This is a genomic window from Rheinheimera riviphila, from assembly GCF_004005945.1.
Lineage (GTDB): Bacteria > Pseudomonadota > Gammaproteobacteria > Enterobacterales > Alteromonadaceae > Pararheinheimera > Pararheinheimera riviphila.
On record NZ_SACS01000003.1, the window covers coordinates 115,344 to 173,014 of the forward strand.

Below are 57,671 nucleotides of genomic sequence, written 5' to 3' on the forward strand. Positions count from 1 at the left end.
GTCAGACAAAATCAGAAAAAAACTCACTGCAATCGACGTTTTTACGTTCCGGAGCGTCTGTGGCACAGGTCCCTAGATATAAATAACCAACAATTTCATCGTCTTCACCTAAACCTAAAGTTTGTTTTACAAACTCATACTGGGTGTAAGCGCCGGTGCGCCAAATGCCACCAAAGCCAAGTGCAAAGGCCGCTTGTTGCATCGCCATTACCGCACAGGCGGCGGATTGCACTTGCTCTTGCACCGGCACTTTATGATGTTCAGTGCATTTGGCAATACAAGCAATCACCATCGGCGCGCGCAGCGGTAACTGGCGAGCCCGTTCCAGAATTTCGTTGGCGATAGATGGGTCATCTTCCACCGCCGCTTCCGCGAAAATATCACCCAGCTTAGACAGGGCAACCCGGCCACTAAACACCACAAAACGCCATGGTTTTAAACCGCCATGATCCGGTACCCGCAATGCGGCTTGTTTAATCAGAGTTAATGCTTCACCACTCGGTGCCGGCTCAATCAGTCGTGGCGAAGAATAACGGGTGGTTAATAAGGTGATCGCATCCATAAAAGCTGCCTTTGGGGGAAATTCTCTGTAAGGCTAGCAAATAAAGTCAAAGCACGACAATAGTTTTCATCAATGCCGACATCGTTTGCTGATCCGGTAAGCAATAGCCACCCCTTGTCTGCCGCCGCTTGGCAATAACGGCTGGCAAACACAACAAGCTGCTTGGTGGATCAATTGCTTAAAGCACGTTGATATAATTGCTGATACCACAACGCCGCTTGATCCCAGCCAAAGTATTGCTGCATCGCCCGCTGTTGCATCGTTTTGTATTTGCGCTGATCCGCATATAAGGTGACAGCTTGCTGCAAAGCAACCATCACATCATCCGCCGACGGATGTTCAAACGAAATACCGGTCGCGCCGCGTTTGCCAAGGCCGACCACGGTATCCTTCAGACCACCGGTGGCACGAACAATCGGCAAGGTGCCATAACGCAAACTATAAATCTGATTCAGACCACAGGGTTCAAATAAACTGGGCATCAGGAAAAAATCGCCGGCTGCTTCCAGTTGATGCGAAAAGTCGTCATCAAAACCTTCAATAAACCGAAACTTATCCGGATACTGCTGCTGCAGCTGTTTCAGTGGTCCAATAAACTGTTGTTCACCGGTGCCCATCATCACCACTTGTGCCTGTGCATCACCGAGCCACTGCGCCAGCGCCGGAATTAAGTAACTAAACCCCTTCTGGCCGGTCACCCGACTGACGGCTACAAAAAGCGGTGCTTTCGTTTCTGTCAGATTGACCTGTTTACGCAGCTGCGTTTTGCACAAGGCTTTACCTTGCAGGTCGTCTGCGTTGTAATGGGCGATTAACGAGTGATCGGTCGCAGGGTCCCAACGGCTGTAGTCACAGCCATTCAGAATGCCGCTAAAATCGGCTTGCCTCGCCTGATAAAGCTGACTTAAGCCATTAGCAGCGGGTTCAGATAACAACTCCTCCCGATAACCCTGGCTCACGGTATTCAGCTGACTGGCATTTTTCACGCCAATACTGAGCATCGACAGCTGCACCTGCACTGGCACTTCATCTGGACTCAGGCCAAGCACAGGTAAATCGTGCCAGCCAAGCCCTTGCTGGTATGCCGCATTGTGAATACTCAGTACAAAACGGCTCTTGAGCAGCTGACCTTGTTGCTGCAACTGTTTCAGATACACCGAACCCAATGCCGACTGCCAGTCATGACCATGAATAATGGCCGGGCTTTGTGACTCTGGCAGCGTCGCCAAATACGCCAATGCCGCTTTACAGAAAAACGCAAACCGTAACGCGTTGTCCGGATAAGCGTGCTCGCCATCGTCGTATGGCCGTGGCCGGTTAAAAAAGTCATGATGTTCAATCAGGGAGATATGGATGTCGTCATGTTGCAGGTGGCGAATGGCAGCACCGATGTGCTGACCGTTCAATTCAACATACACCGACTGCCACTGCTCCAGCAGCGGCAACGGGTACAAGGCGCCATAGCGCGGCAGCAGGATGGTCAGTTGATGCCCTTGCTGGCGCAGTGCTTGCGCCAAGCCACGGGTTGCATCAGCCAGGCCACCGGTTTTCAGCAAACCTTCGTATTCACTACATAAAAACACTATTTGCATGTCAAACCTTATTCAGCTGCAGCGCTGTTGGCCTGCCGATCAAAACCAATTTAGTTAAAACCAACTTAATCAAACCAACTTAATCAAACCCAATCAGGGCGCCTTTCGGGATCACCACCACACCATCCGGCGACACGTGGAACCGCTCTTTATCCAGCACCGGATCTTCGCCAATCACCGTACCAGGTGCAATCTTCACGTCTTTGTCGATAATAGCGCGACGAATACGGCAACCACGACCAATGTCGTTATTGCCCATCAACACGCTTTTTTCGATATACCCATGGCTATGCACGTGGACGTTGTAGCCCAAAATCGAATGATAAACGATAGAGCCACTGACAATACAGCCAGCTGCAACCATTGAACTAATCGCCTGACCGGTGCGGTTCGCTTCGTCATGCACAAATTTCGCTGGTGGCACTGGCGGCGTGTAACTACGTAGCGGCCAGTATTTGTTATATAAATCAATCGGCGGCACGACGGAGATCAAGTCCATATTGGCTTCATAATACGAATCGATGGTGCCAACATCACGCCAGTAACCCCAGGCTTCTTCTTTTTCACCACGAATAATATTGGTCGAAAAATCATAAACGTAGACATCACCTTGCGGGAATAACTTCGGAATAATGTTGTGACCGAAATCGTGTTTTGATTCCTCGACTTTGGCATCTTCTTCCAGCACATCCACCAGACACTTGGCTTCAAAAATATAATTGCCCATTGAAGCCAGTACAAAACCTGGTTTACCCGGAATGGTTTTCGGATTTGATTTTGGCTTTTCTTCAAACCCAATCATTTTGCCGTTGGCGTCCACTTCAATCACGCCAAATTCATGCGCCTGTGAAATCGGCACCGGAATGGCCGCAACTGTCAGTTTGGCATTGTGCTGACGGTGAAAGTCCAGCATCTGCCGCACGTCCATTTTGTAAATATGGTCACCACCAAACACACAAACATGTTCCGGATCAAGGCCATGGATCAAGTGCAAATTCTGATACACCGCATCGGCAGTGCCAAGATACCAGTGTTTACCGGTTTGCATTTGGGCTGGGATCGGGTCGATAAATCGGTTGGTTAAACCTGTCACCCGCCAGGAACGGCTTAAATGCTTCATTAATGAATGCGACTTAAACTGGGTGATGACAAAAATCTGCAATAAATCTGAATTGACGAAATTGTTCAGCACAAAGTCGATAATCCGGTAGTTGCCGCCAAATGGCACTGCGGGTTTGGCGCGGATCCCGGTTAACGGAGCCAGTCTGGTGCCTTCACCCCCGGCCAAAATCATTGTTAATACACCTGACATCTGAGACTCCCTGTTACTGATCACTGTGACGGGTCAAGATTTGCGATGTTGACCCACCAGCATTACCCTCTCCGATGTTCAAACTGATGCCTGAACGGCGAAGAGTAAATAGGTACTACCAACAAGGTATAGCAAAGCTAATACCATGATTGTCATAACACCGATAAATCCTTGGATAGGCGGAAATAACTGCGCGGTGTGCAGCTTAATGTATGTCCCGGGTATGGCATCTGTATGACAATCTGCGCCAAACTGGTGCAGATTGAGATTTCTGCACCAGCGCGGCACAACATCAAACTGTGATGATTGTAATACCGCCATCGATGCACAAATGGCAAGCAAAATCAGCGTTTTTTAGCAAAAACTGTAGAAAAACGGGCGCTCAGAGCGTTGAGCGCCGCGATGAAATATTACCGCTTAAAGATCAAATGCGCGCGGCCAGTTCAGCCCCCTGCCGAATGGCGCGTTTGGCGTCGAGTTCGGCGGCTACATCGGCACCGCCAATCAAATGCACACTGCAACCGCGGTCGATTAAACCTTGTTGCAAAGCACGTTGTGGCTCTTGCCCGGCGCAAATCACCACGTTATCGACGTCCAGACAACGTTGTTGTCCTTGCAAATCGACCCACAAACCTTCGTCATCAATCCGCAGATATTGGGCGCCAGACAACATATCGACGCCTTTTTTCTTCAGCGCAGCGCGGTGGATCCAGCCGGTGGTTTTACCAAGACCAGCCCCCACTTTGGTGTTTTTACGTTGTAACAGGAATACTTTACGTGGTGGCACTTCCGGCGTTTGATCCGCCAATAAGGCGCCACGGCTTTGATAGTCTTTATCAATGCCCCAGTCCTTTAACCAGGCATCCGGCTGTAGCGTCAGCGAATGTGGCTCGGTCAGATATTCCGCCACATCAAAGCCAATACCACCAGCACCGATAATCGCTACTTTGTCACCGACCGCTTTATGGTCACGCAGCACATCGAGGTAACTCAGCACTTTCGGGTGATGAAAACCGGTTAAATCCAAATCTCGTGGCACAATGCCGGTTGCCAACACAATTTCATCAAACCCAGCACTGGCCAGACTTTCCACACTTTGCAGTTGGCCTAACTCGCGTTTCACTGCATGCAGGGTCAACATCCGATCAAAATAGCGGATGGTTTGATGAAATTCTTCTTTGCCCGGAATTTGTTTGGCGTAATTAAACTGGCCGCCGATTTGGGTGTCTTTATCAAATAAGGTGACCTGATGGCCACGCTGCGCGGCGTACACACTAAACGCCATCCCCGCCGGGCCCGCGCCAACCACCGCAATTTTCTTCGGTTTGCTGGCAGCGTCAAAATTCAGTTCAGTTTCGTAACAAGCGCGCGGATTGACCAGGCAACTGGCGCGTTTGTTTTGAAACACATGATCCAGGCAAGCCTGATTACAGGCAATACAGGTATTTATTTCATCTGCTTTACCAGCGGCTGCTTTATTCACAAACTCCGCATCGGCCAAAAATGGCCGCGCCATACAGACTAAATCGGCTTCACCCCGCGCCAGAATATCTTCGGCCACTTGCGGGTCATTGATGCGGTTGGTGGCAACCACCGGAATGTTCACTTGCTGTTTGATGCGACCGGTGATCCAGCTAAAAGCGGCTCGCGGTACCATGGTGCCAATGGTTGGCACCCGGGCTTCATGCCAGCCAATGCCGGTGTTGATCAGGGTAGCGCCGGCGTCCGCAACCATTTTGGCTAACGCCACCACTTCATCGTAACTGTTACCATCTTCCACCAAATCGAGCATCGATAAGCGATAAATGATGATGAAATTTTTGCCGCAGACTTCACGCACCGCGCGAATGGTTTCCAGTGCAAAGCGGCAACGATTGTCAAAACTACCACCCCACTCATCGGTACGTTGATTAGTGCGCTGACAAATAAACTGGTTAATCAGGTAACCTTCCGAGCCCATGATCTCTACGCCATCGTAACCGGCTTTTTGTGCCAATCTGGCAGAGCTGGCAAAATCTTTGATGGTGCTGCGCACTGTCCGGGCTGACATTTCAGCCGGCTTAAAGGGGGTAATGGGCGATTGAATTTTGCTTGGAGCGACGCTAAACGGATGATAACCATAACGGCCAGCATGCAGCAGTTGCATACAAATCAAAGCGTTATGCTTATGAACCGCTGCTGTGATTTGCTTGTGTTTGGCCCCTTGCCAAAACCAACTCAGCTGACTGCCAAAAGGCACCAGATTACCGCGGAAATTTGGGCTGATACCACCGGTGATAATCAAACCGACACCACCTTTGGCGCGTTCTTCATAAAAGGCCGCCAGTTTGGCGAACCCTTGTTTTTCTTCTTCGAGTCCGGTGTGCATCGAGCCCATCAGCACCCGGTTTTTCAGCTGGGTGAACCCCAAATCCAATGGTTGTAATAAATGTGGATAAGACACTTCGGCCTCTCTGGTCATACCTGTTTAATGGCAAGACTTTAGCCGCTTTTAACTGCACTGACAAGGAATATACATTTACTTACAAATTCCGTTTAAGTTCATTCAGCATTTTCGGTATCTTAAGCGATTAATGAAGTTGTTTTATAAGGTGAATACGTATGTCAGCAGAAAGGCCTGGTCTGTTCCGTCGGTTATTTGGTGCCATTTGGGGCGGATTTAAAGTGATCCGGAATCTGGTGCTCAACCTGATTTTCCTGGTGTTTTTTATTGGTTTGATCAGCGTGATGTTCTCTGGCGAAGATAAAGTTCAGGTTCCGCAAACAGCTGCATTGGTGTTAGAACTTAATGGCGATTTAGTTGAAGAACAAAGTTGGGTTGACCCGGTTGAAGCCATCATTAATGAAAGTGCCGGCGGCAGCGAAGAAACCCCGGAAATTCTGGTGCGCGATTTAGTTAAAGTGATCCAAAACGCCACCAAAGATGACAAAGTGAAGGTTATCGTACTGGCGCTGGCCGATTTACGCTCAGGCTCACTGGATAAACTGCAAGCCGTTGGTGTGGAACTGGAGAAATTCAAAGCCGCGGGTAAAAAGGTCTATGCAACTGGCAGTTTTTACTCACAAAACCAATATTTCCTGGCAAGTTTTGCCGATTCCATCAACCTGCAGCCTGGTGGCACCATTATTTTAGAAGGTTATGGTAGCTACCCGATGTACTACCGTAGTGCGCTGGAAAAACTGAAAGTCACCACCCATGTGTTTAAAGTGGGTACCTACAAATCTGCAGTCGAACCTTTCCTGCGTGACGATATGTCGCCTGAAGCCAAAGAAGCCAATAGTCTGTGGTTGAATGAACTGTGGAGCACCTACAAAACTCAGGTCGCGGCACGCCGTGGTTTTGAAGTGACTAATTTTGATGAAACCTTTGCCAGCCTGACCGAAAAACTGACCGCAGTTGATGGCGACATTACCCAGTACGCCTTAAACGCCAAATTGGTGGATACGCTGAAAACCCGTGAAGGTTTCCAGCAAGACATGATCGCGCTGGTCGGTGCTGACGAAAAAGAGCACACGTTTAACCAGGTTCACTACGAAGACTATCGCAAGCTGGTCATTCCGCCGGTGAACGTGGTCAACCCACTGACCGATAAAGTGGCGCTGGTTATTGCACGTGGCAACATCGTTGATGGATCTGCTAAAGCTGGCACTATCGGCGGCGACAGTACGGCCCGCTTATTACGCCAGGCCCGTCACGATGAAAAAGTCAAAGCCGTGGTGCTGCGCATCGACAGCGGCGGCGGCAGCAAATTTGCTTCAGAAATTATTGCTGAAGAAATCAAACTACTGAAAGAAGCTGGCAAACCGGTGATCGCCTCCATGGGTGCAGTCGCTGCTTCCGGCGGTTATTGGATTGCCGCATCAGCCAACGAAATCTGGGCTGCCCCCACCACCATCACGGGTTCTATTGGTATTTTCGCGATGTTCCCTACTGCCGAAAAAGCGTTCAGTGCGCTGGGCGTCAATGTTGATGGCGTCGGTACCACAGAAATGGCAGGCTTTAACTCAGGTCTACCATTTTTCCGCGGCCTGACACCGGACGCCGAAAAACTGATGCAGTTAACGGTTGAACGTGGTTACGACGATTTTATCAGCTTTGTTGGTAGCAGCCGTAATCTTGAAAAACTCGCTGTTGATAAAGTTGGTCAGGGTCGGGTTTGGACCGGTACTAAAGCCTTGGAATTTGGCCTGGTCGATAAACTGGGCACGCTGGATGACGCCATCGCTTCTGCCGCAGCCAAAGCCAGCCTGACGCATTTTGATGTAATGGTGGTTGAACAGGAACTGACGCCACAACAACAAATGTTAAAACAGCTGTTTGGGTCGGCCAAAGCCAGCGGCTGGTTGCCAGAAATGAGCAGCCAATCGAAGTTAAGCAGCCTTGGTCTGTTGCGTCAGCTCGACAAAGAGCTTGGCCAATTCACGCAGTTTAATGATCCAAATGGCATTTACTCTTATTGCTTTACCTGTGCCGTGCAATAACTTGCAAGTTGTTGTAACTTAACAGCAGATAACCCGGCGTGATGCCGGGTTATTTTTTGGCTGACAATCAATGCGAAGGACCATAATGAAACTTGTACCGACTTTTCTTATCCTCAGCAGTTTATTCAGTGGCGCTGACGCAGTTGCCTCTTCAGTCGATCCTGCGTCTGCCACTGCCACGCTTGACCTAAAAAAAATAGACCAGATAGTGACATCCGCCATGGCCGAGTTTCAGGTGCCGGGTCTGGCGATTGCGGTGGTATCCCAGGACAAGGTGTTACTCGCCAAAGGCTACGGCGTGCGGGATATTGGCAACAATCAGCCGGTCACAGCACAAACTTTGTTTGGCATTGCTTCAAATACCAAAGCCTTTACCGCCGCGGCACTGGCGATGTTGGTCGATCAGGGCAAATTATCCTGGGATGACAAGGTCATCCAGCATCTTCCTGAATTTCAATTATTTGATGCGTATGTCAGCCGCGAAATGACCATCCGTGATTTATTAAGTCATCGCTCTGGTTTAGGCCTTGGCGCCGGCGATTTATTGATTTGGCCTGATACCAACAAAAGCACGGCCGACATCATCAAGGCCCTGCGTTTTATCAAACCAGCCAGCAGTTTTCGATCCGAATACGCCTATAACAATCTGATGTTTGTCGTGGCCGGTGAAGTGGTCGCCAGAGTGTCAGGCCAAAGCTGGCAGCAATTTGTCGAACAACAACTATTCAGCCCGCTAGGCATGACCACCACAGCAGCCGGATTCTCCAGAATCGCAGCCGACAACCAAAACCGTGCCGTCGGCCATATTCCGCTGGACAACAAGCTACAACGCTACCCACTGGATTACCTGGAAGATTTCCGCGGCGCTGGCGCTATCGCATCCAATGTCAGCGAGATGAGCCTGTGGCTGCGCACCCAACTGGCCAACGGCGTGATGCCTGATGGCAAAAGGCTCTTTAGCGCGGCCCAACAACAGCAAATGTGGCAGCTGCATATCAACGCACCGGTATCGCAGAACAGCTTTGACAGCACCCGCCAGCAGTTTGCCGGTTATGGCCTCGGCTGGTCGATTGATGATTATTTTGGCTATAAACGTTTAAGCCATGGCGGAGGCATTCTGGGGATGGTGTCACAGGTCACGCTTGTGCCGGAGCAAAAGCTTGGCATTGTGATCCTGACCAATCAGCAAGCATTTCCAGCCATTACCGTCATCAGCCGCGAAGTACTAGAGCAGGCTTTGGCATTGCCGGACAAAGATTGGCTGCAGGAACTTAGCGGCAAATACCACAGTGGCCGCGAAAAACTGTATAAAAATAGCGGTCCGCTACAACTGACTGAAGTACAACCGGCCTTAACCAATCAGCATTACAGTGCCAACTTTGCCAGCGACTGGTACGGTCATGTCAGTATCAAACAGATCGATGGCAAGCTGCGGATTAAATTTTCGCACACGCCAAAACTGCAAGGCTGGCTGGTACACCACAGTGGCAATAGGTTTGTAGTGCAATGGGATGACCGACTGATGGAAGCCGACGCCTATATTGACTTTGAATTTGGTGCTAAAAATCAATTACAAGGCGCTAAAATGCAGTTGGTGAACCCGGACATCACCGATTTTAGCTTTGATTTTCATGATTTAGTGTTATCCGTGACCAAGCCATAAGGTGTTCATGGATCACCCATAACGAAAAAGCCCAGCGATTAAGCTGGGCTTTTAAATATGGCGGAGAGAAAGAGATTCGAACTCTTGAAGGGCTACTAACCCTCGCCGGTTTTCAAGACCGGTGCATTAAACCACTCTGCCATCTCTCCAATGCGGCGTATCTTAATCAGATCACTCTCGAAAAGAAAGTGTTTTTTGAAGATTTAACATCTTGAATTGATTTATAAAGATCAAACGTTTATTTTTTAGTCTGTTCGAGGCACCTTTCGTCGCAACAACTGAATTATTCCGCCAACCAAAGGTCAAAATAGCTGACTTCAATCACAGATACTTGTATAGTTTGCCCGTATTAACCATCACAGGAGTGCTTATGTCTTACCAAAACCAACAGATCCTTACTGGCTCAGACAGCTTAAGTATCAACAAAGTACTGCGCAATACTTACACTTTACTGGCCATGACGCTGACGTTGAGTGCTGTTACTGCAGGCATCGCGATGATGCTCGATTTTGGCCCAATGGTCGGTCTTGGCTTAACGTTACTGGCGCTGGTGCTGGTGTTTGTCGTGATCAAAAAAGCCGACACTGCCGCAGGTTTATTCTGGGTATTTGCCTTTACCGGCGTGATGGGTGCTTCGATTGGCCCAATGCTCAATCGTTATGCTGCGATGCCGAATGGCCCGGAAATTATCATGCAAGCCTTTGGCGCTACTGCATTAATTTTCTTCTCTCTCTCTGCCTACACCTTAACCAGCAAAAAAGATTTCTCATTTATGGGTAACTTTTTGTTTGTTGGTTTAGTGATGGCGGTGATTGCAGGTATCGCCAATATCTTCTTTCAGGTTCCGGCATTACATTTAGCAATTAACGCGGTTGTGGTGCTGTTGATGTCAGGATTTATTCTGTATGACACCAGCCGTATCGTGCAAGGTGGCGAAACCAACTACATCCGCGCCACGGTTTCTTTGTACCTGAACATTTTTAACCTGTTCACGTCATTGTTATCGTTACTTGGTTTTATGAACAGCGACGACTAATAGTTGCAGCAAAACTGAAGTTCGTTAAAATGCCCCGCTAGTCGGGGCTTTTTTTTAGCTGCGGTTCTTCATCATATTGTTGATTTTATTCGGGCGGTTCTCGATGGCAGTTTTTGCTTTATACGTTCAATCAAGCACTTATGCCTGCCCTACCTTGGCCTCAGTGTTGCGCTTCGCCAAGGCCGCTTTGTTACAGCACCATCAGCTTGACCATATTTTCTTTTATCAGGACGCAGTACAAGCCATTGTCGCGGGCATTGACTTACCTGCGGACGAGCCCGATAGCGCAGCGCTGCTAATTGCCTTTTGCCAGCAGCACGATATTCCATTGTTGTATTGCGTCACCGCCGCCGAAAAACGTGGTTTTGCCACAGCAGCAGCCCCAGCCAGAGCTGGTTTTATCGCCGCCGGCCTGGCTGAATTTGCGATGCGTTTGGACGCTGTTGATCAGGTGGTGCAATTTTAATGAAAAAAATCGCGGTATTACTTAGCCACAGCCCGTTTGATGGCGCCATCAGCCGTGAAGCGCATGACATGATTATGGCGCTGGCAGCAGTTGAGCATCAGGTGACAGTGATTTATCAGGAGGCTGCGGTGTTGCAACTGCTGCCAGTGCATAGCGCCGCCATGCTTGGCTGCAAAGATTACACCCCAGCACAGAAACTATTTGAGCTCTATGAAGTTGCCGCTGTCGTCGCCAGCGCTTGCGCGTTGCAGCGGTATCAGATGTTACCGGAGCAATGTTTAATCGCCGTCACCGCAATGGCAGATCCCGACATCCAAGCGCTACTGGCACAACAACAGCAGATCCTGAGGTTTTAGATGATTTTGTATCAATGTACTGCTGGCTCTCCCCGCTTGCTCAGCCTGGTCACAAAGGATGATGCTTTGTTGTTTCGGCAAGATGGCGTTTATCAGTTGCTGACCGCTCAGCAGTGGCCGACAGCAAAACTCTACGCATTACAGCAAGATATCAATGACCGACAGCTATTATGCCCGGCGTCGGTGCAATTGCTGAGTGATGCAGAGTGGGTTGAATTATGTCTGGAAGCGCAACAGGTGGTGTTATGTTAAGTCTGATCATCAAAGCGCAAAGCATTCCGCTGGATCAGCATGGTTATCTGGCGGATCTTAGTTTATGGTCAGAGCCTTTAGCGCTGGAATTTGCCAGGTTGGAACAAGTCAACATGAGCGCTGAACACTGGGAAGTGGTGCTGTTTGTGCGTGATTTTTATCAGGAATTTCGAACATCACCGGCCATTCGGGTATTGGTGAAAGCAATTGCTGCCAAATTGGGGCCGGAGAAGGGGAATAGTAAGTATTTATTTATGCTGTTTCCGGAAGGTCCGGCAAAGCAAGCGACCCGAATTGCGGGTTTGCCAAAACCGGCGCGTTGTTTGTAAATTGCCGATAGTTATAAATGGTCGAAATTGATGGCTTGTAGGGCGACACTCACCGCGTCAGCAGTAGTGCGCCGATCGTTGCCATCGCAATATGGCTACGCGCGGGTGTTTGAATACCAGATCCAGGCTGCTTCGAAGATCACAAATCCAACAACCCCAACCACGGCCAGAACGATCAACCAGTACACCCAGCGCAGCATTAGCTTGGTGAGACTGACCCGCTCTTTTCGAACCACTTTTTTAATGACTGCGGGTTTGTCGGCAGCCTTCGCTGTGTTTGGCATGAACAACTCCAAAAACGCAGCCGGTGTTAACACCGGCTGTTTCAACATAGAATAAATTACGCAGAGATAACGGTTTTACCACCCATATAGGGTTGCAGCACTTCAGGAATACGCACCGAGCCATCGGCTTGCTGATAGTTTTCCAAAATTGCTACTAAGGTGCGGCCAACCGCTAAACCAGAACCGTTTAAGGTATGCAGCAGTTCAGGCTTTTTGCCTTCTTCCGGCCGGAACCGGGCCTGCATCCTTCGAGCCTGGAAATCGCCCATGTTGCTGCAAGACGAAATTTCACGGTAGGTCTTTTGCGCTGGCAGCCACACTTCTAAATCGTAAGTCTTGGTCGAGCCAAAACCCATATCGCCGGTGCACAGCAACATCACCCGATACGGTAAACCCAAAAGCTGTAACACTTTTTCGGCGTGACCGGTCAGCTGTTCTAAAGCGGCCATGGACTGCTCCGGGTGCGCCAACTGTACTAATTCGACTTTTTCAAACTGATGCTGGCGAATTAACCCGCGGGTATCGCGGCCGTATGATCCGGCTTCACTGCGAAAACATGGCGTGTGGGCAGTAAATTTTTGCGGCAGGTCAGCTAAATCAAAAATCCGATCGCGCGCCAAATTCGTCACCGGCACTTCGGCCGTTGGGATCAGGCTCATGCCAACACCTTCTTCAGTGGCCGGTTGGGTGTGGAATAAATCCGCACCAAACTTCGGTAACTGACCGGTACCGTACAATGAATCTTTGTTCACCAGATAAGGCACATAAAGCTCAGTGTAGCCATGCTGTTCGGTGTGCAGGTCCAGCATAAATTGCGCTAATGCCCGATGCATCCGGGCAATTTGGCCTTTCATCACCACAAACCGGGAACCTGCAATTTTCACCGCACTTTCAAAATCCAGACCACCGGCCAGCGCTTCGCCAACGGCGACGTGATCCTGTGGCTCAAAGCTAAAGGTCGGAATGTCACCAAAACGGCGCACTTCAACATTACCGGTTTCGTCGTTACCGACAGGTACTGATAAATCCGGTAAATTCGGCAAAGTTAAGGCGATTTGATCAAGCTCGGCCAATACCGTATCCAGCTGAATTTTTGCCTTGTTCAGCGCGTCGCCTAAACCATCAACGTCGGCCAGCAAAGGCGCGATATCTTCGCCCCGGGCTCTAGCCTGGCCTATCGCTTTGGATTTACTATTACGCTGATTTTGCAGCTCTTGCGTTGCGACCTGCAGTTCGCGGCGCTGTTCTTCCAGCGCGTTAATTTGGGCAACGTTCAGCGTGAAACCACGGGTTGCCAGGCGTTGTGCCGTTTCGGCAATGTCACCACGTAAATATTTGCTATCTAACATAATTAATACTTCATCGAGCCAAGCTTGAGACCAAGCCAGGCGAGGGTTAAACACAACACCAGGTTAAGCACGACGTTGGCACCGGCTTTGAACCAGGCGCCCTGCTGTAACAACAACACAGTGTCCATTGAAAATGTTGAAAAAGTGGTAAACGCACCCAGTACCCCAATGCCGATAAAAATCCGCCAGGGGTTGGGAGCCAGCTGCTCGGTGATCAATAATCCGTACAACAGCCCGATGACAAAAGACCCGAGAATATTAACCAGCAAAGTGCCAAAAGGGAATGCTCTGCCAAAAAGATGCAGCATCCATTCACCCACCGCAAACCGCAGGCAAGCGCCGATGGCACCGCCCACGGCAATTGCCAGGTATTGACTCAAACTAGTCACGGCCTTCCCCATTGGCTTTGGCGTCTGCGTCTAACTGCTGCAGATACTTAAGTTTTTCCAGCAACTGCTTTTCCAGACCCCGGTCGCTTGGCTGATAAAACTGCTGCCCGGCAAGCTCGTCCGGTAAATAACGCTCGCCGGCGGCATAAGCGCCCGGTTCATGGTGCGCATAACGATAACCATCGCCATGCCCCATTTCTTTCATTAACTTGGTTGGCGCATTGCGTAAATGCAGTGGCACTTCAAAAGAAGGTGACTGCTGCACCAAAGCGCGCATCTGCTTAAAAGCACTGTAGACCGCGTTACTTTTCGGCGCTAATGCCAGATAAATCAACGCTTGGGCAATGGCTCTTTCGCCTTCGGCTGGCCCGACCCGGCTAAAAGTATCCCAGGCATCCAGTGCAATCGTCAGCGCTCTGGGGTCGGCGTTGCCGATATCTTCCGAAGCTATCGCCAGCAACCGGCGCGCTACATACAATGGATCGCCACCACCTTCTAAAATACGGCAATACCAATACAAAGCGCCATCCGGACTGGAACCACGTACTGATTTATGCAAGGCCGAAATCAGATCGTAAAACTGATCACCCTGATTATCAAAACCAGGCAGTTGCCGTGGTACCAACTGTTTTAACAGTGCCGCGCTGATATAACTTTCGCCTTGTGCGTGCACCGATTGCGCCGCTAGTTCCAGTAAATTCAGCAAACGTCTGGCGTCGCCATCGGCCAAGCCTAGTAATAACTCGGTAGCAGCCGGCTCCAACGTCAATTGCTGTGCGCCTAAACCAGCCTCAACATCGGCCAGTGCCCGGTTCAACACGCTTTGCAGCTCTTCAGCAGCGATTTTTTTCAGGATACAAACCCGTGCCCGCGATAACAATGCGTTATTCAGAGAAAACGACGGGTTTTCGGTGGTCGCGCCAATAAAAATAATGGTGCCATCTTCAATATGCGGTAAAAAAGCGTCTTGCTGACTTTTATTAAACCGGTGCACTTCATCGACAAACAACAAGGTGCGCTGCTGCCGCTCGATTAACCGCTGTTTAGCGGCGGCAATTTCTTCGCGGATTTCTTTCACACCAGCAGTCACCGCAGAGATTTTCGCAAGAAATGCATCGGCATGGCTGGCCACCAATTCGGCCAAGGTGGTTTTGCCGGTGCCAGGTGGCCCCCAGAAAATCAGCGACGTGACGCGCCCGGCTTCAATCGCCTGGCGCAGTGGTGTACCAGGGCCAACTAAATGCTGCTGGCCGACATAGTCGGCCAGTTGTAACGGCCGGAGTCTGGCAGCGAGTGGCCGGACGTCAGGCAAAAAGTCGAAACTTAAACTGGTCACTTGTTGCGCAAATCATCCACTTCGACACCTTTGGGTGCCTCAAATTTAAACAAACTGCTTTCGATATTGACGTTATTTTGGATCGCCAAAAATTCGAAGTCGCTACGCTGACCGTTATTATCCAGCACCGCCATATGCGATAAGCCAACGCCAGAGAAGGTCAGGGTTAATTGGCGCACCGGATTGTCAGCGCTTTTTGGGGTGATAACAAACTTCTGGCCTTCACCGCTGACTTCGTACTGTTGCCACAAGCTAGCATCGTTGGATGTTAACAACACAAACGGCGTCCGGTTCACTTCTTTTTTGGCATCATACAAGCTGACTTGTTCCAACAATTCGTTGTAATGCCACAAGGTTTTGCCATCACCAATAAACAGGTTTGGCTCCGGGCTTAAAGTTTCAAAGCGAAACAATGACGGCTGCTTTAACGTCAACATGCCTTCACCGGCTTCTTGTACCGGTTGATTTTTCGCATCAACCACGGTTTGTACAAAGCTGGCTTGATAGCTGTGCAGCCGCGCCAATTTGTTTTTCAGTGCATCCGCTTGCTCAGCGGCAGCTTGTACACCACCGGCGAACAATAAGCCCAATACAACAACTAACTTTTTCATTTAAAACCCTTTTGGCGGTGGAGGAGCTAAAACTTCGCGATTTCCGTTGTGACCGGGTCCGCTGACAATGCCGATCTGCTCCATGGTTTCGACCAGGCGGGCAGCGCGGTTATAACCGATCCGGAAGCGTCGTTGCACGCCGGATACTGAGGCTTTGCGGCTTTCCGTGACAAAAGCCACCGCCTGATCAAACAACGGATCGGCTTCAGCATCTTCGTCTTCCAGCGTTTCACCCGGTAACAGATTTTCCTCAGTGGTTTCGCCATTGAGAATTTCCGGAATGTAATTCGGACGACCCCGTTTTTTCCAATCGGCTACCACAGCATGCACTTCGTGGTCATCGACAAAAGCACCATGCACCCGATTTGGCACACCAGAGCCCGGCGGCAAATACAACATATCACCCTGGCCTAATAAACTTTCGGCGCCTTGTTGATCTAAAATGGTTCTGGAGTCGATTTTTGACGACACCTGAAAGGCAATCCGGGTTGGAATATTGGCTTTAATTAAGCCCGTGATCACATCCACCGAAGGTCGTTGTGTCGCCAGAATTAAGTGAATACCAGCGGCCCGCGCTTTTTGCGCAATCCGCGCAATCAGCTCTTCAACCTTTTTGCCCACAATCATCATCATGTCAGCGAATTCGTCGATCACCACCACGATTGAAGGTAATTTTTCCAGCAGTGGCGGTTCGGTGCGCATATCGTCCGCCGGGCGCCAGATCGGGTCACGCAGCGGTTTACCTTCAGCAATTGCATCTGCAACTTTGACGTTGTAGCCCTTGAGGTTACGCACACCAAGTGCCGACATCAGCTTATAACGCCGCTCCATCTCTCCGACACACCAGCGCAGGCCATTGGCCGCTTCTTTCATATCGGTGACCACTTCGGTCAGCAGATGTGGAATGCCTTCGTAGACTGAAAGCTCCAACATTTTCGGGTCAATCATTAAGAACCGCACGTCTTCCGGCGTTGATTTATACAGCAGACTACAAATCATCACATTAACGCCAACTGACTTACCAGAACCAGTGGTACCAGCCACCAACAAATGCGGCATCTTGGCTAAATCTGCCACCACCGATTTACCGGCGATATCTTTGCCCAGTACCATGGTAAGCGGCGATTTAGATTGTTCAAACACTTCATCGCCAATCACTTCCGATAAGCGGACGATTTCGCGATGTTGATTTGGTAGTTCCAGACCGATAAAGGACTTGCCTGGAATTACTTCCACCACCCGCACGCTAATGGCAGATAAAGAACGGGCTAAATCTTTGGATAAACCAGTGATTTTACTGACTTTCACGCCAGGTGCTAAATCCAGCTCAAACCTTGTAACCACAGGTCCCGGACAAACCCCAACGACTTTGGCATCGACGTTAAAATCAAGCAGTTTCAGCTCGACTAAGCGCGACACCTTGTCTAAATCTTCCTGCGAAATTGGATTCACGGTTCTATTCGGGCGGTCTAATAAACTCAGTGCTGGCAGTAATTCGGCCAGCGTTTGCGCCTGAACTGCAGAAGTGCTGACTGGATCGTCGTCATCGTCCAGATCAAAGGGCGGTTCATCGTTTAACACCGGTGGCGCATAAGGGCTTTGGGTGTGGGCAAAACTTTGTTGTAAATCAGCGGTATCGTAACGATCATCAATGGCACTGTAACTTAATTCATCGTCGGCCAGTTCGTCCACACTGACAAAGGCACGGGCTTCAGTGCGGGCGTCCAGTGGCTGAAATGGCAGCGGCTCCACATGCGCATTAGCGGCTGGGAAAAACGCCCGGCTTTGCAGCTGCGGGTCAATTTTAATGGCAGTTGTGTCCTGAACTGTTGGTGTTGCTTGCACCGGCGCAGACTCGGCATAACTATATGCACCAGGTTCGGCCTGGCCATCTGCGGTTTGGATATGTTCCATTTGAGGAACTTCCATGTAGTGAAGCTCGGCATATTGTGGTTGAACCGCAGGTTGCTCAACACTTTGCGGCGTTTGCTCCGCATGCAGCGATGCCATATCAAAAGTAGGCTCGACCATTTCGCGCATATCAAAACTAAAGGCAGGTTCTTTGCGTTCCTGTACCGGCGGGATCACCTGCACTTTGGCACTGGCAGGCTCGGGTTCAGCAACGTCGGCAACAACATCATAGGCCGGAATTTTATCTTTGCTGCGCGCAACGGCTTTCACCGCAGGAATTTCAGCGCTGCCAGGGAACGCTGCTTGCGGTGGCGCCTTTTGGAAACGTGCCGGTAACTGGCGTAAAAAGTGATAACTGTCCATCACAAACCGGCCAAGTTCATCGGCGACGGTTAACCAGGAAATGCCGGTCAGCATGGTCAAACCCATGCAAAAACCACAGAGTAACAACAGGCTGCTGCCAACAAAATTCAGATTAGGCAATAAGATGCCGACAATCACATCACCAACCACGCCACCGGAGGAATAGATAAAAAAGTCATCAAAATTAATGCTGCTGATGGCACAAGCTGTAATGACCGTGACCAACAAACCCAGCAGACGCAGGCCCAGGATCAGGTAATCAATCGAAATCAGGTCTTTAAAGCGTTTAAACAGCAGATAACCGCAAAAACCAAAAAATGGTGGGAATAAATAAGACAACCAGCCAAACACCGCAAACAACACGTCCGCAGTGCGGGCGCCGACCGGCCCGGCAAAATTGTGAATATCGGTGTGGTATCCGGTTTGCGACCAACTCGGGTCCGCGGGATCGAAACTTAACAGCGCCAGCAACATAAATGCCGACAAACCGATGAAGATAATTAATCCAACTTCAACCAGTCGTTGGATACCATTGAGTGAGAATACGGTTTTAGCTTGCAAGCGCCAGGCCCTATTAAAAGTCGAAAAAAATACCCTGCCAAGATACCAGAGAGCTGGCAGCCGTGCATCTGTTTCAATGCTGCACCACCAGCGTAACCCATGCTATCTGTTTGTTATTTAACCAATGAATACAACTTCAGCCACTGACAGCAACAAAAGTGGTTTGTTTCACTTCTTCCATCACCACATAGGTCCGGCTTTCCCGGACACTGGGCAGTCGCAATAAGGTTTCGCCTAATAATTCACGATAGGCGGCCATATTGGCAACCCTGGTTTTTAATAAAAAGTCGAAACTGCCGGACACCAGGTGACATTCCAGAATTTCATCGAGTTTTTGCACCGCTTTACTAAACTCATCAAAATCTTCCGGCGAGGTTTTACTTAAGGTAATTTCCACAAACACCAGCAGCGCAGCGCCGACTTTATTCGGGTCCACTCTGGCGTTGTAACCTAAAATAAATTTATCCAGTTCCAGCTTACGCACCCGCTCCAGACAAGGCGTTGGGCTAAGCCCTACCCTTTTCGCCAGTTCGACATTCGACAACCGGCCATCTTTTTGCAATTCGACCAGAATTTTCCGATCGATGCGGTCGAGCTTTTTTGCACTGTTATTTTCCGCCAACATGCTAGTGTATTATTCTGCTAAAAACTGAATGTCAGATGATTATGCTACAAAGATTCAGAAATTCAAACATTCATTCTGCAAATTCCCCACTATACTAGCCGAATATTTTTACCCCCCTACAGCTCTTACTCAAAGGCGAATATTATGATTATTGGCGTGCCAAAAGAAATTAAAAACCACGAATACCGCGTCGGTATGACTCCGGCCAGCGTGCGCGAACTTGTTGCACATGGTCACACCGTTTTTGTAGAACATAATGCTGGTAACGGCATTGGTTTTGGCGATGCCGACTACACCACTGCTGGCGCCACCGTGCTGGCTACTGCCGCTGAAGTTTTCGCTAAAGCCGACATGATCGTCAAAGTAAAAGAGCCACAGGCCGTTGAACGTGCCATGTTACGCGAAGGCCAAATCCTGTTTACTTACCTGCACTTAGCTCCTGATTTACCGCAAACTGAAGACCTGATCAAATCCAAAGCCATCTGTATTGCCTACGAAACTGTCACCGACAACCGTGGTGGTTTACCGCTGTTAGCGCCAATGTCAGAAGTGGCTGGCCGCATGTCAATCCAAGCCGGTGCCCGCGCTCTGGAAAAATCATGTGCTGGTCGTGGCATGTTGTTAGGCGGTGTGCCAGGTGTTGAACCGGCTAAAGTTGTGGTGATTGGTGGTGGTATGGTTGGTACCAACGCGGCGCAAATGGCCGTTGGTTTAGGTGCCGATGTTGTGGTACTGGATCGCAGTGTTGACGTGTTACGTCGCATTAACGCCCAGTTTAACGGTGCAGTGAAAGCCATTTACTCCACTGCTGATGCGTTGGAAAAACACATTCTGGAAGCCGATTTAGTCATTGGTGGTGTGTTAATTCCAGGTGCTGCAGCGCCTAAATTAGTGACCCGCGAACACGTACGTAAAATGAAAGCCGGTTCAGCCATTGTTGACGTGGCGATCGACCAAGGCGGTTGTGTTGAAACTTCATACGCGACGACCCATGCTGATCCAACCTTTATCGTTGATGACGTGGTGCATTATTGCGTGGCGAACATGCCAGGCGCAGTACCACTGACTTCAACGTTTGCCCTGAACAACGCCACCCTGCCATTTATCATTAAACTGGCCAACAAAGGCTACAAAGCTGCATTACTGGAAGATCAGCATTTAATGAATGGTCTGAACGTGATTGGCGGCAAAGTGGTGAACCAACACGTGGCAGAAGCACTGAATCTGCCGTTTGTGGACCCACGACTGGCGTTAAACGCCAACTAAGCACTAAAGTTCTTGTCATCTAAAAGCCAGCGAAAGCTGGCTTTTTTATGCGCCGGATGTTTTGATAACCGTCTGATACTGCAACACAAAGGAAATTTTGGTGAAAATACATACCGGTCTGGTTTTGGCTGGACTGCTGATCAGCGGCTGTCATGCACAACCGCCACAAACAGAATTTCCTGAAAAGTTTGAACTGGTGCAGCTTCGTGTTGGCTCTTCAGTCCAACAAGTGCAGCTTGCCGATACGGAAGCGAAAAGACGACAAGGTTTGATGGGACAAATTCCGCTACAGCACGGCATGTTGTTGTTACATCAAACCCCCAAACGGATGGTGTTGTGGATGAAAAATACCCCAAGCGCCCTGGACGTAGCCTTTATCGATGCCAACTGGAACATCGTCGGCGTGACCCAGATGCAGCCGTTTAGTGAAGATTTACATGAATCACCGGGGCCGGTGTTGGGCGCGCTGGAAATGCCTTTAGGCTGGTTTGCCAAAGCGAATATCACTGTTGGCCAGCAACTCGTTTTATGTACAACACCCTGTGAACCGTCAATGAGCAGCAATCCCGATTAAAGGATTACCGCAACTCAGGGTTAGATATCTTTGTCGTCTTTATGCAGGAATATCTCGCTAAAGCCAAAGCGGATAAACTCTTTTTGGCGGAAATCTTTAATCGCAGCGGTGCGCTTTGCAGTCATCGCCACTTGCTGCTCCATTTTCAGAAACTGTGTTAAATCAATGCCTTCGGCTGCGGCTACTGCTTCATAAATATCATGAAACTTGTCGTAGCTAAATGGGATCTGCCGTGGCTGGCCTTTAAATTTATAGGTAATAGCACGGGCCATCAGTGTTGCTCCTTGCTGCGCGCTGCGTTAAGGAGCGGATTGGCATACATCTGACAAAGCACCGGCCGAATTTGCTCCGGCACTGCCGCTAACCGGCGTTTAAACTGCTCCACCGTACTGTCGTTGGCGTCGACCGCATCAGTCTGATTGGCCGCCAGGTAATTGGCTGGATACAGCTGATACCCCTGATAAATTTCCCGATCAATGGCTGCTGCCATCGTTTCCGGACTGGCTAAATCTTCGGCATTTTGAATCACCGCACCAAAATGCACATGCACCCGGCCTTTCTCGCCAACAATACCCTGCACAATACTTTGGATATCTTCAAACTCGGCTTTTTGATAATTGCCTTCGGTCTGACGCTGGTACAACTCCTGGGCTTTGGCCAAATCACACGGGTCAAATTCATACGACAAACAGACCGGCACAATCTGCAACGATGCCATATAGTCGGGGAAAGCCAGTTGTTGTTGCTTGCCGGCGATATAAAACATTTTCAGAATGGCCGGATCGGTCAGATCATTACCATCTTTGGCGCGGCCTTCTTTTTGCGCGATCCAGATATGATTGTTGGTATCCAGTGAATGGCGAATATACCCAGATAATTGCCCTAACGCTTTTAACATCTCCCGCGGGCCCTTGGCCGAACGTTTGACGATAAAGCTTTTGTTGAGCTTCATCAGCTCGGTGACACAGGTTTTTTTCAGTAAATTGTCGCCAATGGCAATGCGGGCGGTGGTGAAACCATGTTGATGTAAACACCAGTTGACCAGCGCCGGATCCATCGCGATATCACGATGATTCGATACAAATAAATATGCCTGATTTGGATTCAGTGCAGCAAGACCACTACAGGTAACCCCTTGGGTGGTACGTTTTAAGGTGTTATCCAGATAACGCGACACATAACGTTGTACCGATTCAACTGTTTGAAAACCGGACCACTTCCGGCGTAAATACCAGGTCAGTAATGGCGCGGCTACGGCACTCAGCCAGGATGATGCACTACCAAACCGAAATCGGATCACCGCGCGGATAAATTCCGGATCGGCAATAATCCGCTGCACAGCAGCCGGAACTTCAGCGTCGTTATAAGGACGGATATCATCAAAATTGTCGGTTACTTCAGTCACGCTACAGGCCTTTATTAAATCAACCCGGCTATTTTACTGATTAACGGCCAGCTGCCTAGCAGATTCGATTGATTTGGCGGAAAAAGCCCAAAAGAAACCCGATATTGAGACTAGATCAGACTAGGCCAGACCAGATCAGGCTGACTTGGCAAAGTGACGCTGAGGTGTCGGTTTTTGTTGCAGTGCCGGCTGTAAACGGTCATTGAGAACTACGATAGCTTGGCCGGCAAGCAATTGTTTTCCTTGCAGGTTTTCGCCGCTATCGAGCAACAACAACTGACTGCTGGCGCCATAATTGTTGGTGACAATCGCCAGCATTGAGACACGCCCGGCCAGAAACACCAGCTCGGCAATCGCGGGCTGATAGTGTTGAGATACCGGATTAAAACCCCAGCTTTTATGACCGGTTTGGCGCACAAACTGCTGACAACAAAGCGCATCAACAGACGCGGCAAAACACGCTTCTTCACTAAACTTCAGCTGTTCGAGTGAATGCCAGAAGGTCCAGTAAAACTGCGCTTGCTCTAAAGTGAAATGGCTTTCTTCGATGGTAATCAGCTGTGATGATGAAAATGGCGTCAACTGCAACGCAGCACCGGTATCGAGTTGCAGTTGCGATTGCTGCTGCGAAGGCACCAGCCATTGCCACTTAGCGGTCGGAGTATAAGCTGACATGTCATTTCACCTTGACGATTGAATACCATGTCAGCGTTTTACACTTTGCCGATCAATAAGTTAAAGATTAATTTGCTCTAACTAACCATGATCCGCACTGGATCGTTATAAGCTGTTGACGATCGACCGGATCAAGTCTGGCCCTTGATAAATAAAGCCGGTATAAACTTGCACCAGCTGCGCACCAGCGGCAAATTTTTCTTTTGCTGCATCAGCACTCTCAATACCACCGACACCAATAATCGGGAATTCTGGCCCTACTGCAGCACGCAATTGCGTGACCACAGTGGTACTTTTCGCCCGCACAGGCGCGCCGCTTAACCCACCCATTTCTTCAGCAAATTGAAGACCTTGCACCAAACTTCTATCCAAAGTGGTATTGGTAGCAATAGCGCCATCCATCTTACTTTGCAATAAAGTATCGGCGACTTGCTGCACCGCAACTTCATCCATATCCGGCGCGATTTTGACAAACACCGGCACATACTTCTGATATTTCGCCGCCAGATCCAGCTGCTCATTTTTGACGCTGATCAATAAGTCCATCAACGCATCGCCAAACTGGAGATCCCGAAGTCCGGGCGTATTGGGCGAAGAAATATTCACCGTGATATAACTGGCGTACGGATACACCTTGCGCATGCAGTGGATATAGTCGTCTTTACCCTGCTCGTTTGGCGTGTCTTTGTTCTTGCCAATGTTGATGCCAAGCACGCCTTTATAACGAGCGTTTTTGACGTTCTCGACCAGATAATCCACGCCTTTATTGTTAAAGCCCATCCGGTTAATAATGGCATTGGCTTGTGGCAGACGGAAAATCCGTGGTTTGTCATTGCCAACTTGTGGCCGCGGGGTCACGGTGCCGACTTCGATAAAACCAAAACCCATCTGTGAAAATGCGTCGATACAGTCAGCGTTTTTATCAAGACCTGCCGCCAGTCCAACCGGATTCTCAAAGCGGATCCCGGCAACCGTCACCGGTTTGGCCGGCAGTTGCTGGCGCCACAACGCCGACAATGGGGTGTGTTGCAGTGTTTTTAGACTACCCAGCGCAAAATGATGCGATTTTTCGGCATCAGCACAAAACATCAGTTGTCTTGCAAGTTGATAAAACATAACAAACCTATTTGTTGTTGAAAATAATCAGCGGCATCGACTTAGACTATCGCACCAACGCCCACCATTAAACGATAAAAGAATGCCCCGGATAATCGGGGCATTCAGCGGTGTTCAGTTAGTTCGGCATCAAAGCCTTACTTGACTGAATCACAGTGGTGGCTTAACAACATCAGCTCACGCAGCGCCACTGAGAACTTGGCAAACTCATGGCTCTTGGTTGTTTTGAACTCAGCCAGCATCAAGCTCCAGCGTGCCAGAACCAGTTCGTTTGAGGTTAACCAACGACTGATCACCTCTTCCGCCTGACATTGACCGCTACAGGTTCTGACAACGACCTGGCTCAACGCCCGTTGTTGCCAATCCAGCTCTTCGCGGTATGACGCGCGCGCCAGTGCCTGCCAGTGGTTGGTAACCGGCTGATGGGTAATTTGCTCCAGGAACCAGTGCAGATCCAGCTTATCGCCGAGCTTGAAGTAGATTTCTGCGACCAGCAGTAAATCAGTTTTTTCACTGTCAGCAACCTGGGCGATATCCATCACTGAGAATACCGTGCTTAACTGCGCCAGGTAACGGGCGACATCGGCTGGAATTTGCTGCGCGGTCAGTTTGTCTTGATGCGCTTGCAGTGATTCAGCTTCGTTCGCGGCTAATAAACGCGGTAATTCAGCGGCAATTTGCTGGTAAGCCGGTTTAAAGAACGCGACCGATTGCTCAATCCCCAGCGCTTTGTTGCGATGACGCAGGAACCAACGGGTAGCGCGGCGCATGGTACGACGTAGCTGGAACAATAACCGCGTTTGCAGCTCAGCCGGAATGGTGGTGTCTAATTCTTCCAGCTGATGCCAGACGGTTTCCACATCAAACAAGTCGCGGGCGATGGCGTAACTAATTGCCACTTCAGACACCGTTGAACCGGTTTCTTCCATCATCCGCTGGGCGAAGTTGGCACCCATGTCGTTCACCAACATATTGGCCAGTTTCGTGGCAATAATTTCCGCTTTCAGCGGATGGTTTTCCATCTCTTTGGCGTACTTGTCTTGCAGCACTTGTGGGAACGCCTGGAACAGCTCTTGTTTAAAATAACTGTTCTCAAAAATTTCCGGCAGTACCAGCTGCTCTTTGAGCACCATCTTGCCGTAAGCGGTCAGAATGGCCAGTTCAGGACGTGTCAGACCCGCGCCTTTGACCATCCGCTCAGCCAACGCATCGTCTGATGGCAGGAATTCCAGTTCGCGGTTTAGCTTGCCGTCTTTTTCCAGCGCGTGAATAAAGCGGGTGTATTCTTTCATCTGCTCGGCACCGAGCAACGACGACACTGAAATACTTTGCGTCTGGCGGTAACAGTCGTTGATCACGATATCAGCGACATCGTTGGTCATGCTGTACAGCAATTCGTTGCGTTGTTTCAGCGTTAAATCACCACTGGCAACCAGGGCGTTCAGCAGGATTTTGATGTTGACTTCGTTGTCCGAACAATCGACACCACCGACGTTGTCGATAAAGTCGGTGTTGATGCGGCCACCGTTGCTGGCGTATTCAATCCGGCCACGTTGGGTAGTACCCAAGTTACCGCCCTCGCCGATGATTTTCGCTTTCACTTCTTTACCATTGACCCGCAGTGGTTCAGAAGCACGATCGCCAACTTCGGCATGCGATTCATCGGTGGCTTTGACGTAAGTACCGATGCCACCGTTCCAAATCAGGTCGACTTCCATCATCAGCGCCGCACGAATTAACTCGTTTGGCGTTAAAGTGGTTTTGTCGGTGCCCAGCATTTGTTGCATTTGCGGGCTTAACTTGATGGCTTTGGCACTACGCAGGAAAATACCACCGCCTTCAGAAATCAGCTCGCGGTTGTAATCATCCCAGGTGGAGTTTGGCAGTTTAAATAACCGGTCGCGCTCCACAAATGACGTTGCTGACACCGGGTTCGGGTCCACAAAAATGTGCATGTGGTTAAACGCAAGCTGCAGGCGAATGTGCTCTGATAACAGCATGCCGTTACCAAACACGTCACCGGCCATGTCACCAATACCCACCACGGTAAAATCAGTGCTCTGACAATCGATGCCAACTTCACGGAAGTGACGTTTTACCGATTCCCAACCGCCCCGTGCGGTAATACCCATGCCTTTATGATCGTACCCGTTAGAACCGCCTGAGGCAAAAGCGTCACCTAACCAGTGGTTGTACTCGAGCGAAATACCGTTGGCGATATCCGAGAACGTCGCGGTGCCTTTGTCGGCTGCAACCACTAAGTACGGGTCGTCTTCATCCAGGCGCACCACGTTTTTCGGCGGCACAATCTGACCTAATACGATGTTGTCCGTGATATCCAACAGCGCGCGGATAAAGGTACGGTAACAGGCTTTACCTTCGTTCAGCCAGGCTTCGCGGCCACCGGTTTCCGGTAATTTTTTACAAACAAAACCACCTTTGGCGCCAACCGGCACGATCACGGTGTTTTTCACTTGTTGCGCTTTGACCAGACCCAGCACTTCGGTGCGGAAATCTTCACGACGATCCGACCAGCGCAGACCACCACGGGCCACTTTACCAAAGCGTAAATGCACACCTTCAACTTTTGGCGAGTAGACAAAAATCTCGAAGAATGGCAATGGTAATGGCATATCGGGGATCATTGCCGGGCGCACTTTAAATGAAATGTACGGCTTGTCACTGCCATCTTCGGCAGTTTGGAAATAGTTGGTACGGACAATCGCCTGAATAATCGCCAGGAAACGACGGATGATCCGGTCGTCATCCAGGTTCGCCACGTTTTCCAGCTGTGCCAGAATGTCAGCTTCCAGTTGCTCAGCAACAGCTGCATCAGCTTTATCAAGTGCGAATTTGCTGTTAAACAGCTGCACCAATAAACCAGCTAACACCGGGTAACGACCAAAAGTCGATTCGATATAAGCCTGGCTAAAAGTGCCACCGATTTGCCGTTTGTATTTAGCAAAAGAGCGTAACAATGAGGCTTCACGACCGGTTAAACCCGCGCCTAAAATCAGCCGGTTAAAACCGTCATCTTCTAAATCGCCTTTCCAGACTTTGGCAAAAGATTCCTGGAACAACTGCTGCGCCGCTTCAAAATCCAGTGGCACTTTGCCATTCAGTTCCATGCTGAAGTTTAAGATCCAGCTGACCGAACCGTCCGGGCAACGCACGGCATAAGGCGTTTCACCAATCACCCGCAGACCGAAGTTTTCCAGCATTGGTAAAACATCGGATAAATGAATTGGGTGATCTTTATGGAACAGGTTTAACCGCACCGCTTTGGAATCGTCTTTTTCTTCCTGCGGCCGGTAGAACAGCATTTCCAGGGTGTTGTCTTCAGTCAGCGCTTCCAGTTTGGCGATATCGACCAGCGCGTCGTTTGGTAACATTTCTTCTTTGTAAGAGCGCGGGAAAGCGTTGATATACTTCAAACCCAGTTCACGACCGGTCAGCTCACCGAAGCGGCCGATTAAGGCGCTTGCCAGCTTGTCTTCCCAGGTACGGGCGGCTTCAATTAAATTATTTTCGATGTCTTTCACATTGAACTCGATATTGCTGTCGTTGATCCGGATAAAATAATGGGTCCGGGCCAGCATGGATTCAGAGAAATAAGTGGTAAATTCCACCGGCTCGGTACTGCCTAAGAAACTTTGCAGGATATTCTGGGTTTCTTTGCGCAGCTGCGTGTTGTAACGCTCACGCGGCACATACACCATCGCCGAGACAAAACGACCAAAGGCATCTTTACGCATAAAGACGCGGGTCATGTCCCGCTCTTGCATTTGCAGCACGCCGGTTGAAATATCTAACAGCTCGTCTGCATCCGCCTGAATGAGCTCATCACGTGGATAAGTTTCCAGAATATTCAGCAGTGCTTTATAAGCGTGCGTGCCCACCGCAAAACCAGAAGCCGCCATCACTTTAGAAAGTTTGTTTTTCAGCAGTGGAATATCACCGGCACTGTTGTTGTAGAGCGACGATGAATACAAACCGATAAAACGATCTTCACCCACCACATGGCCCTGCGCGTCAAAACGCTTGATGCCGATGTAATCGATATAGGCCGGGCGATGCACCCGGGATTTATTATTGGTTTTGGTCAGGATCAGCGAACCGGTGCTCAGCGCTTGTTTGCGCGCGACATCAGGCAAATCTGACAACATTAAATCGCGTGAAACGCTGCGGCGCATCAAACCTAAAGCGGTATCGGCCATGCCTTCGATGCGGTAGTCACCCTGCACCGGCACGATGCTGTATTGGCGGTAACCGAGCAGGGTGAAGTTATCTTTGGCCAGCCACTTTAAAAACTCGGTGGTTTCTGCCAGTTGCTCAGGCGTTGCTTTGCCGCTATTGGCCGGTAATTCTGCAATCACCTGCTCCAGTTTAGCTTTGGTCGGTTTCCAGTCTTCCACCGCCAGTTTCACATCCTGCATCACTGAATCAAGTTCGGCGATCAGGTGATCCATGGTGGCTTTGTCGGTCATCCGGTCAATTTCAATATGAAATACCGTTTGCTGGGTTGAAGGATTTTGTTTGGTGCCGAGTTTATGGAATTCAGTGATATCGCCTTTGGCATCGCGGAAAGTCTGCAATGGATAATGCAGCAATAAATGCGCGGTGATGTTGTGGCGGTTTAAGGCGATCCGGACTGAATCCACCAGAAACGGCATATCCTTCACCACGATTTCGACGATCGTGTGTTTAGATTCCCAACCGTGACGGGCGATCTCCGGGTTAAACACACGAATTTTTGCGCTGTCATCGGCATGGGTATTAAAGGTTTGCCACAGACTTAACGCAGCACCGTATAAATCGCTGTCGTTACGACCGAACATATCTTCGTTGGCTACATTGCCATAGAGCGTGAAAGCAAATTTCTCAACCTGTTCAACCTGATCTTTTACTTTTTGTTTGATGAGTTTACTTACGTTTTGTAGAAGTACAGATGGTTGACCGTCTATCAGTGCCATTTTTGTATCCTTGTTTTATCTCTGCGTAGGGGGAAGCAGGATTGTGCATTACATACAGAGCGTGTCAGGTGCGAAGTTTATTGCCAATTGTAGTGCTTTTCGAGCTTTATTTCTGGCTTTCACACTGGTTGTACCAGCTGTAAAGTCCAGATTTGACAAGATATTCAAGCTTATTAAATAACAAAATGGCCCGCAGGCCATTTTGATTAGATTAATTGCATAAACATGCGATTCCCCTTCATCCTTAAAATTGCAGGGTTGTTGGCCGCTTTCTCTCACTGGAGCGCCAGTCCGACCCGTCACATAGAACAGCTATGCTCCGGGTCGGACTGGCGTTCCAGATTCGTTCAATTGCCGCCTACCTGCAACTTTAATGATTTTGGGTAATTATTTAAGCATTACCGGTTTTTCCGCCAGAAGAATGCCGCCAATGCTGGCAATACAAAGACTGCACCCAGCATATTGACGATAAACATAAAGGTCAGCAGGATGCCCATGTCGACCTGGAACTTCAGTGCCGAGAATACCCAGGTACTCACACCAATCGCCAGGGTGATCGCCGTAAACAGCACCGCACTGCCGGTTGATTTCAACGCATTGTAATAGGCTTCCCGTAACGGCATACCATCACGCAGTGGTTGCGTCATATTGGTCAGAATATAAATACCGTAATCGACACCAATCCCCACCCCCAGCGCGATCACCGGCAAGGTCGATACGGTCAGACCAATGCCGAGTAACGTCATTAAGGCCGTTGCCAATACCGTCACCAGATACAACGGCAAGATCACCGCTATCGTTGCCCGTATCGAGCGGAAACTGATCAGACACAGCAGGATCACCGCAATGTACACATACCAGGTCATCGGATCCTGAGCATCAGCCACCGCTTCGTTGGTCGCCGCCATCACGCCAACCGGGCCGGAAGCCAGCATAAACTTGGTGGTATCAGTCCCCAGTTCAGCCCCGACTTTTTTCGCTTCGGCGATGACTTTTTCGATGGTTTCGGCTTTGTGGTCGTTTAAGAACAAAATAACCGGCATCACCGAACAATCACCATTCAATAAACCAGTGCTGGTTTCCACTCGCGACGACGACTGCACCAACGATTCGGTGGTGCGTGGCAAAATGCGCCATTTCACGTTGCCTTCGTTAAAAGCAGCATTGATGGTCTTTGACACTGAAGGCAAGGACACCGCACTTTGCACACCGGGCACGTTTTCCATCCGCCACTGGAATTGGTCAATCTTGTCCATGATCGGGTGGAAGGTACAGCCGTTGGCATCGGTTTCCACCATCACGTTGATGTAATCAACAGAGATAGCGTAGCGATCAGTAATTAAAAACGTATCCTGGTTATAGCGGGAGTCTTCGTGCAACGACGAAGCACCCGGTTGCAAATCACCTATTTTCAGCTGCTTACTCTGATAATAACCGCCGGCAAATAATACCGCTGAAATCACCAGGATCACCGCTGCAACTTTCGGCTCAGCACATGCAGATAACGCACGCCAGAACTTATCAGCTTTGGGTGTTGGCGCCGAAACCGCTTCAACGTACGACGGTTTAAAGCGCACATACGACATCAGCACCGGCAGCAGGAATAAGTTGGTCAAAATGATCACGCCGACGCCTAAACTTGCGGTAATGGCCAGTTCGCGGATCACGCCAATCTCGATGATTAACAAGGTGATAAAACCAACAGTGTCAGACAATAACGCCACCCCGCCAGGGATCATTAAATGGCGGAAGCTGGCCTGAGCGGCTGTTTTGGCGTCAAGACCGGCGGCAACGTTTTTACCGGTGGCGTTAATCATCTGCACGCCATGGCTGACGCCAATCGCAAACACTAAAAACGGCACCAGGATTGACATTGGATCGATGCCGAACCCCAGCACTGTTAATAAGCCCATCTGCCAAATCACCGCAATCAGCGAACAGGCAATAGGTAAAATAGTCAGGGTCACCGATTTGGAGAACAGATACACCATTACTGCGGTAATAGCGATCGCCACCGCGAAAAACGCCAGTACGCCTTTGGCACCGTTGGCCACATCACCGACCATTTTGGCAAAGCCGATGATATGCACAGAGATTTGTTCGTTTTCAAACTGGCCACGGACATCGTTTTCCAGCTGATTGGCAAAAGCGATGGTATCGAGTTTTTCGTTAGTATCCGGGTTAATTTCCTGCAATTGCGCCGTCACCATGGCACAGCTGTAATCATCAGCAACCATCCGGCCAACAATACCGGCTTTGTCGACGTTCTGTTTGACGATTGCCAGACCATTGGCATCAGCGGCAAAATCAGCTGGGATCACCGGGCCACCGGCGAAACCGTCTTCCACCACTTCGACAAAACGGGTGCTGGGGCTGAACAAGGATTTCACCAATACCCGATCCACGCCTGGCATGTAATACACCTGATCATGGATTTTCTTAAAGGTATCGAAGAACTGCGGATTAAAAATATTACCGGACGCGTCACACACCGAAATCAGAATATTATTAGCACCGCCAAAGTCTTTGGCGTGCTTCAAATAGGTCTGCATATATTCGTGTTTTAACGGAATATTTTTAGTAAAAGCCGCGTCGAGCTTAATTTGACTGGCTTTAAACAATAAAAATAACGTCATGGCGATGAAGGCAAGGATCACAAAACCGCGGTGACGAAACAGTGCATATTCGCACTTGTTAATAAAACGACTGGTACTCATAAGGCTTTGCTTTCTTTTAACTGTATGGTTTTAATTCCGGTTTCCGTTGCCAGCACCAATTGGTCGGCAATCACCACCGCATTTAAAATGGCTTTGCCATCTTGCTGATTCATCGCAGCAAAGGTTTGGCCATCATCATCACTGAATAATAAAGTGCCGGCATTACCCAGCAGATACACCCGGCCCTGTTCATCGTTAATCACGCTATTGAGCGTCGAAGGCGATGGAACTGTAATTTGCTGCCAGCTTAAACCCTGATCAGTACTGCGAAACACATGGCCGCGCAGACCAACGGCAATCAGACTCAGTGCTTTGGTTCTGGTGATGCCAAACAACGAGCCGTTGTAAAATTCGGCTTGCCGTTGCCAGGTCAGACCGAAGTCCTGACTTTTGGCAAAAAAGCCAGCTTCACCAACCAGATAAAGGGTGGTGCCATCGGCATAAAGCCGGTTGAAATGCGGTAACACCGACGACATTTCTGCAGCGAAACCTTCCGGGTCGGTTTCTTTTAATTCGGCCAGTAGTTGTTGGTCGTCCTCGCTGGCAAGTTCCAGATGGAATTCATTGACCCAGGTTTTACCGGCGTCGCTGGTCCGATAAAACATGCCGTAAGCACCGACTGCAATCCCGTGTTGTGGGTCTTTAAAATAAATATCAAACAACGGCTTATCCAGTTCCGGTAAGTATTGCTGAATTTGCCAGCTGGCACCACCATCACCTGAATACAGAATACTGGCGTCATGTCCGACCGCCCAGCCATGGGTTTCGTCAGTGAAATAAATAGAATTCAGATTTGACTGCAATGGCACCGGCATTTGTTGCCAGACCTGCCCGTCCAGGCTTTGCAAGATATGGCCACGTTCACCGGCAGCCATCCAGAATTTGGTACCGACCGGCACGATATCAGTCAACACTGAATGCACGGCTCGCGGTAATTGATAGGCGGCCTGGGGTGAAGATGTCTGCGCCATAACAGCCGCAGGCATTAATACACAACAAAGACCTAATCTTGACAAAATTTTTGACATCATTAGAGCTATTACTCAAGGGTTAAACTGAAACAAAAACGGTTGGCGCAAGCCAACCGTTTGTCATCACACTCGTTGATTAACGGGTACCTTCCCGACGCAGTGCCGCCGGAGTAAAGTCGTTATCAGACAATTTCACAGAGAAATCATACATCTTATCTTCGTTATCTAAACCAATCGCAATATAACGACGCGAGTTCAGATCATGATAGACCTCTAACGTACTCCAGTGAGTTGGCACTTCGTAGTAGTTCAGACCATGTGCTTCAGCCACGCGGTACAATTCACCACGGGCATCGTACAGATCGGCAACATGAATTTGCCAGCTGTCTTCATCGATGTAAAACACCCGTTTGCCGTACACGTGGCGCATGCCGGATTTCAGTGTCGCTTCAACCACCCAGACCCGGTGTTTTTCAAAGCGCACATAATCAGGGTTTAAGTGGCCGGCTGTTAACAGACTGGCGTACTTGGTTTCTTGACTGTGCAGCTTGTAGCTGTTGTATGGGATCAACATTTCCTGTTTGCCTTTCAGCTCCCAGGTATAACGATCTGGTGATCCGTTAAACATGTCGAAATCATCAGTAGTACGCAGACCATCAGACGCAGTACCTGGCGCGTCATAAGCCACGTTTGGCGCACGACGAACCCGACGTTGCCCGGTATTGTAAGTCCAGGCCTGACGAGGTGTTTTCACCTGGTCCATCGTTTCATGCACTAACAACGCGGTGCCGGCCAGACGTGCTGGTGTGGTCACGCTTTGCTTAAAGCGGAACAGGATGTTTTCTGCCTGCAGTGCTTCAGCGGTGGCTTTTTGATCAGAGTACTTAAACATGATCTCTTCGTTAAAGCCGATCAAGGTATAAGCACCGGTCGCCGTTGGCGCAGCCTGGCCACCATTTCGGGTCGCCGCAACACCACGGTAACGCACAATGTGGTTCCAGATTGCTTCCAGACCATTTGCCGGAATTGGGAACGGGATACCAATAGCAGCGTTGATAATACCGTTACCATTTTGCACCAACTCAGCATTTGCTGCGATTTTCTTAGTCGCATCATATACATACTGTGGATATGAGGCCGAGCGTTGTGTTGGATACACATTCATTTTGTAAGTGTCAGGATACAAATTGAATAACGCTTGCTGACCCGGTGACAACAAGGCTTTATGTTGTTCCATGTTGGTTTTGGTGATTGTAAACACTACTTTATCCGCAGCAAACGGATTCGGATGGTGATCACCAGCTTTATAACCAGCAGGCACTGACGTAATACCGCCGTTCCATGCGGGAATGCTGCCATCTTTGTTACCGGCTTTTTCAGCACCCAGCGGTGTTAAATCAGCACCAAGACGAGCAACTTGATCGGCTGGTAATTTAGCCAATGCGCCACAGCTAACAACTAAAGCAATGGCGGACGATAGTAGGGTGAGTTTTTTCATAAGACTATCTCGTCCCTTATAATGAGTATTTGATGTTAAAAGACACAAAATCACGGTCTTCAGTGTTGTTGGTGGTGCCGACGCCATCAAAGAAAGCGTTGTACGAAACTTCCGCCGACCACTGATTCAGATAATCAAAAGCTAAACTGTAGCTCACTGATTTTTTGTCTTCAGAGAACATAAACAACGGATCGGGTGTAATACCGTTGACGTCATGCGAAAACACCAGCCGTTGCGTCAGGTTGACGCCCGCCATGATGTTGTTGTAGTTCGCAATGGCGACTAAACGATAACCCCAGGCTGAAGCCGTTGGAAACGGGTTGGTTTCAGCACCGTCAGACAAGCCGGTATGCAGACCTGTTTTCGGAATTAAAGGGCCGCCCACACCGTTGGTACCGATCAGCGGGTAACCGCTGCGGTCAGTGTTAGGGCCATTTAATCTCAGAATGTCTTCATGCGGCATGTCTTTGATTTTAATACCGCCAATCTCCGCCAATAAGGTGAAGTTGTCAGTATTCAACACCGGGCCAAACAAGTGCGTCACAGTAACCTGTGCTTGCGTGGTATCTGCCAGAATATAACCCTGCGCAAATTGACCTGGTTGCACTTTTTTGCCATCAAAACGGCCAATTTGTGAAATACCGGCTAAATCAGGACGGATACCAGCAATGGCCAACTGTTCAGGCATACCAGCGTACAGAATTTCAACGTCATCAATTTGCAGCGGCTCGTCTTGGCGATACGCCAGTTCACCGGCCACTGATGTGCCTTCTAACGTGGTATTAAAGCTAAAGCCATACAGTTTGATATCTTCAGGATATTCAATTAACCCCTTGGACATCGCTTTTAAACTGGACACGTTTTCTTTGGTAATTTTACCGGCATTGGCTGCCAGGAAACCGATATCGGCCTGGATAGCCGCAGTACGGAAATCCGAAGCGATACCCGAAATAACCGGCGTGCGGCTGTGGTAATTCATGTAGTACAGTGCAAATTCAGTGTCATTCAGCTCTGGCGAGAAATACTCAAATTTCAAACCATACTGACCACCGTCTTCCGGCTCAATCTCACCGGCATCGCCATAAGGACGCAATGTCACTTTGGTTGGGTACGCTAAGTAAGCCTGTGACAACTGACCCAACTGCGTCTGAGCCGCTTGTTTCTGCGCTGCTGAAGCGTTTGGATTGGCCAGCACTGCGCTTAACGCAGCAACACCTGAACCAATACCGTTTAATCCCGCCAATAAGGTGGATAAATCAATATCCGGGTTACCGGCAAAACCTAACTGAATGTTTTGCGCATAACCGCCTTTACCGGCGAAGTCGTTGGTAGAGAAATAAGAACCTGGTACTGGTAAGTAGCTGTTTTGCCACTCGTACTGGTAAAAGACTTCTGCAGAGAGCTGTTCGGTAATACCTAAAGACGCTGAAAACATCCCAACCGGAATATAAGCTTCTTTTAAATCAGCACCCGGCAAACGGGCAATACCAACGTCGATCGGTGTAATGTTGATACCATGCTGAATTAAGGTGCTTTCACCCCAGCTTAATACCTGGTTTCCCAACCGCATTGATAGCGGGTTTGCACCGTCATTCAATGAGAAATTGGCAAAAACATAAGCATCCAGTAAACGGACATCTCGGCAGGCTAAATCACGGGCTTCATCGTCGGCACAAGCGTCAACATGTTGGCCAGAAACCGGATTGGTGTAAGCACCTTTATCATCCATCAGCGCCGAATCATAAAAGTACATGAAGCGGGTAAACAGACCATAATCACCTTTAGTGATTGATAATTCGTGAGTGCCTTTAAATAATTCGGAGAATTTGTCGCCTTTATCGTAGTTCAGGTTACCAGCATCACCATTTGATGAGTAGCTACCCGGGTTTTTCCAGATGTCAGACGGTGGATAAATGTTATTGGTCGCGGCATTGTAGCCAGTCCAGTTAAATCTTGGATGATTAACTTTACTGATGGTATCCCAATTCCGATCTTCGGTGCGGAAACTGGCACCATAAGAAAAGCTTGAGTCGAATACAACTTCAACGTCGTCGCCAATGGTAAAACTGGCCGCTTGGATTGATGTTGCAGACAAGGCTAACAGCGCAGACGCGACGCTCAATGCTAAAGGATTTTTAGCAAAGGCAAATGGTCTTTTGTTCATCTTGTGATCTCCCCCCCTGTCCCTGCAGGTATATTTTGTTTTTGTAATGAATGAGTGATTTCAACTGCTCTGATCTCTACCCACTTAGATAAAATAATTACATCATTTTCTAATGGGCGCAAGGCTTGGTTTGTCGTAAATCTGTTGATTTGGCTTTAGTTTTTTTTGTAATTGTGGTGTTCGGCCTCATTCCTGCCGCAGTTAAGTTTAACTGCATTTCAGCAACTGCCAAATAAATCAGCTAACTCAATGATAAGTAACGGCAAATAACCAGGAATTACAGCAGTTGTTTTAATCTACCGTTTAAAGTAGTTGCTCTAATTTATTTTTTTCAGAGCAATAAACTTACCCTGCTCGGTGGTGGTCAGTTCGAAGCTGCCGGAAAGGCCATTGTGGGTAATAAAAGCGCGAAAATTCTCGGCGCGCAGCTGCACTCTTTCGCCGGATTCGGCCTGCACCAGCACGTATTGAATGATGCCCTGGTAATAACCAAGGCATTGTTCGGGAGACAATTCCAGCCGGAAACGATAGATACGCTGCATTAGCTCAGGCTTCTGGCGACTTTTTCAAATAAGTCGTTGCTGAGGCCAGGCTGGTCGCGCAACTGCCCTAGTTGCTGTTGGATCAGAAGTTGACGGGCTTCGTCATAGCGTTTCCATGATAACAACGGCGTCACCAGCCTGGCAGCAAGTTGCGGATTGCTATGATCAATCTTGCCAACAATACTGGCCAATAACTGATAACCACGACCATCAGCACGATGGAACTGCTGCGGATTGTAATGACTAAAAGCACTGAATACCGCACGCACCCGGTTTGGATTATTCCAACTAAATTGCGGGTAATTGACAATATTTTCAATCAGTTCGAAAACTTTTTCCGTCGGCAGGCTCACCTGCAAACTGGCCCATTTATCAAAAATTAACGGGTCGTGACCGTCTTTTTCCAATAAATCCAGCAGCAGCGGCTGCGCCAGGTCAAGGCCGGCTTGTACTGCGGCGGTCAAAGTGGCCTGACGATCCGTCATATTATCGGCCTGCAGATAATGCTGCTGCAACAGCTGCGTAATTACATCCGAATCAGCAGCCGCATTTTTTTGCGATATCACTGTAGCCGAAATAGCTTGCGCCAGATAGCCCAAACACAGGCTTTGCAATTTACGAATACCGACCTGCATGGATTGATACTGATAAGGCTGGCGCGGTAAACGCTGATAACAGCGAGTTAATTCTGCCGTCAGCTGGCTAGCAATTTGCTGACGGAAGCTCTGCAATGTATCGAGGATGCTATCCACCGGGATCTGTGGATACTGCTCAGCCAAGGTATCAAAACCAGGCAACGCCAGCAGTTCGGCAGTAAATTCCAAATCATCCAGTGGCTGGTCCAGCAACTGCCGGAACATCGCCAGCAAACTTGCCGGTATCAACACCGGATGCGCAGCTACGACGGACTGACGCACCAAATCGGACCAAATTTGCTGCATCGCATCCCAGCGTGCCACACCGTCGCTGGCGTTGGCAGCAATAAACAATAAATCATCCAGGCTGATCTGCTGTAACAGCTTCACCGGCGCGGAAAAATCGGCCAGCACGACCGCACGGACATTCGCTGGTACCTGTTCAAACACAAAACTCTGGCGCTCTTCCGTCAGCACCAACAAATGCTGTTGCCGGTAACTCAGATCCAAACTAATCAGTTCCAGCCGCACCGGCAGCACCAAAGGCAATTTCGGACTGCCATCGGCGGTAGCATCGGTGTGCTGCTGTAACGTCAGTGTGAAGCTCGCCAGCGCATCATCCTGCGCGCTTGTCACACGCAGCTGTGGTGTACCGGCCTGCTGATACCAGCGGCGGAACTGACTGAAATCACGTTCGTTGGCATCCTGCATCGCCTGCACAAAATCATCACAGGTGACTGCTTTGCCGTCAAACCGCTGGAAATACAAATCCATGCCACGACGAAAACCAGCCTGCCCCAGCAAGGTATGTTGCATCCGGATCACTTCAGCGCCTTTGTCGTACACGGTCACGGTATAAAAATTGTTCATCTCCAGCACTTGTTCTGGCCGGATCGGGTGCGCCATCGGACCGGCGTCTTCGGCAAACTGCGCGGTACGGATGGTTTTAATCGCATCAATCCGGCATAAAGTCGGCGAGCCCATCGCGGCGCTGAATTGCTGATCCCGGAACACCGTCAGCCCTTCTTTCAGGCTCAGCTGAAACCAGTCGCGGCAGGTCACGCGATTGCCGGTCCAGTTATGGAAGTACTCATGGCCGATAATACTTTCGATATTAAAATAATCAACGTCGGTAGCGGTTTGTGGATTGGCCAAGACATATTTACTGTTAAAAACGTTCAGGCCTTTATTTTCCATCGCGCCCATATTAAAGAAATCGACCGCAACCACCATGTAGATATCTAAATCGTACTCCAGGCCAAATTCCTGTTCGTCCCACAGCATGGCGCGCTTTAACGACTCGAGCGCAAACACCGCGCGCTGCTGGTTGCCCTTGTCGACATAAAACTTCAGCGCCACTTCGCGGCCACTGCCGGTGGTATAACTATCGGTCAGCTCATCAAAATCGCCGGCCACCAGCGCAAACAAATAACAAGGTTTCGGAAATGGGTCAAACCAGCTGACGCGGCGTTGACCGTTTGCAAGGAGAGTGTCTGCAATCAGATTGCCGTTGGACAGCAAGTGCGGATAACTTTTGCCATCGGCAATAATGTGGGTGGTAAAAACCGCCAAAACATCTGGCCGGTCCTGATAATAAGTGATCCGACGAAACCCCTCGGCTTCACATTGGGTACAATAAGCACCGCCAGACAGGTACAAACCTTCAAGCGCGGTATTTTCGGCCGGATTTAACTGCGTGACAATTTTAAGCTCAAATTCGTCAGGCAGCTGCGATAGAACAAGCTGCTCGTCGGTCTGCTGATAGTCGGTCAGCGGCACATTATTCAGCCAAATACCCAGCAGCTCAAAACCATGACCATCTAACATCAGCGGCAATTGATGTGCTCCCTGACGGCTGATTTTGCTGATCGCGGTAACCTGCGTCGCGGCTGGATCCAACACAAATTCCAGCTCGATACTGTGCGTGAGAAAGGCAGGTGCCTGATAATCGGCTAAACGTTTGATTTGACGTGACTGGCTCATAACGACTCCATCAGAAAATACCGGCAAAGTACCCTGGTTTGAAACCTGCGGGCACCGTTGTCATGTGGAAAGACGACTCTTACAACAAGTCTGCACCCTGTTGCTTCACTTGCAGGACCTCGTACTCTGCTGCGAATTTCACCGCAGAGTACGACCTTTACTTAAGACTTTAACGCTGTGTCAGGAACTGTTTCGACATTTTGTGCCAGCGGATTAAACACGGCTGGTGGCGGGGTCAATTTCAGGATTTTAATCCCGCAATAAGCGTAAATAATCGCCAACACCGGGTTAATCAGGTTAAAAAATGCATAGAAGATATAGTCCAGCGGATTGACGTTTAACACACCGTGCATATAAGCACCACAGGTGTTCCAGGGGATCAACGGGCTGGTAATAGTGCCGCCATCTTCCAGCGTACGCGATAAATTCACCGGCGCTAAACCGCGGCGCTCATACTCTTCTTTATACATGCGGCCCGGCATCACAATCGCCATATATTGGTCAGCCGTCAAAATGTTGGTGGCAATACAGGTCACGATAGTACTGGTGATTAACGAACCGGTACTATGTGCTTTGGCCAGAATGATTTGCACAAATCTTTTCAGTAAACCGGTGTGTTCTAATACCGAACCAAAGACCATCGCTGACATCACCAACCACACCGTGTTCATCATCGTTGACATGCCACCACCGGACAATAATTTATCCAGTTCGGCATTACCGGTTTCAATCAAAAAGCCATTACACAGTGTGGTCCAAACGACTTTTAACGTGCCTAGCACCGCTGGCAAGCTTTGATCCGCCATCCGTGCCAGCAGTTCCGGCTGAAACAGCACAGCCCAGATGCCCCCCAGGATGGATCCGATAAACACGGTCGGAAATGCCGGCACCTTTTTAATCGCCATGATCATCAGCACCAGCATTGGCACCAGATGAAACCAATGGATATTAAACTGCTTTTGTAAGTCCGTACTTAATTGCAGAATTTTCGCAGCATCCGCTTCGCCAGACTGATTAAAACCCATCACCGCGAAAATCAGGATCGCCAGCACCAGGCTTGGGATGGTGGTCCAGGTCATATGCCGGATATGGTCAAACAACTCCGAACCTGCAACTGCAGGCGCCAGGTTGGTGGTATCCGACAAAGGAGAAATCTTGTCACCAAAATAAGCACCGGAAATAATGGCACCCGCAGTCACCACCGGTGACATGCCAAGACCAAGCGCCACACCAATTAATGCCACGCCGATAGTCGCGGCCGTGGTCCAGGAACTGCCGATAGCCAGGGCGACGACAGAGCACAGGATACAGGTAGCGGCATAAAACCAGGCTGGATTTAACAACTGCAAGCCGTAGTAAATCAGCGACGGCACGGTCCCAGACAACAACCAGGTACCGATCAATGCGCCCACCGCGAACAAAATTAAAATGGCGCCCAGCGACAACGAAATGCCATGCACCATCGCCTGTTCTAAGGCTGACCAACGATGGCCATTTTTTAACCCGATCACCAGTGCAATACCGGCTGCAACAAACAGCGCGATCTGATTCGGGCCGTAAGACGAATCGCTGCCGTAGAGATAAACCGACAGACCTAATAACAAAATCAGCATCACCAGTGGGATCAGCGCATCAAGCAAACTGGGATGTTTTGGATTCAAAGGCATAGTTGTTACTCACTTTTCCCGGTTAAAACGGGTATTTTAATTATCGTCAGAGTACACCGACCAGATTCAGAAACACTAAGCCAATGGCAACAGGTGTGAACCAGCGGATACAGAAACGCCAGATAGTATAAGCAAGTGGCGAAGTATTCAACTCTTGTTCGGTGGCAGAGCGCTTCATTACCCAGCCGGCAAACAGCGCAATGGCCAAACCACCAAGCGGCAGCATGATGTCAGCAGCCAGATGGTCGAGGATTTCAAACAAATTGTGCACTTCTTTACCGAGAAAATTAAAATGCCACTGTGTCCAGCTGGCTTTACTAAAGGAAAAAACGGTCAGTAGACTCATCAGCCATACCACAATGCCTGCCAGGATCACGGATTTCAGTCTGCTATAACCGCGGGATTCAATCAGCCATGCCACCACGGATTCAATCATCGCGATGGTCGAAGTAAAGGCCGCAAATACCAGCATCAGGAAGAAAAAGGTTCCGATCAACACGCCGCCCGGCATACTGCCAAAGGCAATTGGCAAAGTGACAAAAATCAGGCCTGGCCCCTGACCCGCATCCAGCCCCTGGCCAAATACGATTGGGTAAATCACCATCCCGGCAATTAACGCCACCGATGTGTCGGCCAGCGCAATCCAAATCGAGGTTTTGATGATCGAGACATTATTTGGCAAATAGGCGCCATAAATCATCATCACGCCGGAGGCCAGACTCAAGGTAAAAAATGCATGACCCAACGCAATCAACACACCATGGACTGTAAGTTTAGAAAAGTCCGGATAGAACATGTAATTGAGAGCTTTCAGAAACTCGCCGGTGATCCCGGCATATATCGCCATCAAAATCAGCAAGATATACAACGCTGGCATCATAAATTTAAGACTGCGTTCCAGTCCTTGTTTTAAGCCACGCGCGACCACTGCGCAGGTCAAACCAATGACCACTGTGGTCCATAACAATAAGCTTGAACTGTCCGCGGAAAATTCACCAAACATCTGGCCAAGCTCAGCGGCTGATTTGCCAGCAAAACTATTTTGTAAGGCCTTTGGGACATAAGCAAAAGCCCAGCCCGCAATGACCGAATAAAATGACAAAATTAAAAAGCCAGCCAGCAACCCGACCCACCCCGTGACTTGCCAGTAGCGGTGGGCATTGGCCTCGAGCACCAAGGTACGGGCAGTCAGACCCGGACTTTGCCGGCCACGTTTGCCCATCATCACTTCCGCCATTAACACCGGAATGCCAATCAGCAAAATACATAACAGGTAAACCAGCACAAAAGCACCGCCACCGTTTTGTCCCATGATGTATGGAAACTTCCAGATATTACCAAGTCCAACGGCAGCGCCGGTTGCAGCAATGATAAAAGTAAAACGGCTCGACCACTGCCCATGCATAGAATGACGCTGTTGTTGCATCTGAAAACCCTAAAATAGCCCTGCTGGCTAACGCTGACTGAAGGATCACACCAGCAACTGCAAGTTGCCGATAAAAATCCGGATATTCAATAACAACAAAGGACTGAAGTCAGTCCTTTGTTGGGTTTGTGGCGTAAGCCGGTACTGAAGTTGTTATTTCTTCGCCAGCCGGTTGCTCATAATTAAATCAGCGGTAATTAATGCGGCTTCTTCCAGGAACGGATCTAACTTTTCCAGCGTTTCCGGAGCATCTTCCACTTTTTTCACTGTCGGCAATTTCAGTCTGGCTAAACGCTCGTTGGTGCGCGCTAACTCTTTTGCCGCCAGTTCATCTTTTTTCGCCAGTCGCTCTTTTTCATTCAGCGAGATGGTTTTGACGTCTTTTTCGCGCTTGTAGTCAGCAATATCCTGCATCAGGAAATTAAATTCTGGCTCAGCGGCAATCCGCTTCTGATGTTTTTCAGTTAACAACGGCAATGTCACTTTCAGATCCGGGGTACTGGCATAAGCTGCAGCCGGGATTGAATCCCAGGGTAACGCATTTTTCTCTTTGCTTTCGCCCCATTCCGCCGGATCGATTGGTGATGGGAAAATAATGTCAGGGATCACGCCTTTATGCTGGGTGCTACCGCCATTGATGCGGTAGAACTTAGCAATGGTGTATTGCACACTGCCTAATTCACCGTCAAAGGTATCGTAAATCCGGCCCAGACCGCGGTGCTGTTGCACTGTGCCCTTGCCGAAAGTATTTTCGCCGATAATCACCGCACGGCCATAGTCCTGCAGCGCAGCGGCAAAAATTTCCGAAGCCGATGCACTATAACGGTCAACCATCACCGTCAACGGACCTTCGTAAAACACACTGGCGTCCGTATCATCGTTTTGCATGATCCGGCCATTGCCTTCACGAATTTGCACCACCGGGCCTTTATCAATAAACAAACCGGTCAGCGTGATGGCTTCCGGCAATGAACCACCACCGTTGCCACGTAAGTCGACAATAATGCCGTCAACTTTTTTCTCTTTCAGCGCCGTCAGTTCTTTTTTCACATCTTCGGTCAGATTGTTGTAGAAACTCGGAATATTAATCACACCAATATTCTTACCGTTTTCATGCAACAACGACTTAAACACCTCACCTTTGGCGGCGCGGTCTTCTAAGCGGATTTTGTCCCGCACAATTTCAATTTGTTGTGGTGCGGTACCGGCAATATCACTGGCCGCCATCACCTGCAACCGGACTTTAGAGCCTTTAGGGCCTTTGATCAGATCAACAACGTCATCTAAACGCCAGCCGACGATATCAACAAACTCTTCGCTGCCCTGTGCCACACCAACAATTTTGTCTTTTGGTTTGAGCTTTTTCGTCATATCGGCCGGACCACCTGGCACCAGGCTCGCGATCACGGTGTAATCATCATCCAGCTGCAATACCGCACCAATCCCTTCCAGGCTCAGGTTCATTTCCTGCTGGAATCGGTCGGCATTACGGGGTGATAAATACGAGGTATGCGCTTCGATGCTGCGCGCATAGGAGTTCAGCACGAGCTGGAACACATCTTCGCTTTCAGTTTGGGCTAAGCGCTTTTTGGCGCTTTTATAGCGTTTTAACAGCAGCTCTTTAATTTCTTCCGGCTTTTTGCCGGTCAGTTTTAAATTGAGTGCGTCAAACTTAACCCGCTGCCGCCACAATTCGTTCAGCTGCGCCAGATCGGTTGCCCAAGGCGCGTCTTCACGTTCGTATTCGTAGCTGTCAGGCGCGGTGAAATCGAATGGCTTTTCCAACAGAGAAATCGCGTAATCAAAACGTTCGGCACGACGTTGCAAACTCAAATTAAACATTTGAAAAGCAAAGTCAAACTGACCTTTTTGGATGGCGTCATCAAACTGAAATTTGTATTGGGCAAAAGCGTCGATGTCGCTTTTGAGCATCACATTGTGGTAATAGTCCAAACTATCCAGATAGCGTTCAAACACTTTTGCCGAAAGCTCATCATCGATTTTCACCTGCAAATAATGACCACGGGTGAAGATAGCGGCGACACGTTTACTGGCGGTAAAATGCTGATCGAGCTGCGCCAGTTTCGGCATTGTCACCACATCGGTGGTGACTGAGGCAAGCGCTGAGCTGCCCATCACAATCAAAAGTGCTGCGGCTATTCCGGATAATTTTTTCATCTGAGACTCTGTGTTGTTAAGCCTGATACAAACTGCCGCTATGCGTTTTGACCACCATTCCAGAGGCTAACTGCACCACGACATCCTGTTTAACTACTTCGACTACAGTGGCTGGCATTGGGTTCTGGCCCAATTTGATTAAAACTTTTGCACCAACGACTAAATCAACCGTTGTGACTGCCTGTAATGCTTTTTCAGCAACAACCGGAGTTGCGACTTTGGCAGGACGGTTCTCTTTCAGAGTAGAACTTTTCGCTGGTTTAGCGGCAGTTCTTGGGGCATTTTTTTTGTAAGCAGGTTTGTCTGTTTTAGCAACATCTGTTGTTGCAGGTTGTGATGCGTCGGCCTGTGGTTTTTGTTGTTGCTGTCTGGCTTTGTGTTCCAGCGCCTTGGCTTTACGCACTTCAGCCGCTTTGGCTTTGCTCTCGACCAGCGTTTTTGCAGCGTGTTCGGCTTGTTGTTCATCAACAAGATCACCTGCGATACCTTCCAAATCAATCCGGGCAATCCCGGCCTTGACCGCATCCAGATAACGCCAGCTGGAGGTATACACCCGCAGCGCCTGACGCAACTGCGTTTTACTGAATAACGGGTTGTCTTGCAGGCGGGCAACTAAGTCCTGGAAAATACCTATTTTCAGTGGTTTGGCTTCGCCGGTCAGGCTGAAACAAAGTGGAAACTGCTCTGCTAATAAGGCAACAATTTCTTTGACGTTGTGCGGTTTAACTTGTGGTTCGACTTGGCTAGTCATGCATCAATACTCTTCATCTTCTTCGTCGTTTTCTTCATCGGTATCGCTGTCGTCATGATCTTGATTGTCGTCAGCATCGTCTTCGTCTTCATCCGCGTTGGACAGCGTTTTACGCATATGGGCTTGCGCCCAGTCGATCAATTCATACTCATCGGCATCCAGAATAATGGTGCTGCCGCGAAGTTGATCCCAAATTTCATTAAGCACCCGGTCAATTAAATCGACGCTGGTGTCATCCGGAATTTTTTCCCAAACCGCATGGTATATAGCATTGATCCGGTCTGCAACTAACTCTTCTTCGCCTTCCCAGTCGCCGACGTCGGCGATGGACAACAAATAGTCCTGAATGGAAACCAAATCTTTCATAAAGTCTGGCCCAGGCGGCGTTCAAACACGCTGACTAATTCAGCCAGACCTTGTTGATCTGACAGATCAAAACGAGCCAATGACGGGCTGTCGATATCCAGCACTGCGATTATTTCGCCCTGATGGCGGACCGGCAACACAATTTCGGAATTACTGGCGGCATCACAGGCAATATGTCCCGGAAATTCATGCACGTCTTTCACCAGTTGAATATCTCCGGTGGCGACGGCGGTGCCACAAACACCCTTGCCAACCGGGATCCGGACACAGGCCGGTTTACCCTGAAACGGGCCTAATACTAATTCGCCCTGGCGTAAAATATAAAAGCCTGACCAATTCAGATCAGGCATTTCATTAAATAACAGCGCACTGAGGTTTGCCATATTGGCAATCATATCCGGCTCATCAGCGATTAAGGCTTCAGCCTGCGCTACTAATGTACGGTAAAAGTCTAATTTTTCAGCAAGCATTGGTCTTTAATATATGGTCGCAACAATGCGCCATACCATACTTGGTTTGGCCGGAAAATTAAACCTTTGCCGTGAACATTTCTCAGGGTTTGGCCAGTTCGAACTGGATTGTCAGGTCGGCACGGACATTGTTGCTGCCAAATTGCACAGAATCTGCCGCCATCATCGCCATTTTCAGACGTGGCGCCGGTGAACTGCCCTGCTCCTGGATCTGGTGCACTCTGGCAATTTTACGGCCACTTAACTTCGCCAGCGCTTTGGCTTTCTCTTCAGCATCGGCATAAGCAAGCTGTAAGGCCTGTTGATAAAGTCCTTCAGCTTTGGATGACAATAATTCGGCAGGTTGTAACTGGGTGACGCCAAGCACGGCCGCTTGTTCCAGAATCTCCGGATATTGGCTGAGGTTACGCACCGTCACTGTCACTTCACGCTCCACTTTAAACAATTCAGTGGTGGTTTTTTCGGCCTGATACTCCGGATAAATCCGCAGCGGTGCGTTGTTGATATCGGTGTTTTTAACGCCCAGCTTTTGCAGCATCGCGGTAATTTGGGTCACTTTGTTATCAACATCGGTTTTGGCCTGACTGACGGCGGTCTGACGACTGCCAATCGTCATGGTTAATCTGGCAAAATCAGGCGGGGTTGGCACAGCACCAGATCCCTGAACGGTGATCAGCGCCATTTCTGGCTCAGCGACGGCAAATAAAGGCAACAACGTCAGGCCAACCAGCAGTGGTAATACTTTTTTCATTGATTTCTCCATCATTTAAACAAGCAGAACAGCCACAGGTTGACTGTTTACAGCAGAATTCTTGCCGCAGAATCCTAACCTCAGAGTATTTACCTCAGAGTCAGCACGGCGGGAACAGCATGTGGCTCCGGAACTGAATCTGCCCTGAAAGACACAGGCGGCATCCTAGCAAGTACCGCCTGTAAAAACTGTGAATTGATGTTAGCCAGCGAAGGCTTTATCAATCTGCGCCTGGGTTAGCGGGTGATAACCAGGCTTGGCTTGCTGATAAATTTCTTTGGCAAAACCTTGTTGCGCAGAGTTTTCCAACAATAACCGATACAGCGGCACCACAAATTTCGTGCGGCCAACATGCAGTAAAAATTGCTTCACCTGCGGCATCACCGGCAGATAATTCAGCGGAATGGTTAAACGGCTCCAGGCGACAAAAATCTCGGCGTTGCTGCTTTGACTCAGCGCAAAAGCGGCATCCAGCTCAGCCAGCTTGGCCGGCGCTAAATCCCGGGGTAGCTGATTGATAAAATGCAGCCACTCATGCACGGTCCAGGTTATAGTGGGCAACGCCGCTAGGGTGATCTCATGCTGCTGCCAGGCTTGTAGCTGCTTTGACACCAGCGCAAAAGCATCGGAATGTTGCATCGGAAAACCCGCCGGCAAACCTGGCCCAAACACCCACTGCAGCACTTCAGTCATGCTGACCACGCCTGGATATTTCTCCAACAATTGCTGCTGTAAAAATTGCAAAAAGGTCTGGGTGTCCATCGACTGAAAAGCAAATTTTTGAAAATACGCGCTGATAAAGGCGTCAAACTTCTCACGGCCGAATTTATTTTCCAGCAACTGCAATAACAACTGACCTTTGACATAAGCGACCTGGCTAAACGCATCGTCCGGATCGCGGCCGGCCAGTTGCAGCTGTAGCGCGGTATCCGCCGGTTCCAGCTCAGCGATATCACGTTGTAAGTCTTTCACACTTAAGCTGTATTCCATCGCGGCGCGCGCTGGGCCATAAACTTCGGCCATCAAGCGGTTTTCAAAAAAATTGGTAAAACCTTCGTTTAGCCACAAATCGTTCCAGTTGCTGTTGGTGACCAGATTGCCGGACCAGGAATGCGCCAGCTCGTGGGCAATCAGGCTGACCAGGCTTTTATCGCCGGTGATCACCGTGGGTGTAATAAAAGACAACCGCGGATTTTCCATGCCGCCAAACGGAAAACTGGCGGGTAAAATCAGTAAATCGTAACGTCCCCAAGGGTACTCGCCATAAAGTTTACTCGCCACGTCCATCATTTTTTGCGTATCGCTGAATTCTGCGGCTGCTTTGGCCAGCCAGGTTTTTTCAGCGTAGATGCCCGTGTGCGCCGACATCGGCTGAAAATGCAAATCACCAACAGCGATGGCAATCAAATAGGCCGGAATGGGTTGTGGCATCACAAACTGATAATCGCCGTCACGCTCGGTGTTTTTGCTGTTATCAGCGCTCATCACCGCCAATAATTGGGTTGGGGTACGAATACGGGCCTGATAACTCACCCGAAGTGCTGGCGTATCCTGCAATGGGATCCAGCTGCGGGCATGAATAGCCTGGGATTGACTGAACAAAAACGGCTGCTGTTTTTCGCTGGTTTGCGCCGCGTTCAGCCATTGCAAACCAGAACTTTCGGCAGTGGTACGATAATAAACCCGTACTTTGCTGCTCGCTGGCGAAAGCGTGATGGTTAACGGCTGGCCTTTGATGGCATCCACAGCGCCAAGCGCAAATGCTGCAGTACGCCACTGCCCTTTGCTGTCGGCCTGCAGTACTTTTTCAATCACTAAGGCGCGGCTGTCGAGGATGAGCTGGCTCACTTTGGGGTCTTTGCGGGTCAGTTCATGTTCGGCAAAACCATGTAGTTGTTGTTTGTCAAAATCGACGGTTAAATCCAGGCTAAGTTTGTTGGTATAAACCGCATCAATATTGGCAAAACTGTGTTGATCCAAAGGCGCGGCCTTGACAATAAACACCGATAAACAGCTACTGAGCAGCAGCGTGGTTAAAATCCATAACTTCAACATCAAAATACTCCAACGATAAGCAATGGCTTATCATAGAGTTATCTTTGCACAATAGAAAGAAGCAGACGCTGAGCCTCCGTTGTTGCCAGTTTTCGTGAACTTTACCCCTGGTAGAAGATTCAAAAACTCCGGACACAATTGCGGCCACTGGCTTTGGCCTGATACATCGCATGATCGGCCGCCGCCACCAGTTCATCCAACGATTGTAATGACACCGAATAACCGGCGATACCAATGCTGCAGCTTTGCATTTGTCCCTGCAACGCCGCGGGATACCAGCTGGCAATTTTTTTGCGGATCCGCTCGGCGAGCGCAGTGGCTGCAGCGGCGCTGGTGTCGGGCAAAATAGCAATAAACTCTTCACCGCCCAGGCGCCCGAGTTCGTCTGGTTTTCGAAGCTCAGCATTCACCCGCTCCACAAAACCTATCAGCACACAATCGCCAACAGCATGACCAAAATTGTCGTTGACCTGCTTAAAATTATCCAAATCAAAGACTAATACCGATAGTTCCTGCTGATAACGTTTAGCTTTTTTCAGATGTAACGCGGCAATTTCCATAATTTTGCGTCGGTTAAAGCAGGTGGTGAGCACATCATGATCAGCCATATTTTGCAGCTGGCGCTGTAAGTCTTTTATTTTGCTGATATCGGCAGCGACCAGGCCGGTAGCAAACAGCACACCGTCTTCGGAGAAAATTGGAAACTTCATCGACAAAAAGTCACGCTCTAGCCCATCGACCGGCACCACCTCTTCGACGCTGAAAGCTTGTGTCGCTTTTTGCGCCATCACATCGGCACGGCGAAATTGGGCGGCAATTTCCGGTGGAAACAGCTGCGCATCGGTCTGACCTAAAAAGTCAGCCAGTGGCCGATGAAACAACTTGCCATATTGTTGATTAACATAAAGATATTTGCCATCCAAAGATTTAGCGCCAATCACGGCGCCGGCATTGTCGGCAATAGCTTTGAAAATTTGTAACTGGCGCTGCGACCAGTCAGATTCTTGACTCATAGCGTTGACTCATAGCGATTACCAAAATCCGTTATGGTTGTACTCAGTTCACTTAAGGCTTCCCTGAGGTTTAACTGAGGCTTTGATCAAAGGTAGCAGACGCCAGCCGCGGCGGTGGCATATATGATGACTTTCTTATGTTATGTTTTTTTACTGGTACGGATTGGCCGGATAATACAGCGTTGACTGGATCATCTGATGCTTAAAATAACGGGTATCTTTGTGTGGTAACTTCATAAAACCGCCAACACCTTCCCCGCTGATCAGACTGACATTTTTCAGAATGTTTTCCAATAAAGCACTAAATTCCGGTTCGGCAGCCGGATCCAGCAAGTGAAAATAACTGTGAATTTTCATGTACAAGCTGGTGACTTCAAAAATGATACAACCGCTGTGACGGATCAAATTGAGCCTGGCGATGTCGGCCATAATTGCGTCCGGCAAGATCAGTTGCTCGTCTGGATCTTTACCATCTTCAAAATAGGAATGCTGTTTGCTGGTTTCATCCTGCGATGTTGCGGCGGCCACTTCGTAAGGAATTTTCATCTGTGCATTGGGTAAAAAGGGTGCAGTGGTCAGCTCCCGCGCCAAGTGCAACGTTTGACGGGCATTAAATAAACATGCCTTAAAAATACCGACTTTGGCGATGGCCTGTGCCAGATACACCACGTTATTAACCGCCAGCGTAAAAGCACTTTGTTGTTTTGCATCATACAGATGCAAATTGCAGTCGATGTATACACCCTGCTGCTGCCAGTGAATAGCGAGTCCACCGACCACCGGATATCGCGCCAACCGGCTGACTGCGGCGACAAAGGCTTTTTCGGTTTCGCCCATGCCTTCCAAATAGTTTTTGTAATAACGTTCCAGCTGCACGTCGTCGACATATTGAATACCGGCTTCGTCGCTGTGCTCGCGTAAAAACGATTTGCGCGATGAATAGACCACGGTATCCAGCTCTTGTTTTTCGCTGCTTAACCGCACTGGTAACAAAGGTAAATCAGACAGGAGCGGCAATTCCGGTAACACCAGCCGCTTTAACCGCGGCATCGCTTTTAGGAAATAATCGCCGGCCTGATAGCGTAGCTGCACATCGTCGGCCAGCATGCTATCGAGCATAGTCGCGAACTCCATCGGCAAGCCTAAACTGCGCGCCGGTAAAGCTTTTCGGCCAAACCGACAGGACTGGCCCGACGCCAGCGCATACAAAGTGCCGGCAACCCCCTGCTCATCGAACCTCGGGCTGGATAACGCGCCGCTACGCTGTTCCAGACCGATAAAATACACATCGCCTAACCGGGCATTGGAGGTTTGTAAATCTGCCGACATCAGCTGCATCACGTTATTGCTAATGTACTGGCCCTGCTCGTCAGTTTGCGCAAACACCGATGATCCCCAATCGACCAGGCTAATTTGGCCGGTTTGTTCGTCATAGACAATATTCGACGGTTTAATATCGCCGTGCACCACAGGGCAGATTTCGCCGTCTTTGTGATGATTGCGCAGGATCAGCAATAAGCTGGCGAGCTGGGCAGCGATGTCGACAATCAGTCGTACAGGCAAACGGCCATGGCGCAAACTATATTGTTCTAAATCAATACCCTTGGCGCGCCCCATCATTAAAATACCTTGTTTTTTCACTACCTGATAAGTGATGTAACGCGGTACATTCGGATGACTGATTTGCGACAACATATAAGCTTCATCGGCAAGGCGCTCCTGAATATGCGGCGGCAAATTGATGCGGGAGAACTTAAACACACATTGTTCTTGCTGATTATCAAGCCCGGCAAACGCAAAGCCATAAGCGCCTTTGCCGACCAGTTCAATCTGGCGGTAGCCGAGTTTTTGCAGCTCTTCAATACAAAGCGCCACCCAGTCTTTGAGTTTTTTGGCATCGTTGGCGTTGAGCAGATAAAACGACTGTTCTTCGGGAATGTAGAAGTTTCTTAGTTGGTGCTTTTCCATCATAATCCCAAAAACCAGCCGATTGAACGATTATTGCGCTGCAGCCGTATCTAGCGACGACTGAAAAAAATGAAGTTACCATGCTGCAAGGAACCCGTAAATTGATGTTTTGGACCCGAGCCCTGGCAAATTTAATGCTGTTGTTGCTGATGGTGCCGATGTTATTCATGAGCACTGCAGTTTCAGCGCAGCAATCCGAAAAACCGCTGCCGCCGCTGAAAATTAGCGCGGGCGAGTGGCCACCGTTTTTAGGCGAACATTTACCCAACAATGGCACAGCGGCAGTGCTTATCCGGGAACTCTTCGCCAATGCCGGTTATAGCGTTGAATTCCATTTTTTGCCCTGGGCCCGCGCCTACCACGACACCGCTGCCGGTCGCTACGATGCCACCGCCATCTGGATGTTTGCCGAAAACCGCTTAACCGATTATCTGTACAGTGATGCGGTGCTCGAAGAAAAGTTTGTACTCTTTCATTTAAAGCAGCAGCCGTTAGCCTGGAAGACTTTGGCCGATTTGAAAAACCTGCAGCTCGGCGGCGGCCTCGGCTACAGCTATGGCCCTGCCTTTGATCAGGCGCTGGCGAAAGGCGAATTAACCGTGACCCGCGTCAATTCGACCGAGCAAAATTTCCGGCGCTTGGTAGCCCGGCGGATTGATGCGTTCGCTGAGGAAATTCAGGTGGGTTATTATGTGCTGCAAAGCTTGCCGAAAGAATTGGCAGCGCAAATTACCCATCACCCAACGCCGCTGCTGCGCAATCAGAGTTTTTTGTTGTTCCCAAAACAATCAGCACAGAGTGAGAAGTTAAAAACGTTGTTTAATCAACAATTGGCAGCAGCGAAAAAGTCAGGGCGATATGAGCAATTGTTCCATCAGGCACTGTTGCAACCAAGCAAAAATGACGCCCAACAAGGTGATGAGGCCTCAGGCAACGCAGACTCGCCGTGAACCCATCCCTGGGGGCTCTGTTGCGGCGTCCATGCCGCAAAAGGTCTGCTTATGTCTGCCGCCTCATCACTTTTTGAAACTGACAAATAAAAAACACCGGCCTGAGCCGGTGTTTTAAAACAATCATCTCGTAAGCAAAGGCTTAACGCATTGTAACGAGCATCGCACTTGGCTCTTCCAGGTACTTTTTCCAAAGATTGGTAAAGCGCGCAATGGTGCCGCCGTCAATCACCCGGTGATCGCCAGACCAGCTGATTTGCATCATCGATCGCGCCACCACATGGCCTTTCTCATCAAACCGCGGCAGTTGCTGCACTTTACCAAGGGCGACAATCGCTACTTCCGGTTTGTTGATAATCGGCGTCGCGACAGTCCCGCCGATGGCGCCAATATTGGAAATAGTGATGGTGCCACCTTTTAAATCTGCCGGGCTGACGCGGCCTTCACGGGCTAAATCAGTCAGACGGGTTAAATCTTTGGCGATCTCAACAATCGATTTCCCCTGACAACCTTTGATATTTGGCACCAGCAAGCCGACTTTTGAGTCAACTGCTATGCCGATATTGTGATCGTCAAAATAAGTCAGTTCCGAACAATCGGCATTCACCTGCGTATTCAGAATTGGGAACTCGTTCAGCGCCAGCGACATCGCTTTCATAAAAAACGGCATCATAGTGAGCTTAACACCTTGCTTGGCGAGGTTGTCTTTCAGGCTTAACCGCAGCGCGATAAGCTCTGTTAAATCAATCTCTTCGCAATAGGTGAAGTGTGGGATGGTCGCCACAGATTCAGCCATTTGCCGTGCCATCGCTGCTTTGATCCCTTTGATCGGTTCAACGCGACGACCGCCGGTGGCAACTGAAGCTGCTGTCGCAGGCATTGCTGCTTTTGCCGCGTCTTTTATAGCACAGGCAGTAACCGGCGCTTTGACACCCCTCGCAAAGTTTTGCACATCTTCTTTATAAACACGGCCTTTGGCACCGGTGCCGGGCACCTGGGTTAAATCGATGCTCAATTCGCGCGCCAAACGCCGTACCGCTGGGCTTGCCACCGCTTTGCCGTTATTGGCGACTGCGACGGCTGACAACGCTGGCGCTGCTGCGGTTGAAGCGGCCACTACTGGAGCTGCAACTGCTGCTGGCGCAGCAACCGCACCTTCCACCACCCGCTCAATGGCAAATAATGGTGCATGCACTTTGGCAATATCGCCTTTGGCGGTATAGAGCTTCACTACTTTTCCAGCGTATTTAGCAGGAATTTGCACTAAGGCTTTGTCGGTCATCACGTCGCAAACCGCCTGATCTTCAGCGATGATATCGCCTTCTTTCACCAGCCAGTCCACCACTTCACATTCGACAATGCCTTCACCAATATCTGGCAGCAGGAAATCTTCAATCACCAAACCTGAGGCTGTCACTGGCGTAGGTGCTGCGACAGGCGTTGCAACTGTAGCGGCTGCAACAACCGGCGCTTCTGCGCTACCTTCCAACGTCATTTCAAACAACGGCGCATGCACCTTTGCAATATCACCTTTGGCGTAATAAAGTTTGCTGACGACACCGTTAAACACCGCTGGAATTTGTACCAGCGCTTTATCGGTCATCACGTCACAGACCGGTTGATCTTCAACAATGGTATCGCCTTCTTTCACCAGCCATTCGACCAGTTCACATTCGACAATCCCTTCACCGATATCCGGCAGAATAAAATCTTTTTTCATCATCGCCTCGTCAGGAATTCGCTTAGAACTGGACTGAAGCGACAATAGCTTCAAAAGTTTTTAAATGGTCAGCGACGTATTCACGTTCCAGCGCCAGCGGATACGGTGTATCCAAACCACAAACGCGGGCAATCGGGCTTTCCAGATGCAGGAAACAACGTTGCTGAATAGTGGCAGCGATTTCACCGGCAAAACCACCGGTCAGCGGCGCTTCATGGTTAATCACTAACCGACCGGTTTTCAGCACCGATTTCACCACAGTGTCGACATCCCAAGGCAGAATGCTGCGAAGGTCAATCAGTTCACAGGAAATACCTTTGGCGGCAGCCATTTCAATGGCCTTTTGGCAAATTTCAATTTGCGCGCCCCAGGCTAAAACGGTGACGTCTTTGCCTTCCTGCATCACTTCGGCAACGCCAAGCGGAATTTCGTAATAGTCTTCCGGCACTTCGCCGGTGGAGGCGCGGTAAAGTTTCTTCGGTTCGAAGAAAATCACCGGATCTTCAGAAGCAATCGAGGCCAATAACAAGCCTTTGGCCTGATACGGGTCGCGCGGCACTATCACTTTTAAACCAGGCGTATGGGCAAAATAAGCTTCCGGCGACTGGCTGTGGTAATGACCACCGGCGATACCACCGCCGTACGGCGTGCGGAACACCAAACCACCAACATTAAATTCATTGCCTGAGCGGTAACGGAACTTGGCGGTTTCATTGACGATTTGGTCAAAGGCCGGGAAAATGTAATCAGCGAACTGAATTTCCGCCACCGGCTTCATGCCTTGTGCCGCCATCCCGTTGGCAAAACCAGCGATACCCTGTTCGGTTAAAGGCGTATTAAAGCAGCGGTCTTTACCGTATTTTTCCTGCAACTTAGAAGTCGCGCGAAACACCCCACCAAAGTGGCCAACGTCTTCACCAAAACAAACGACCGTGCTGTCTTTCGCCATCGCCAGATCAAGGGCGTTATTAATGGCCTGCAACATATTCATTTTCGCCATTACATTCTCCCCGACGTGATTGGATAAGCATCCGGATATTTACAGATATGCGCTTTAAGTTCAGTAAGCTGGCGTTCAAGCTCAGGGATAGGTTCAGCGTACACGTCAGAAATTAAGTGTTCGATACCTGGTTTGGCGACTTTTTCCGCCACTTTTAATGCGTCCAGAATTTCGCCACGTAAGGCTTCGATTTGGGCTTTGTCAGCGGCATCGTCCAGCCAGCCTTTGGCAATCAGCCATAAGCGGTAACGGGAAATCGGATCGTTTTTGCGCCACTGTTCTTCTTCTTCTTTACTGCGATAACCACTTGGATCGTCTGAAGATGAATGCGCGCCTAAGCGGTAAGCGATGGATTCCAGCAGGACCGGCTCGTTGGTGGCAATGGCGTGATCACGGGCCATTTTGGTGGCCTGATACACCGCCAGAATGTCAGCACCGTCCATGCGGATGGCTTTCATGCCGTAACCGACTCCACGACAGGCAATGCCGTCGCCTTTAAATTGCTCGTTGGCCGGCGTCGAAATGGCATAACCGTTGTTACGACAAAAGAACAGGACCGGAGCTTTATGCACGGCGGCCATATTCAGGCCGGCGTGGAAATCGCCTTCAGAAGCAGCGCCTTCACCAAAATAACAAATGGTGACGTTCGACAGGCCACGCAGTTTTTGCGCGTAAGCATAACCAGCCGCTTGTGGGATTTGCGTACCAAGTGGGCTGGAAATAGTCATGTAATAGATGTCTTTCGAGCCGTAATGCACTGGCATCTGCCGGCCTTTGCCCAAATCTTTTTCGTTGGAAAACAGCTGATTCATAAACTGTTCTAAGCTGAAACCGCGATAACGTAACGCACCTTGTTCACGATACTGCGCCATGATCATGTCTTTATCGTCAAGTGCAGCTGCACTGCCGACCGTGGCCGCTTCTTCGCCTAAACACTGCATATAAAAGCTGATCCGGCCTTGACGCTGCGCGGCTAACATCCGCTCGTCCAGCACCCGGATAAAGCTCATGCTGTGATACATTTTTAAGGCAGTTTCCTGGTCGAGATCCGGGGCAGTCGCGCCAGGGTAGATAGTGCCGTCGTCTTGTAAAATGCGTAGGGTTGGAATTTGTAACGCGTGCCCACTGGTAAAATCGGCTGTATGGACAGTCGAAATGGTGGCGTTATTAGGGTTGGTCATAGGTCTCTCTTTTGGTTTCGGGTAACGCGGACCTTGGTTGTTTGCCTGCTTTACCGTGAAATTGAACCAGACTGCTGTGGTTACCCTGTTCTGTGACAGTTGTTGGCAACTACAACAGCTTCTCCCCGTGCTTGCTATGCCCGCTATCGAGCTGCGCGTATTATGGATCGTCTTATG

General features: G+C 49.5%; 45 protein-coding genes and 1 tRNA gene. 10 read left to right on the plus strand and 36 right to left on the minus strand.

The window, feature by feature from the left end; all coding sequences use genetic code 11:
* Position 1: 1 nt before the first annotated feature.
* The 4 genes from EOE67_RS04315 to EOE67_RS04330 all read right to left on the minus strand — a co-directional run bounded on the left by EOE67_RS04315 (position 2) and on the right by EOE67_RS04330 (position 5,927).
* Complete coding sequence (locus tag EOE67_RS04315; protein WP_127697822.1) at positions 2 to 562, minus strand: NAD(P)H nitroreductase; 561 nt, start codon at positions 560 to 562, stop codon at positions 2 to 4.
* Positions 563 to 732: 170 nt separating this feature from the next.
* Positions 733 to 2,154 (minus strand): glycogen synthase, encoded by a 1,422-nt coding sequence (locus EOE67_RS04320; protein WP_127697823.1) that lies wholly within the window; start codon positions 2,152 to 2,154, stop codon positions 733 to 735.
* Positions 2,155 to 2,233: 79 nt separating this feature from the next.
* Entirely contained in the window at positions 2,234 to 3,466 is a 1,233-nt protein-coding gene (gene glgC / locus EOE67_RS04325; protein ID WP_127697824.1) for a glucose-1-phosphate adenylyltransferase, read from the minus strand.
* 424 nt (positions 3,467 to 3,890) lie between these two features.
* On the minus strand, positions 3,891 to 5,927 hold the full coding sequence (locus EOE67_RS04330) for an NADPH-dependent 2,4-dienoyl-CoA reductase (protein ID WP_276317432.1): 2,037 nt from the start codon (positions 5,925 to 5,927) through the stop codon (positions 3,891 to 3,893).
* 140 nt (positions 5,928 to 6,067) lie between these two features.
* Here EOE67_RS04330 and sppA point away from each other — a divergent pair, with 140 nt between their 5' ends.
* Together sppA and EOE67_RS04340 are read left to right on the plus strand one after the other, a co-directional pair.
* Positions 6,068 to 7,948, plus strand: a complete 1,881-nt coding sequence (gene sppA / locus EOE67_RS04335) for a signal peptide peptidase SppA (RefSeq protein ID WP_127697825.1) — start codon at positions 6,068 to 6,070, stop codon at positions 7,946 to 7,948.
* A gap of 85 nt (positions 7,949 to 8,033) precedes the next feature.
* The gene (locus EOE67_RS04340; RefSeq protein ID WP_127697826.1) at positions 8,034 to 9,611 is read left to right on the plus strand and encodes a serine hydrolase; all 1,578 of its coding nucleotides are present in this window, start codon (positions 8,034 to 8,036) and stop codon (positions 9,609 to 9,611) included.
* 58 nt (positions 9,612 to 9,669) lie between these two features.
* On the opposite strand, the gene EOE67_RS04345 is transcribed toward EOE67_RS04340, so the two are convergent.
* Positions 9,670 to 9,760 (minus strand) — tRNA-Ser (locus EOE67_RS04345).
* 221 nt (positions 9,761 to 9,981) lie between these two features.
* Here EOE67_RS04345 and EOE67_RS04350 point away from each other — a divergent pair.
* The 5 genes from EOE67_RS04350 (at position 9,982) to EOE67_RS04370 (ending at position 12,050) form a co-directional block, all read left to right on the plus strand.
* A complete protein-coding gene (locus tag EOE67_RS04350) occupies positions 9,982 to 10,647 on the plus strand; it encodes a Bax inhibitor-1/YccA family protein (protein WP_068063174.1) in 666 nt (221 codons plus the stop codon).
* Between the two features lie 103 nt (positions 10,648 to 10,750).
* Positions 10,751 to 11,113 carry a DsrE/DsrF/TusD sulfur relay family protein gene (locus EOE67_RS04355; RefSeq protein WP_127697827.1) on the plus strand — a complete coding sequence of 121 codons (363 nt, stop codon included), beginning with the start codon at positions 10,751 to 10,753 and terminating at the stop codon, positions 11,111 to 11,113.
* Entirely contained in the window at positions 11,113 to 11,469 is a 357-nt protein-coding gene (locus EOE67_RS04360) for a DsrE family protein (RefSeq protein ID WP_127697828.1), read from the plus strand. Before EOE67_RS04355 ends, EOE67_RS04360 begins: the two co-directional genes overlap by 1 nt.
* Positions 11,470 to 11,721, plus strand: a complete 252-nt coding sequence (locus EOE67_RS04365) for a DsrH/TusB family sulfur metabolism protein (protein ID WP_127697829.1) — start codon at positions 11,470 to 11,472, stop codon at positions 11,719 to 11,721.
* Positions 11,715 to 12,050: a TusE/DsrC/DsvC family sulfur relay protein gene (locus tag EOE67_RS04370; RefSeq protein WP_127697830.1), complete on the plus strand. Its 336-nt coding sequence runs from the start codon at positions 11,715 to 11,717 to the stop codon at positions 12,048 to 12,050. The genes EOE67_RS04365 and EOE67_RS04370 overlap by 7 nt, the downstream gene beginning before the upstream one ends.
* 95 nt (positions 12,051 to 12,145) lie before the next feature.
* Here the strand turns inward: EOE67_RS04370 and EOE67_RS04375 are convergent, their stop codons facing one another.
* From EOE67_RS04375 to lrp, 7 genes are all read right to left on the minus strand, one after another.
* A complete protein-coding gene (locus EOE67_RS04375; protein ID WP_127697831.1) occupies positions 12,146 to 12,334 on the minus strand; it encodes a hypothetical protein in 189 nt (62 codons plus the stop codon).
* Between the two features lie 56 nt (positions 12,335 to 12,390).
* Positions 12,391 to 13,683, minus strand: coding sequence for a serine--tRNA ligase (gene serS, locus EOE67_RS04380; RefSeq protein WP_127697832.1), 1,293 nt, complete (start codon positions 13,681 to 13,683; stop codon positions 12,391 to 12,393).
* 2 nt (positions 13,684 to 13,685) lie between these two features.
* Positions 13,686 to 14,072 (minus strand): fluoride efflux transporter CrcB, encoded by a 387-nt coding sequence (gene crcB, locus EOE67_RS04385; RefSeq protein WP_240652712.1) that lies wholly within the window; start codon positions 14,070 to 14,072, stop codon positions 13,686 to 13,688.
* Entirely contained in the window at positions 14,065 to 15,408 is a 1,344-nt protein-coding gene (locus EOE67_RS04390) for a replication-associated recombination protein A (protein WP_127697834.1), read from the minus strand. Before EOE67_RS04390 ends, crcB begins: the two co-directional genes overlap by 8 nt.
* Entirely contained in the window at positions 15,405 to 16,019 is a 615-nt protein-coding gene (lolA, locus tag EOE67_RS04395; protein ID WP_127697835.1) for an outer membrane lipoprotein periplasmic chaperone LolA, read from the minus strand. Before lolA ends, EOE67_RS04390 begins: the two co-directional genes overlap by 4 nt.
* On the minus strand, positions 16,020 to 18,854 hold the full coding sequence (locus tag EOE67_RS20790; protein WP_127697836.1) for a DNA translocase FtsK: 2,835 nt from the start codon (positions 18,852 to 18,854) through the stop codon (positions 16,020 to 16,022).
* Positions 18,855 to 18,990: 136 nt separating this feature from the next.
* Positions 18,991 to 19,479, minus strand: coding sequence for a leucine-responsive transcriptional regulator Lrp (gene lrp, locus EOE67_RS04405; RefSeq protein ID WP_127697837.1), 489 nt, complete (start codon positions 19,477 to 19,479; stop codon positions 18,991 to 18,993).
* A gap of 144 nt (positions 19,480 to 19,623) precedes the next feature.
* Between lrp and ald the strand changes: the two genes are divergently transcribed.
* Positions 19,624 to 20,745 (plus strand): alanine dehydrogenase, encoded by a 1,122-nt coding sequence (ald, locus tag EOE67_RS04410; RefSeq protein WP_127697838.1) that lies wholly within the window; start codon positions 19,624 to 19,626, stop codon positions 20,743 to 20,745.
* 100 nt (positions 20,746 to 20,845) lie between these two features.
* Positions 20,846 to 21,319, plus strand: a complete 474-nt coding sequence (locus tag EOE67_RS04415; protein ID WP_206099426.1) for a DUF192 domain-containing protein — start codon at positions 20,846 to 20,848, stop codon at positions 21,317 to 21,319.
* 20 nt (positions 21,320 to 21,339) lie between these two features.
* On the opposite strand, the gene EOE67_RS04420 is transcribed toward EOE67_RS04415, so the two are convergent.
* The 21 genes from EOE67_RS04420 to EOE67_RS04520 form a co-directional block, all read right to left on the minus strand.
* Positions 21,340 to 21,591 carry a DUF2960 domain-containing protein gene (locus EOE67_RS04420; protein ID WP_127697839.1) on the minus strand — a complete coding sequence of 84 codons (252 nt, stop codon included), beginning with the start codon at positions 21,589 to 21,591 and terminating at the stop codon, positions 21,340 to 21,342.
* Complete coding sequence (locus EOE67_RS04425) at positions 21,591 to 22,724, minus strand: 1-acyl-sn-glycerol-3-phosphate acyltransferase (protein WP_127697840.1); 1,134 nt, start codon at positions 22,722 to 22,724, stop codon at positions 21,591 to 21,593. The genes EOE67_RS04420 and EOE67_RS04425 overlap by 1 nt, the downstream gene beginning before the upstream one ends.
* Before the next feature lie 135 nt (positions 22,725 to 22,859).
* A complete protein-coding gene (locus EOE67_RS04430; RefSeq protein ID WP_127697841.1) occupies positions 22,860 to 23,399 on the minus strand; it encodes a cell division protein ZapC domain-containing protein in 540 nt (179 codons plus the stop codon).
* 105 nt (positions 23,400 to 23,504) lie between these two features.
* Positions 23,505 to 24,515: a quinone-dependent dihydroorotate dehydrogenase gene (pyrD, locus tag EOE67_RS04435; RefSeq protein WP_127697842.1), complete on the minus strand. Its 1,011-nt coding sequence runs from the start codon at positions 24,513 to 24,515 to the stop codon at positions 23,505 to 23,507.
* Between the two features lie 137 nt (positions 24,516 to 24,652).
* Positions 24,653 to 29,488 (minus strand): NAD-glutamate dehydrogenase, encoded by a 4,836-nt coding sequence (locus EOE67_RS04440; protein WP_127697843.1) that lies wholly within the window; start codon positions 29,486 to 29,488, stop codon positions 24,653 to 24,655.
* 398 nt (positions 29,489 to 29,886) lie between these two features.
* Positions 29,887 to 32,205 (minus strand): efflux RND transporter permease subunit, encoded by a 2,319-nt coding sequence (locus EOE67_RS04445; RefSeq protein WP_127697844.1) that lies wholly within the window; start codon positions 32,203 to 32,205, stop codon positions 29,887 to 29,889.
* Positions 32,202 to 33,176, minus strand: coding sequence for a WD40/YVTN/BNR-like repeat-containing protein (locus EOE67_RS04450; RefSeq protein WP_240652713.1), 975 nt, complete (start codon positions 33,174 to 33,176; stop codon positions 32,202 to 32,204). Before EOE67_RS04450 ends, EOE67_RS04445 begins: the two co-directional genes overlap by 4 nt.
* 136 nt (positions 33,177 to 33,312) lie before the next feature.
* Complete coding sequence (locus EOE67_RS04455) at positions 33,313 to 34,674, minus strand: DUF1329 domain-containing protein (RefSeq protein WP_127697846.1); 1,362 nt, start codon at positions 34,672 to 34,674, stop codon at positions 33,313 to 33,315.
* Positions 34,675 to 34,690: 16 nt separating this feature from the next.
* Complete coding sequence (locus EOE67_RS04460; protein WP_127697847.1) at positions 34,691 to 36,838, minus strand: DUF1302 domain-containing protein; 2,148 nt, start codon at positions 36,836 to 36,838, stop codon at positions 34,691 to 34,693.
* Positions 36,839 to 37,155: 317 nt separating this feature from the next.
* Positions 37,156 to 37,380 carry a DUF2835 family protein gene (locus EOE67_RS04465; RefSeq protein WP_127697848.1) on the minus strand — a complete coding sequence of 75 codons (225 nt, stop codon included), beginning with the start codon at positions 37,378 to 37,380 and terminating at the stop codon, positions 37,156 to 37,158.
* A complete protein-coding gene (gene pepN, locus EOE67_RS04470) occupies positions 37,380 to 39,998 on the minus strand; it encodes an aminopeptidase N (RefSeq protein WP_127697849.1) in 2,619 nt (872 codons plus the stop codon). Before pepN ends, EOE67_RS04465 begins: the two co-directional genes overlap by 1 nt.
* 161 nt (positions 39,999 to 40,159) lie before the next feature.
* Positions 40,160 to 41,665, minus strand: a complete 1,506-nt coding sequence (gene nhaC, locus EOE67_RS04475; protein WP_127697850.1) for a Na+/H+ antiporter NhaC — start codon at positions 41,663 to 41,665, stop codon at positions 40,160 to 40,162.
* A gap of 46 nt (positions 41,666 to 41,711) precedes the next feature.
* Positions 41,712 to 43,091, minus strand: a complete 1,380-nt coding sequence (locus EOE67_RS04480; protein WP_206099427.1) for a sodium-dependent transporter — start codon at positions 43,089 to 43,091, stop codon at positions 41,712 to 41,714.
* A 153-nt stretch (positions 43,092 to 43,244) separates the two neighbouring features.
* Positions 43,245 to 45,269, minus strand: coding sequence for a carboxy terminal-processing peptidase (prc, locus tag EOE67_RS04485; RefSeq protein ID WP_127697851.1), 2,025 nt, complete (start codon positions 45,267 to 45,269; stop codon positions 43,245 to 43,247).
* A gap of 16 nt (positions 45,270 to 45,285) precedes the next feature.
* Positions 45,286 to 46,020, minus strand: a complete 735-nt coding sequence (gene proQ / locus EOE67_RS04490) for an RNA chaperone ProQ (RefSeq protein WP_127697852.1) — start codon at positions 46,018 to 46,020, stop codon at positions 45,286 to 45,288.
* Between the two features lie 3 nt (positions 46,021 to 46,023).
* A complete protein-coding gene (locus EOE67_RS04495; protein WP_068063236.1) occupies positions 46,024 to 46,386 on the minus strand; it encodes a hypothetical protein in 363 nt (120 codons plus the stop codon).
* The gene (locus EOE67_RS04500) at positions 46,383 to 46,856 is read right to left on the minus strand and encodes a GAF domain-containing protein (RefSeq protein ID WP_127697853.1); all 474 of its coding nucleotides are present in this window, start codon (positions 46,854 to 46,856) and stop codon (positions 46,383 to 46,385) included. The genes EOE67_RS04495 and EOE67_RS04500 overlap by 4 nt, the downstream gene beginning before the upstream one ends.
* Before the next feature lie 82 nt (positions 46,857 to 46,938).
* Positions 46,939 to 47,607 carry an SIMPL domain-containing protein gene (locus tag EOE67_RS04505; RefSeq protein WP_164852217.1) on the minus strand — a complete coding sequence of 223 codons (669 nt, stop codon included), beginning with the start codon at positions 47,605 to 47,607 and terminating at the stop codon, positions 46,939 to 46,941.
* Between the two features lie 201 nt (positions 47,608 to 47,808).
* On the minus strand, positions 47,809 to 49,662 hold the full coding sequence (locus tag EOE67_RS04510; RefSeq protein ID WP_127697855.1) for a M1 family metallopeptidase: 1,854 nt from the start codon (positions 49,660 to 49,662) through the stop codon (positions 47,809 to 47,811).
* A gap of 119 nt (positions 49,663 to 49,781) precedes the next feature.
* Positions 49,782 to 50,675 carry a GGDEF domain-containing protein gene (locus EOE67_RS04515; protein WP_127697856.1) on the minus strand — a complete coding sequence of 298 codons (894 nt, stop codon included), beginning with the start codon at positions 50,673 to 50,675 and terminating at the stop codon, positions 49,782 to 49,784.
* A 150-nt stretch (positions 50,676 to 50,825) separates the two neighbouring features.
* A complete protein-coding gene (locus EOE67_RS04520) occupies positions 50,826 to 52,643 on the minus strand; it encodes a protein kinase domain-containing protein (protein ID WP_127697956.1) in 1,818 nt (605 codons plus the stop codon).
* An 80-nt stretch (positions 52,644 to 52,723) separates the two neighbouring features.
* Here EOE67_RS04520 and EOE67_RS04525 point away from each other — a divergent pair, with 80 nt between their 5' ends.
* Positions 52,724 to 53,593 carry a substrate-binding periplasmic protein gene (locus EOE67_RS04525; RefSeq protein WP_127697857.1) on the plus strand — a complete coding sequence of 290 codons (870 nt, stop codon included), beginning with the start codon at positions 52,724 to 52,726 and terminating at the stop codon, positions 53,591 to 53,593.
* Between the two features lie 142 nt (positions 53,594 to 53,735).
* Here the strand turns inward: EOE67_RS04525 and EOE67_RS04530 are convergent, their stop codons facing one another.
* Genes EOE67_RS04530 through EOE67_RS04540 form a run of 3 tightly spaced genes read right to left on the minus strand, consistent with a single transcriptional unit; the run spans position 53,736 to position 57,494 of the window.
* Positions 53,736 to 55,313 (minus strand): dihydrolipoyllysine-residue acetyltransferase, encoded by a 1,578-nt coding sequence (locus tag EOE67_RS04530; RefSeq protein WP_127697858.1) that lies wholly within the window; start codon positions 55,311 to 55,313, stop codon positions 53,736 to 53,738.
* A gap of 22 nt (positions 55,314 to 55,335) precedes the next feature.
* Positions 55,336 to 56,313 carry an alpha-ketoacid dehydrogenase subunit beta gene (locus tag EOE67_RS04535; protein ID WP_127697859.1) on the minus strand — a complete coding sequence of 326 codons (978 nt, stop codon included), beginning with the start codon at positions 56,311 to 56,313 and terminating at the stop codon, positions 55,336 to 55,338.
* Positions 56,313 to 57,494, minus strand: a complete 1,182-nt coding sequence (locus EOE67_RS04540) for a thiamine pyrophosphate-dependent dehydrogenase E1 component subunit alpha (RefSeq protein ID WP_127697860.1) — start codon at positions 57,492 to 57,494, stop codon at positions 56,313 to 56,315. Before EOE67_RS04540 ends, EOE67_RS04535 begins: the two co-directional genes overlap by 1 nt.
* Positions 57,495 to 57,671: the final 177 nt, after the last annotated feature.

What these genes read in the sequence shown, in the direction of transcription:
- EOE67_RS04340 (WP_127697826.1), top strand. Translation starts at nt 8,034, where the DNA reads ATGAAACTTGTACCGACTTTTCTTATCCTCAGCAGTTTATTCAGTGGC.
- EOE67_RS04360 (WP_127697828.1), top strand. Translation starts at nt 11,113, where the DNA reads ATGAAAAAAATCGCGGTATTACTTAGCCACAGCCCGTTTGATGGCGCC.
- EOE67_RS04450 (WP_240652713.1), bottom strand. Translation starts at nt 33,176, where the DNA reads ATGGCGCAGACATCTTCACCCCAGGCCGCCTATCAATTACCGCGAGCC.
- EOE67_RS04350 (WP_068063174.1), top strand. Translation starts at nt 9,982, where the DNA reads ATGTCTTACCAAAACCAACAGATCCTTACTGGCTCAGACAGCTTAAGT.
- EOE67_RS04365 (WP_127697829.1), top strand. Translation starts at nt 11,470, where the DNA reads ATGATTTTGTATCAATGTACTGCTGGCTCTCCCCGCTTGCTCAGCCTG.
- EOE67_RS04315 (WP_127697822.1), bottom strand. Translation starts at nt 562, where the DNA reads ATGGATGCGATCACCTTATTAACCACCCGTTATTCTTCGCCACGACTG.
- EOE67_RS04355 (WP_127697827.1), top strand. Translation starts at nt 10,751, where the DNA reads ATGGCAGTTTTTGCTTTATACGTTCAATCAAGCACTTATGCCTGCCCT.
- EOE67_RS04420 (WP_127697839.1), bottom strand. Translation starts at nt 21,591, where the DNA reads ATGGCCCGTGCTATTACCTATAAATTTAAAGGCCAGCCACGGCAGATC.
- lrp (WP_127697837.1), bottom strand. Translation starts at nt 19,479, where the DNA reads ATGTTGGCGGAAAATAACAGTGCAAAAAAGCTCGACCGCATCGATCGG.
- EOE67_RS04430 (WP_127697841.1), bottom strand. Translation starts at nt 23,399, where the DNA reads ATGTCAGCTTATACTCCGACCGCTAAGTGGCAATGGCTGGTGCCTTCG.
- EOE67_RS04500 (WP_127697853.1), bottom strand. Translation starts at nt 46,856, where the DNA reads ATGCTTGCTGAAAAATTAGACTTTTACCGTACATTAGTAGCGCAGGCT.
- lolA (WP_127697835.1), bottom strand. Translation starts at nt 16,019, where the DNA reads ATGAAAAAGTTAGTTGTTGTATTGGGCTTATTGTTCGCCGGTGGTGTA.
- EOE67_RS04520 (WP_127697956.1), bottom strand. Translation starts at nt 52,643, where the DNA reads ATGGAAAAGCACCAACTAAGAAACTTCTACATTCCCGAAGAACAGTCG.
- glgC (WP_127697824.1), bottom strand. Translation starts at nt 3,466, where the DNA reads ATGTCAGGTGTATTAACAATGATTTTGGCCGGGGGTGAAGGCACCAGA.
- pyrD (WP_127697842.1), bottom strand. Translation starts at nt 24,515, where the DNA reads ATGTTTTATCAACTTGCAAGACAACTGATGTTTTGTGCTGATGCCGAA.
- EOE67_RS04525 (WP_127697857.1), top strand. Translation starts at nt 52,724, where the DNA reads ATGCTGCAAGGAACCCGTAAATTGATGTTTTGGACCCGAGCCCTGGCA.
- EOE67_RS04510 (WP_127697855.1), bottom strand. Translation starts at nt 49,662, where the DNA reads ATGTTGAAGTTATGGATTTTAACCACGCTGCTGCTCAGTAGCTGTTTA.
- sppA (WP_127697825.1), top strand. Translation starts at nt 6,068, where the DNA reads ATGTCAGCAGAAAGGCCTGGTCTGTTCCGTCGGTTATTTGGTGCCATT.
- EOE67_RS04540 (WP_127697860.1), bottom strand. Translation starts at nt 57,494, where the DNA reads ATGACCAACCCTAATAACGCCACCATTTCGACTGTCCATACAGCCGAT.
- EOE67_RS04505 (WP_164852217.1), bottom strand. Translation starts at nt 47,607, where the DNA reads ATGAAAAAAGTATTACCACTGCTGGTTGGCCTGACGTTGTTGCCTTTA.
- proQ (WP_127697852.1), bottom strand. Translation starts at nt 46,020, where the DNA reads ATGACTAGCCAAGTCGAACCACAAGTTAAACCGCACAACGTCAAAGAA.
- EOE67_RS04480 (WP_206099427.1), bottom strand. Translation starts at nt 43,091, where the DNA reads ATGCAACAACAGCGTCATTCTATGCATGGGCAGTGGTCGAGCCGTTTT.
- EOE67_RS04495 (WP_068063236.1), bottom strand. Translation starts at nt 46,386, where the DNA reads ATGAAAGATTTGGTTTCCATTCAGGACTATTTGTTGTCCATCGCCGAC.
- EOE67_RS04320 (WP_127697823.1), bottom strand. Translation starts at nt 2,154, where the DNA reads ATGCAAATAGTGTTTTTATGTAGTGAATACGAAGGTTTGCTGAAAACC.
- EOE67_RS04370 (WP_127697830.1), top strand. Translation starts at nt 11,715, where the DNA reads ATGTTAAGTCTGATCATCAAAGCGCAAAGCATTCCGCTGGATCAGCAT.
- pepN (WP_127697849.1), bottom strand. Translation starts at nt 39,998, where the DNA reads ATGAGCCAGTCACGTCAAATCAAACGTTTAGCCGATTATCAGGCACCT.
- EOE67_RS04330 (WP_276317432.1), bottom strand. Translation starts at nt 5,927, where the DNA reads ATGACCAGAGAGGCCGAAGTGTCTTATCCACATTTATTACAACCATTG.
- EOE67_RS04515 (WP_127697856.1), bottom strand. Translation starts at nt 50,675, where the DNA reads ATGAGTCAAGAATCTGACTGGTCGCAGCGCCAGTTACAAATTTTCAAA.
- EOE67_RS04440 (WP_127697843.1), bottom strand. Translation starts at nt 29,488, where the DNA reads ATGGCACTGATAGACGGTCAACCATCTGTACTTCTACAAAACGTAAGT.
- EOE67_RS04460 (WP_127697847.1), bottom strand. Translation starts at nt 36,838, where the DNA reads ATGAACAAAAGACCATTTGCCTTTGCTAAAAATCCTTTAGCATTGAGC.
- nhaC (WP_127697850.1), bottom strand. Translation starts at nt 41,665, where the DNA reads ATGCCTTTGAATCCAAAACATCCCAGTTTGCTTGATGCGCTGATCCCA.
- EOE67_RS04455 (WP_127697846.1), bottom strand. Translation starts at nt 34,674, where the DNA reads ATGAAAAAACTCACCCTACTATCGTCCGCCATTGCTTTAGTTGTTAGC.
- EOE67_RS04535 (WP_127697859.1), bottom strand. Translation starts at nt 56,313, where the DNA reads ATGGCGAAAATGAATATGTTGCAGGCCATTAATAACGCCCTTGATCTG.
- ald (WP_127697838.1), top strand. Translation starts at nt 19,624, where the DNA reads ATGATTATTGGCGTGCCAAAAGAAATTAAAAACCACGAATACCGCGTC.
- EOE67_RS04445 (WP_127697844.1), bottom strand. Translation starts at nt 32,205, where the DNA reads ATGAGTACCAGTCGTTTTATTAACAAGTGCGAATATGCACTGTTTCGT.
- EOE67_RS04375 (WP_127697831.1), bottom strand. Translation starts at nt 12,334, where the DNA reads ATGCCAAACACAGCGAAGGCTGCCGACAAACCCGCAGTCATTAAAAAA.
- EOE67_RS04465 (WP_127697848.1), bottom strand. Translation starts at nt 37,380, where the DNA reads ATGCAGCGTATCTATCGTTTCCGGCTGGAATTGTCTCCCGAACAATGC.
- EOE67_RS04530 (WP_127697858.1), bottom strand. Translation starts at nt 55,313, where the DNA reads ATGAAAAAAGATTTTATTCTGCCGGATATCGGTGAAGGGATTGTCGAA.
- prc (WP_127697851.1), bottom strand. Translation starts at nt 45,269, where the DNA reads ATGAAAAAATTATCCGGAATAGCCGCAGCACTTTTGATTGTGATGGGC.
- serS (WP_127697832.1), bottom strand. Translation starts at nt 13,683, where the DNA reads ATGTTAGATAGCAAATATTTACGTGGTGACATTGCCGAAACGGCACAA.